Source organism: Williamsia muralis NBRC 105860, assembly GCF_001598915.1.
GTDB lineage: Bacteria > Actinomycetota > Actinomycetes > Mycobacteriales > Mycobacteriaceae > Williamsia > Williamsia muralis.
Window position 1 is genome coordinate 1 of the sequence record NZ_BDAP01000010.1, and the last position, 56,709, is coordinate 56,709.

The 56,709-nt window shown below is 63.1% G+C and carries 54 protein-coding genes and 2 pseudogenes (1 of these 56 only partly in view); 46 read left to right on the forward strand and 10 right to left on the reverse strand.

Features of this window, described 5'->3' with window-relative positions:
- Positions 1–83: 83 nt before the first annotated feature.
- Positions 84–1,040 carry a M23 family metallopeptidase gene (locus WIMU1_RS23910; RefSeq protein ID WP_062800870.1) on the reverse strand — a complete coding sequence of 319 codons (957 nt, stop codon included), beginning with the start codon at positions 1,038–1,040 and terminating at the stop codon, positions 84–86.
- Between the two features lie 550 nt (positions 1,041–1,590).
- Here WIMU1_RS23910 and WIMU1_RS23915 point away from each other — a divergent pair.
- The 10 genes from WIMU1_RS23915 to WIMU1_RS23960 all read left to right on the forward strand — a co-directional run bounded on the left by WIMU1_RS23915 (position 1,591) and on the right by WIMU1_RS23960 (position 11,778).
- Positions 1,591–2,085, forward strand: coding sequence for a DUF6153 family protein (locus WIMU1_RS23915; protein WP_156045716.1), 495 nt, complete (start codon positions 1,591–1,593; stop codon positions 2,083–2,085).
- Between the two features lie 106 nt (positions 2,086–2,191).
- Complete coding sequence (locus tag WIMU1_RS23920) at positions 2,192–2,848, forward strand: DUF305 domain-containing protein (RefSeq protein WP_030174530.1); 657 nt, start codon at positions 2,192–2,194, stop codon at positions 2,846–2,848.
- 161 nt (positions 2,849–3,009) lie between these two features.
- Positions 3,010–4,236 (forward strand): L,D-transpeptidase, encoded by a 1,227-nt coding sequence (locus tag WIMU1_RS23925; protein ID WP_030174527.1) that lies wholly within the window; start codon positions 3,010–3,012, stop codon positions 4,234–4,236.
- The gene (locus tag WIMU1_RS23930; protein ID WP_051722013.1) at positions 4,233–5,084 is read left to right on the forward strand and encodes a WD40/YVTN/BNR-like repeat-containing protein; all 852 of its coding nucleotides are present in this window, start codon (positions 4,233–4,235) and stop codon (positions 5,082–5,084) included. The genes WIMU1_RS23925 and WIMU1_RS23930 overlap by 4 nt, the downstream gene beginning before the upstream one ends.
- Positions 5,085–5,182: 98 nt before the next feature.
- Positions 5,183–5,389, forward strand: coding sequence for a heavy-metal-associated domain-containing protein (locus WIMU1_RS23935; RefSeq protein ID WP_030174521.1), 207 nt, complete (start codon positions 5,183–5,185; stop codon positions 5,387–5,389).
- An 88-nt stretch (positions 5,390–5,477) separates the two neighbouring features.
- A complete protein-coding gene (locus WIMU1_RS23940) occupies positions 5,478–6,455 on the forward strand; it encodes a DUF8832 domain-containing protein (protein WP_030174518.1) in 978 nt (325 codons plus the stop codon).
- A gap of 54 nt (positions 6,456–6,509) precedes the next feature.
- Positions 6,510–8,825, forward strand: a complete 2,316-nt coding sequence (locus tag WIMU1_RS23945) for a heavy metal translocating P-type ATPase (protein ID WP_030174515.1) — start codon at positions 6,510–6,512, stop codon at positions 8,823–8,825.
- Positions 8,826–9,001: 176 nt separating this feature from the next.
- The gene (locus WIMU1_RS23950; protein WP_030174512.1) at positions 9,002–11,080 is read left to right on the forward strand and encodes a heavy metal translocating P-type ATPase; all 2,079 of its coding nucleotides are present in this window, start codon (positions 9,002–9,004) and stop codon (positions 11,078–11,080) included.
- A gap of 38 nt (positions 11,081–11,118) precedes the next feature.
- A complete protein-coding gene (locus tag WIMU1_RS23955; protein ID WP_030174510.1) occupies positions 11,119–11,442 on the forward strand; it encodes a metal-sensitive transcriptional regulator in 324 nt (107 codons plus the stop codon).
- A gap of 81 nt (positions 11,443–11,523) precedes the next feature.
- Positions 11,524–11,778 (forward strand): hypothetical protein, encoded by a 255-nt coding sequence (locus tag WIMU1_RS23960; protein WP_030174508.1) that lies wholly within the window; start codon positions 11,524–11,526, stop codon positions 11,776–11,778.
- Between the two features lie 497 nt (positions 11,779–12,275).
- Here WIMU1_RS23960 and WIMU1_RS23965 read toward each other — a convergent pair whose 3' ends face one another.
- A complete protein-coding gene (locus WIMU1_RS23965) occupies positions 12,276–12,482 on the reverse strand; it encodes a hypothetical protein (RefSeq protein ID WP_030174506.1) in 207 nt (68 codons plus the stop codon).
- Between the two features lie 583 nt (positions 12,483–13,065).
- Here WIMU1_RS23965 and WIMU1_RS23970 point away from each other — a divergent pair.
- On the forward strand, positions 13,066–13,944 hold the full coding sequence (locus WIMU1_RS23970) for an ATP dependent DNA ligase (protein WP_197038092.1): 879 nt from the start codon (positions 13,066–13,068) through the stop codon (positions 13,942–13,944).
- Positions 13,945–14,095: 151 nt separating this feature from the next.
- Positions 14,096–15,153, forward strand: a pseudogene (locus WIMU1_RS26975) (IS110 family RNA-guided transposase).
- A 350-nt stretch (positions 15,154–15,503) separates the two neighbouring features.
- Here the strand turns inward: WIMU1_RS26975 and WIMU1_RS23980 are convergent.
- The gene (locus WIMU1_RS23980) at positions 15,504–15,683 is read right to left on the reverse strand and encodes a hypothetical protein (protein ID WP_030174504.1); all 180 of its coding nucleotides are present in this window, start codon (positions 15,681–15,683) and stop codon (positions 15,504–15,506) included.
- A gap of 331 nt (positions 15,684–16,014) precedes the next feature.
- Between WIMU1_RS23980 and WIMU1_RS23985 the strand changes: the two genes are divergently transcribed.
- The 8 genes and pseudogenes from WIMU1_RS23985 to WIMU1_RS24020 all read left to right on the forward strand — a co-directional run bounded on the left by WIMU1_RS23985 (position 16,015) and on the right by WIMU1_RS24020 (position 22,316).
- Entirely contained in the window at positions 16,015–16,401 is a 387-nt protein-coding gene (locus tag WIMU1_RS23985; RefSeq protein WP_030174502.1) for an ArsR/SmtB family transcription factor, read from the forward strand.
- A complete protein-coding gene (gene arsB, locus WIMU1_RS23990) occupies positions 16,398–17,495 on the forward strand; it encodes an ACR3 family arsenite efflux transporter (RefSeq protein WP_030174497.1) in 1,098 nt (365 codons plus the stop codon). The genes WIMU1_RS23985 and arsB overlap by 4 nt, the downstream gene beginning before the upstream one ends.
- Complete coding sequence (locus WIMU1_RS23995) at positions 17,495–18,148, forward strand: arsenate reductase ArsC (protein WP_030174494.1); 654 nt, start codon at positions 17,495–17,497, stop codon at positions 18,146–18,148. Before arsB ends, WIMU1_RS23995 begins: the two co-directional genes overlap by 1 nt.
- Before the next feature lie 48 nt (positions 18,149–18,196).
- A pseudogene (locus WIMU1_RS24000) lies at positions 18,197–18,611 on the forward strand (arsenate reductase ArsC).
- A 27-nt stretch (positions 18,612–18,638) separates the two neighbouring features.
- Positions 18,639–19,622 carry a thioredoxin-disulfide reductase gene (gene trxB, locus WIMU1_RS24005; protein WP_062800871.1) on the forward strand — a complete coding sequence of 328 codons (984 nt, stop codon included), beginning with the start codon at positions 18,639–18,641 and terminating at the stop codon, positions 19,620–19,622.
- Between the two features lie 26 nt (positions 19,623–19,648).
- On the forward strand, positions 19,649–20,062 hold the full coding sequence (gene arsD / locus WIMU1_RS24010) for an arsenite efflux transporter metallochaperone ArsD (protein ID WP_062800970.1): 414 nt from the start codon (positions 19,649–19,651) through the stop codon (positions 20,060–20,062).
- Positions 20,063–20,064: 2 nt separating this feature from the next.
- Positions 20,065–21,858, forward strand: a complete 1,794-nt coding sequence (gene arsA, locus WIMU1_RS24015; protein ID WP_062800972.1) for an arsenical pump-driving ATPase — start codon at positions 20,065–20,067, stop codon at positions 21,856–21,858.
- A gap of 47 nt (positions 21,859–21,905) precedes the next feature.
- Complete coding sequence (locus WIMU1_RS24020; RefSeq protein WP_030174475.1) at positions 21,906–22,316, forward strand: arsenate-mycothiol transferase ArsC; 411 nt, start codon at positions 21,906–21,908, stop codon at positions 22,314–22,316.
- 83 nt (positions 22,317–22,399) lie between these two features.
- Here the strand turns inward: WIMU1_RS24020 and WIMU1_RS24025 are convergent, their stop codons facing one another.
- Positions 22,400–22,885, reverse strand: coding sequence for an ArsI/CadI family heavy metal resistance metalloenzyme (locus tag WIMU1_RS24025; protein ID WP_062800873.1), 486 nt, complete (start codon positions 22,883–22,885; stop codon positions 22,400–22,402).
- A gap of 96 nt (positions 22,886–22,981) precedes the next feature.
- On the opposite strand from WIMU1_RS24025, the gene WIMU1_RS24030 reads away from it, so the two are divergent.
- Together WIMU1_RS24030 and WIMU1_RS24035 are read left to right on the forward strand one after the other, a co-directional pair.
- Positions 22,982–23,341, forward strand: a complete 360-nt coding sequence (locus tag WIMU1_RS24030) for an Rv2640c family ArsR-like transcriptional regulator (protein ID WP_030174469.1) — start codon at positions 22,982–22,984, stop codon at positions 23,339–23,341.
- A gap of 123 nt (positions 23,342–23,464) precedes the next feature.
- Entirely contained in the window at positions 23,465–23,791 is a 327-nt protein-coding gene (locus WIMU1_RS24035) for a hypothetical protein (protein ID WP_062800875.1), read from the forward strand.
- A 357-nt stretch (positions 23,792–24,148) separates the two neighbouring features.
- On the opposite strand, the gene WIMU1_RS24040 is transcribed toward WIMU1_RS24035, so the two are convergent.
- Complete coding sequence (locus WIMU1_RS24040) at positions 24,149–24,925, reverse strand: DUF2637 domain-containing protein (protein WP_133248759.1); 777 nt, start codon at positions 24,923–24,925, stop codon at positions 24,149–24,151.
- Between the two features lie 230 nt (positions 24,926–25,155).
- Between WIMU1_RS24040 and WIMU1_RS24045 the strand changes: the two genes are divergently transcribed.
- The 4 genes from WIMU1_RS24045 (at position 25,156) to WIMU1_RS24060 (ending at position 30,862) form a co-directional block, all read left to right on the forward strand.
- Complete coding sequence (locus tag WIMU1_RS24045; protein WP_062800877.1) at positions 25,156–26,376, forward strand: IS110 family RNA-guided transposase; 1,221 nt, start codon at positions 25,156–25,158, stop codon at positions 26,374–26,376.
- Between the two features lie 304 nt (positions 26,377–26,680).
- Entirely contained in the window at positions 26,681–27,517 is an 837-nt protein-coding gene (locus tag WIMU1_RS24050) for an MT-A70 family methyltransferase (protein ID WP_062800879.1), read from the forward strand.
- A 115-nt stretch (positions 27,518–27,632) separates the two neighbouring features.
- Positions 27,633–29,489, forward strand: coding sequence for an McrB family protein (locus tag WIMU1_RS24055; RefSeq protein WP_084248535.1), 1,857 nt, complete (start codon positions 27,633–27,635; stop codon positions 29,487–29,489).
- On the forward strand, positions 29,486–30,862 hold the full coding sequence (locus WIMU1_RS24060; protein WP_116917979.1) for a 5-methylcytosine restriction system specificity protein McrC: 1,377 nt from the start codon (positions 29,486–29,488) through the stop codon (positions 30,860–30,862). Before WIMU1_RS24055 ends, WIMU1_RS24060 begins: the two co-directional genes overlap by 4 nt.
- A gap of 644 nt (positions 30,863–31,506) precedes the next feature.
- On the opposite strand, the gene WIMU1_RS24070 is transcribed toward WIMU1_RS24060, so the two are convergent.
- Entirely contained in the window at positions 31,507–32,142 is a 636-nt protein-coding gene (locus WIMU1_RS24070; protein WP_062800884.1) for an AAA family ATPase, read from the reverse strand.
- Between the two features lie 655 nt (positions 32,143–32,797).
- Between WIMU1_RS24070 and pgfA the strand changes: the two genes are divergently transcribed.
- From pgfA to WIMU1_RS24085, 3 genes are read left to right on the forward strand one after another with little or no spacing between them, the layout of a single operon-like run.
- Entirely contained in the window at positions 32,798–33,979 is a 1,182-nt protein-coding gene (gene pgfA / locus WIMU1_RS24075; protein ID WP_062800886.1) for a cell envelope lipid trafficking protein PgfA, read from the forward strand.
- A 47-nt stretch (positions 33,980–34,026) separates the two neighbouring features.
- A complete protein-coding gene (locus tag WIMU1_RS24080; RefSeq protein ID WP_133248760.1) occupies positions 34,027–34,422 on the forward strand; it encodes a hotdog family protein in 396 nt (131 codons plus the stop codon).
- Positions 34,419–34,829 (forward strand): MaoC family dehydratase, encoded by a 411-nt coding sequence (locus tag WIMU1_RS24085; protein WP_062800889.1) that lies wholly within the window; start codon positions 34,419–34,421, stop codon positions 34,827–34,829. Before WIMU1_RS24080 ends, WIMU1_RS24085 begins: the two co-directional genes overlap by 4 nt.
- A gap of 2,105 nt (positions 34,830–36,934) precedes the next feature.
- Here the strand turns inward: WIMU1_RS24085 and WIMU1_RS24090 are convergent.
- Positions 36,935–37,225 carry a hypothetical protein gene (locus WIMU1_RS24090; protein WP_133248761.1) on the reverse strand — a complete coding sequence of 97 codons (291 nt, stop codon included), beginning with the start codon at positions 37,223–37,225 and terminating at the stop codon, positions 36,935–36,937.
- A 196-nt stretch (positions 37,226–37,421) separates the two neighbouring features.
- Between WIMU1_RS24090 and WIMU1_RS24095 the strand changes: the two genes are divergently transcribed.
- Genes WIMU1_RS24095 through WIMU1_RS24105 form a run of 3 tightly spaced genes read left to right on the forward strand, consistent with a single transcriptional unit; the run spans position 37,422 to position 40,484 of the window.
- Positions 37,422–37,973, forward strand: coding sequence for a hypothetical protein (locus tag WIMU1_RS24095; protein ID WP_062800892.1), 552 nt, complete (start codon positions 37,422–37,424; stop codon positions 37,971–37,973).
- Entirely contained in the window at positions 37,974–39,098 is a 1,125-nt protein-coding gene (locus tag WIMU1_RS24100; RefSeq protein WP_062800894.1) for a DUF6545 domain-containing protein, read from the forward strand. It abuts the gene before it with no gap.
- Between the two features lie 39 nt (positions 39,099–39,137).
- A complete protein-coding gene (locus WIMU1_RS24105) occupies positions 39,138–40,484 on the forward strand; it encodes a cytochrome P450 (RefSeq protein ID WP_116917824.1) in 1,347 nt (448 codons plus the stop codon).
- A 13-nt stretch (positions 40,485–40,497) separates the two neighbouring features.
- Here the strand turns inward: WIMU1_RS24105 and WIMU1_RS24110 are convergent, their stop codons facing one another.
- Positions 40,498–40,929 carry a hypothetical protein gene (locus tag WIMU1_RS24110; RefSeq protein ID WP_062800897.1) on the reverse strand — a complete coding sequence of 144 codons (432 nt, stop codon included), beginning with the start codon at positions 40,927–40,929 and terminating at the stop codon, positions 40,498–40,500.
- A gap of 32 nt (positions 40,930–40,961) precedes the next feature.
- Positions 40,962–41,636: a helix-turn-helix domain-containing protein gene (locus tag WIMU1_RS24115; protein WP_133248714.1), complete on the reverse strand. Its 675-nt coding sequence runs from the start codon at positions 41,634–41,636 to the stop codon at positions 40,962–40,964.
- 926 nt (positions 41,637–42,562) lie between these two features.
- On the opposite strand from WIMU1_RS24115, the gene WIMU1_RS27005 reads away from it, so the two are divergent.
- The 4 genes from WIMU1_RS27005 to WIMU1_RS26275 all read left to right on the forward strand — a co-directional run bounded on the left by WIMU1_RS27005 (position 42,563) and on the right by WIMU1_RS26275 (position 46,289).
- Positions 42,563–42,985 (forward strand): DUF8176 domain-containing protein, encoded by a 423-nt coding sequence (locus WIMU1_RS27005; RefSeq protein WP_502646844.1) that lies wholly within the window; start codon positions 42,563–42,565, stop codon positions 42,983–42,985.
- A gap of 155 nt (positions 42,986–43,140) precedes the next feature.
- Positions 43,141–44,769, forward strand: a complete 1,629-nt coding sequence (locus WIMU1_RS24125) for a cutinase family protein (RefSeq protein WP_062800906.1) — start codon at positions 43,141–43,143, stop codon at positions 44,767–44,769.
- 145 nt (positions 44,770–44,914) lie between these two features.
- Positions 44,915–46,093, forward strand: a complete 1,179-nt coding sequence (locus WIMU1_RS24130; RefSeq protein WP_133248715.1) for a hypothetical protein — start codon at positions 44,915–44,917, stop codon at positions 46,091–46,093.
- A 40-nt stretch (positions 46,094–46,133) separates the two neighbouring features.
- Complete coding sequence (locus WIMU1_RS26275) at positions 46,134–46,289, forward strand: hypothetical protein (protein ID WP_157366806.1); 156 nt, start codon at positions 46,134–46,136, stop codon at positions 46,287–46,289.
- Positions 46,290–46,434: 145 nt separating this feature from the next.
- Here WIMU1_RS26275 and WIMU1_RS24135 read toward each other — a convergent pair whose 3' ends face one another.
- Complete coding sequence (locus WIMU1_RS24135; RefSeq protein WP_062800910.1) at positions 46,435–46,770, reverse strand: hypothetical protein; 336 nt, start codon at positions 46,768–46,770, stop codon at positions 46,435–46,437.
- Between WIMU1_RS24135 and WIMU1_RS27010 the strand changes: the two genes are divergently transcribed.
- The 10 genes in view from WIMU1_RS27010 to WIMU1_RS24185 are tightly spaced (at most 54 nt apart) and all read left to right on the forward strand, a layout consistent with a single transcriptional unit that may run on beyond the window.
- Entirely contained in the window at positions 46,709–47,203 is a 495-nt protein-coding gene (locus tag WIMU1_RS27010) for a DUF8176 domain-containing protein (protein WP_503827256.1), read from the forward strand. The two genes, WIMU1_RS24135 and WIMU1_RS27010, sit on opposite strands and share 62 nt — an antisense overlap.
- 50 nt (positions 47,204–47,253) lie before the next feature.
- Positions 47,254–48,444: a MinD/ParA family ATP-binding protein gene (locus tag WIMU1_RS24145; protein WP_084248544.1), complete on the forward strand. Its 1,191-nt coding sequence runs from the start codon at positions 47,254–47,256 to the stop codon at positions 48,442–48,444.
- A complete protein-coding gene (locus WIMU1_RS24150) occupies positions 48,441–49,136 on the forward strand; it encodes a DUF6668 family protein (protein ID WP_062800915.1) in 696 nt (231 codons plus the stop codon). The genes WIMU1_RS24145 and WIMU1_RS24150 overlap by 4 nt, the downstream gene beginning before the upstream one ends.
- The gene (locus tag WIMU1_RS24155; RefSeq protein WP_062800916.1) at positions 49,133–49,426 is read left to right on the forward strand and encodes a hypothetical protein; all 294 of its coding nucleotides are present in this window, start codon (positions 49,133–49,135) and stop codon (positions 49,424–49,426) included. Before WIMU1_RS24150 ends, WIMU1_RS24155 begins: the two co-directional genes overlap by 4 nt.
- Before the next feature lie 9 nt (positions 49,427–49,435).
- The gene (locus tag WIMU1_RS24160) at positions 49,436–49,702 is read left to right on the forward strand and encodes a hypothetical protein (protein WP_062800918.1); all 267 of its coding nucleotides are present in this window, start codon (positions 49,436–49,438) and stop codon (positions 49,700–49,702) included.
- A 21-nt stretch (positions 49,703–49,723) separates the two neighbouring features.
- The gene (locus tag WIMU1_RS24165; protein WP_062800920.1) at positions 49,724–50,341 is read left to right on the forward strand and encodes a DUF8175 domain-containg protein; all 618 of its coding nucleotides are present in this window, start codon (positions 49,724–49,726) and stop codon (positions 50,339–50,341) included.
- Between the two features lie 54 nt (positions 50,342–50,395).
- Positions 50,396–51,316: a DUF8175 domain-containg protein gene (locus tag WIMU1_RS24170; protein ID WP_062800922.1), complete on the forward strand. Its 921-nt coding sequence runs from the start codon at positions 50,396–50,398 to the stop codon at positions 51,314–51,316.
- The gene (locus WIMU1_RS26280; RefSeq protein ID WP_133248717.1) at positions 51,310–53,355 is read left to right on the forward strand and encodes a hypothetical protein; all 2,046 of its coding nucleotides are present in this window, start codon (positions 51,310–51,312) and stop codon (positions 53,353–53,355) included. Before WIMU1_RS24170 ends, WIMU1_RS26280 begins: the two co-directional genes overlap by 7 nt.
- The gene (locus WIMU1_RS24180) at positions 53,352–54,857 is read left to right on the forward strand and encodes an SCO6880 family protein (protein ID WP_084248540.1); all 1,506 of its coding nucleotides are present in this window, start codon (positions 53,352–53,354) and stop codon (positions 54,855–54,857) included. The genes WIMU1_RS26280 and WIMU1_RS24180 overlap by 4 nt, the downstream gene beginning before the upstream one ends.
- Before the next feature lie 47 nt (positions 54,858–54,904).
- Positions 54,905–56,709, forward strand: partial view of a putative type IV secretion/conjugal transfer ATPase gene (locus WIMU1_RS24185; protein ID WP_062800928.1) — the 5' portion only. It continues 109 nt past the right edge of the window; 1,805 of the gene's 1,914 nt are visible here — the first part of the coding sequence; the start codon lies at positions 54,905–54,907; its stop codon lies off the right edge, out of view.

The following is a 56,709-nucleotide window of genomic DNA, read 5'->3' on the forward strand; positions in this document are numbered from 1 at the left end:
AGAATCAAGTGTTTCGGTCATCGTCGATCCTTCCCGCCAAGCTCAGCTCGGCGTGTTGAACCAATGACCGGATCAACCGTTATTTAGACAGTCCCACCGTTACCGACGGTGGCGATCTCCTGGCCGGCGGTGACGAATTGTCCCACCGTGACGGTGTTTTCGTTGTTGTGTCCGTAGGTAGTGATGGTCCCGTCGTTGTGCTGGATGCGAACCCACAGCCCGAATCCCTGTGCCGGGCCCGAGCTGATGACCACCCCGTCGGCGACGGCAACGATGGGTGTTCCTGTCGAGTTGGCGATGTCGATGCCTTGGTGGTTGCGGCCGTCACCGAACGGGGAAGTGATTGTCCCCGAGGTCGGCGCGACGTACTGCCGGCCGACGGTCGAAATCTCAGTTGGAGTTTCGATTGGTGCCGGCGGGCTGGAGGTGTCCGGAGGCAGTGGTGGCGTGGTCGACGGGACGGGCGCCGACGGAGTTGCCGGTGCGGCGCTGGGTACGGGGGGCGTGGATCCGATAGATGCCGTCGATTCGATGGCCTGTGTGGTGGTTGTCGATGGCGGCGGCGGCGGCAATCCAGGGGTTGCAGGCGCGGTGGCGCTGAGCTGCCCGGTGTGTGTGGGTGATGCGGGCGCAGGTGCAGGTGCAGGTGCGAAAGAGGATGCCAGAGTGTGGACGATGGTCGGGCTGTGCGGAGTCCCGGCGGCGGTGAGAGTGGCAACGATGTCACCGAAGTGCAGCGCTCTCATTGCTTCGGTGGTCTCGCTGGGATCGAGATTGGCTAGGGGGCTCAGGCATTGGGCGAGGGCCTGGGCATCTGCGTTGGGGGCACCGAGGGTGGCGAGTGACCACTGGGCAACGCATGTGCCCACCTCGCGGCCCACTCCCGCCAGGGCAGCAACGCCGTTGTCGGTGACCATCGCCTGGGCGTTCATTACCGCCAGCTGCAGCAATTCTCGTCGGATGTGGGTGCTGTCGGCGACGGATTGATCTCCCGACGCCACGTCGGCGACCTCGTCGGACACGAGCTGATGGGCGTTCATTAGAGAGAGCTCGGGTGCTGAGGCCGGCTGCTGTTCTTGCTGTGGGTGGACAAGAACTAACGCCCCGGCTGCGGCGACCACACAGCCTGTGGAGGTTGCCGCTGTCCAACGGCGGCGTGTTCGCGGTCTGCGGGAACGAACAAATACTTCAAAGCGCACGGCAACGCTCCTTTTGGAGGTGTCGGGAAGGGGCGGACCGCACGAGTTTTGACAGGGTCCACCACCGGGCGTAGACCCCACTATTGCACTCCTTTCCCAGATGCACCATAGGAAACAGCAGCCTCATCTGAATCACAAACATGTGATTACAGGAGTCGGCTCAGCGCGTGAGATCGATTGTGTGCCCGTAAATTTGGTCCACACTCACTGTTCGACGCAAGTTTCTGGCGAGGTGCACTTAGTGCGGCTGCGACGAGCGACCCCGCGTAGGCACTGGGCAGCAGACACAAGTTTCTGTCATCGGCGGGACTGTCCACTACGATGAGGGTCAATACCTCCCAGGGGTAAACCCAGAAAACGACAGCGAGCGCAGACACAAAGGGGGTGGGCGATGTCAGGGTTTGTAGGCGGTCATGGCAGCACTGATGTTGTCCTGCGTCATCGGCCGGGCCGCGGTCGCTGGTTGACCGCGGCGGCGATGGCGTGCGCCGCTTTCGCTGTACTTGTGGGTGTGTTGTTGATGCATTCGGTGCCTATGGTGCATCCTCCGGCCGGGCACGGTGTGGCCGGTGTTTCCACCGCTACGGTCACGCACCCGGCTAGCCATGACCACACCGCCCTCGCCGATCTGACCGCCCTTGGGATGCACGGCGCGGGCGTGGTGATGGATATGGGTTGCGGCGACGGCTGTACGCCGCACACCGGGATGGCGATGTGCATGGCGGTGGTCAGTGTGGTGGCTGCCCTGCTGATGACACGTCGGCTAGTGGCGCATCTGCCCACCGTCGGTGGGGCTCACCAGATGCGGTGGACGGGCAGGTACACCTCGCGTGCACCGCCGTGGGCGACACCCTCGTTGGAGAAGTTGTCGGTGTTGCGGATCTGACAGACGAAGTGCCCTGGGCACTTTCGTTGTGACGTTGTACGTGCTTATCGGCGCGTCGCGATCCCTGATCCCCACACATCCACATTTCTTTTCCAAGGAGACGATTATGTTCTTGACCCGTTCTGCCCGACTCAAAGTTGTTGTATCCGGTGCTGGTGTCGCTGCGGCCGTGGTGTTGGCCGGCTGTGGCGGTGACGGTGGCCACGACATGGATTCGATGGGTGGCGACTCGATGTCGGCGCCTGCATCTACCAGCACGACCGCTCCCTCGACTTCGACGGGGGCCACCGCCCAATTCAACGACGCCGATGTGATGTTCGCCCAGATGATGTACCCCCACCACGCCCAGGCTGTCGAGATGGCCGAGCTGGTACAGGGACGCACCACCAATCCTCAGGTCATCGAGCTGGCCGCGGCGATCAAAGCCGCTCAAGGCCCGGAAATGGCGCAATTACAGCAGTGGCTGCAGCAGTGGGGTAAACCTGCTCCGAGCGCCGATATGGGCAGCATGGACCACGGCAGCGACGGCATGAGCGGCATGATGTCTGAGCAAGATATGACCGAGCTCAAAGCCAAAAACGGCGCCGAGTTCGATCAGGCGTGGCTGACAATGATGATCGAGCACCACACCGGTGCGATCGAGATGGCCAACACCGAAATCGCGGACGGCTCTAACGAGCAGGCCAAAGAGATGGCTCGCACAATCGTGCAAACCCAGCAGGCCGAAATCGACACCATGAAGTCGCTACAAGCCCAGTCCTAACCCCTCACCAGCTGTCGTCGGGCCGGAACCTACTGATGCGGTCAGTAGGTTCCGCCCTCGACCAGTTGCCCCCTCACCCTTCTTCACCTCAGGAACGGCTCCCTCCCCCGGCCCTCTCGCCGGGGGCGCGGGGCCGCTGAGCTTTGACTTACGGAGATTTCATGCGCACCCCTCATCACCGAGGGCTCCTGGTGCTGGTGCTCGTCATGGCGACACTGGCCGCCTGTAGTTCCTCCCCCTCACCGTCGACGTTGAGTTCATCCTCACCGGCAGCAACCTCGGCGGTCGACGCGCCGCAACTGACCATCACCCCCGGCGACGGCACCACCACGGTCAAGCCCACCGACCGGGTTGAGGTTCAAACATCTATGGGCACCTTGGAATCGGTGGTGCTGACCAACGAGACCGGAGCCCAGATCGCCGGGTTCTACACCCCGGACCGAATAGATTGGAAACCCGCTGTTCCCTTGGGGTATGGCCGTACTTACACGCTGACCGCCACTGCTGTTCAAGAGGATCAACGCACCGAACGCACCATCTCGTTCTCGACGGTCACACCGGGTAACCAGACCAAACCGACCTTTGTCAGCACCGGCGGAAACCTGCTCACCGACGGCGCCACCTACGGGGTAGGGATGGTGGTGGTCGCCCAGTTCGACGAGCCGATCGGCGACCGGGCCGCCGCCGAACGTTCACTCGAGGTGCGGACCGATCCCCCAGTCACCGGTTCGTGGAACTGGGTCGACGAGCGAAACGTGCACTGGCGTCCTCGCGAGTACTACGCCCCCGGGATCACCGTGACCGTAAGCGCGAACATCTACGGGGTTCAGTTGGGAGAGAACCTATTTGGGCAAGAGGACGTATCGACCTCGTTCACCATTGGTGATGCGCACGTCTCGATCGCCGATGACACCACCAAACAAGTCTCGGTGTTCAGCAACGGTGAGCTGGTGCGCACCATGCCTACCTCGATGGGTCGCGGCGGCACCGAAACGGTCAATGGCCGCACCATCCATTTCTGGACTCAATCGGGCCCGTACACCGTCCTGGACAAGGCCAACCCGGTCATCATGGATTCCTCCACCTACGGACTCCCGGTGAACTCTCGCCTGGGCTATCGCCAGTCGATCAACTACGCCACCCGCATCAGCAACGACGGCATCTACCTGCACGAGCTTGTTGACACCATCGCCCAGCAGGGCAACACCAACATGTCCGCCGGATGCCTCAATCTCAACCCGGACAATGCGCGCTGGTTTTGCGACTTCTCGGTACCAGGCGACATCGTCGAGGTCCGCAATACCGGAGGCCCCCCACTGGAGCTCTGGCAGAACGGTGACTGGAGTGTGCCGTGGGACCAGTGGCTCGATGGAAGTGCGCTGCAATGATATTCACTGCCCAACGACGCAGGGCCGCAGCAGTGGTGTTCCTGGTGGGCGTGGTGGCGGTAGCGGCTGGGTGCACCTCCGCCGCCCCTGCCCCCCGCCAGAATCCCTCAGCTGGTGTCGGCGACGTCACCGAGGCGATCACACTGTCTCCGGAGCTGACGCATCTGCATGGGCTGCAGCTGTCCGCCGATCGCACGCTACTGGCCGGAACCCACACCGGGCTGGCTGCGATCACCCCCGCCGGCGCCACCACCGCCGTGGGCACCTCCGATGACGACCTGATGGGTCTGAGCGGGATACCGGGCACTGATGTGGTCTTTGCCTCGGGGCATCCCGGCCGGTCCAGTTCGGCCCCCAATCCCTTGGGGCTGCGGGCCAGTACCGACGGTGGACGCACCTGGCAGGATCGCTCGCTAGTGGGCGAGGTCGACTTTCATGTGCTTGCCGCCGACGAGGGCCTCCTGATCGGCTCTGATGGGGGTGCACGCCTGCTGATCTCCACTGACGCCGGCCACACCTGGAGTGCTGGAGCGCAGTTGGTGCCACGAACGCTGGCGATCAGCGCCGACGGTATCTGGGCAGCCACCGAGGACGGGATCGTGTGGCGTAGCACCGACGGCGGGCGCTCGTTTGCCCGCATCGCCGCGCCGACCATCGCGCTTCTGGCAGGCAGCGGCAGCGCGCTGTGGGCGATCGATGCCGACGGGTACGCCTGGCAACACTTCGAAAACCGGCCGTGGCTCAAGCATTCGTGGATCGGTGCTCCGCACGCACTCACCGTCGCGCCCGACGGCCTTGCCTATGCGGCGTCGACCACCCAGTTGTGGGTTCTCCAACCCCTCACTTGAATACCCTAGGGGGGTATGGTAGACATGGGGTGGGCCTTGATTGAGGGTCTCCGCGCAGGGCATGACCCGTGCGGCACTGAAGAAGAAATGGGGTTGTCATGAGTACGTCCACTGTCACTGTCACCGGAATGACCTGCGGACATTGCGCTTCGTCGGTCCGGGAAGAGGTCGGCGCCCTGGCGGGTGTGAGCGAGGTCGATGTTGACCTGAGCACCGGCAAAGTGACCATCACCAGCACCGACACCATCGAGCCGTCGGCGGTCAGGGCTGCGGTGGCTGAGGCGGGGTACCAGGTCGCCGAGTGACAACGGCAGGCCCCCGGCGCCGGACGAATGTCGGTGCGGCGCCGGGTATCTGCCCTTCCCACCCGTTACATGAGCGAGGAGAACGATTGTGAACACCGCGACCCGGTTAGCTCTGTACGGTGCGGGTCTGGTGGCCGTCTTTGTCGCCGCCTTCATCGCGGCCGGTGCTGTGGTGCCTGATCGGGTCGCGAGCGACTGGACCACTTCAGCCGACCACACCGCCCATACCCCCACCACGGACGCCGCTACTGCCCCTGCACCCGAGGCCGCACCGGTACGCGGGGTGTCGATCGCCGCTGACGGCTTTGCCTTGACCGGCCTAGCAGCCCCCACCCGCGTCGGTGAGAGCGGCGAGCTGGCATTCACCATCGCCGGCCCGGACGGTCGCTCCGTCACCTCGTTTGCCACGTCCCACGACAAACAGCTGCATGCGATCATCGTCGCCACAGATGGCAGCCACTATCGGCACGTGCACCCCACGATGGACGCCGGTGGGCGGTGGGCGTTGCCGTGGCAATGGCCCGCTGCCGGCAGCTATCGCGTCTTCGCTGATTTCGTGCCCGCGGCCACCGGAACCGCCCTCACGCTGACCAGCACTGTGACCGTGGCCGGCGAGGTAGCACCATCGTTGCCGCGGCCAGTAAGCGCGACCGATGACGTGGCTGGCTTTCAGGTCAGCCTCCAGGGAAGCCTCAGTACCGCCGGCACCTCGATGGTCACGGCCCGCATCAGCCGAGACGGCAACCCTGTGACGACCTTGCAGCCTTACCTGGGCGCCTACGGACACCTCGTTGCCCTCCGTGAGGGCGATCTGGCCTACCTGCATGTGCACCCCGAAGGCGCGTCCCCCAGTGGCCCGGACCAGCTTTCCGGTCCGCACGTGCAGTTCGCGACGGGCGCACCCACCCCGGGCCGGTATCTGCTGTATTTCGATTTTCAGGTGGACGGCCAAGTCCACACCGCCGAGTTCGTCCTGCAGACCACCGGGGCGCAACCCACGGCGCCACCGGCAGGACAACCCGCCCCGAACCCGTCTGCGCCCACCGATGCCCATGGTGGCCATTAATCCACCGCCGTTCGGCGCCCACACGCCAACGCTAACCATTCCCGAGGAGCATCCATGGTCACCGCACCTGCATCCCAGCCCGAGGCTGCGATCGAACTCGAGATCGGCGGCATGACCTGCGCGTCATGCGCCAACCGGATCGAACGCAAACTCAACAAGCTGCCCGGGGTGACCGCGACAGTGAACTACGCGACCGAAAAGGCGAAGGTCACCGCAGCCTCCCCGGACCTGGATCCACACACCCTGATTGCCGCCGTCGAGGACGCTGGCTACACCGCAGCACTTCCTACCTCCGGCCCCGCCGATGGCAGTGGCGCCGACGACGAGCAGGCGCGCCCTGATCGCGAGCTCGTCGCGTTACGTCAGCGTCTATGGGTGTCGGTGGCCCTCACCGTTCCAGTCATCGCACTGGCGATGATTCCGGCGTTGCAATTCACCTATTGGCAATGGGCCTCACTCACCCTGGCCGCACCGGTAATCGTATGGGGGGCTTGGCCGTTTCACACAGCGGCATGGACGAACCTGCGCCACGGAGCGGCCACCATGGACACCCTGGTGTCGGTCGGCACCCTGGCAGCCTTGGCCTGGTCGATTTACGCGCTGTTCTGGGGTACTGCCGGGCAACCGGGGATGACCCACGGTTTTGAGCTGACCGTTTCTCCGTCCGACGGCGCAGGCAACATCTACCTGGAAGTAGCCGCGGGAGTCACCATGTTCGTCTTGGCCGGCCGCTACTTCGAAAAGCAATCCAAACGCCAAGCAGGCGCGGCACTGCGGGCCTTGCTTGAACTCGGCGCCAAAGAGGTGGCCGTGCTGCGCAACGGCACCGAAACGCAAATCCCGATCGCCGAGTTGCAGGTGGGCGACAGCTTTGTGGTGCGACCCGGAGAAAAGATCGCCACCGACGGGGTCATCATCACAGGAAACTCCGCGGTCGATGCAAGCATGCTGACCGGTGAATCACTGCCGGTGGAAGTCAGCGAAGGTGATGCGGTCACCGGTGCCACCGTCAACGCCGGCGGCCGGCTCATCGTGCGGGCCACCCGTGTGGGCTCCGATACCCAGTTGGCGCGAATGGCCCAACTCGTCGAAGACGCCCAATCAGGCAAAGCCCAAGTCCAGCGACTCGCTGATCGCATTTCCGGGATCTTCGTCCCCATCGTCATCGCTATCGCAGTCGCCGTTCTAGGAGGCTGGATCGGTGCCGGGTTCCCGCTCAGCGCCGCCTTCACCGCCGCCGTAGCGGTGCTGATCATCGCCTGCCCCTGTGCGCTGGGGTTAGCCACTCCGACCGCATTGCTGGTGGGCACCGGCCGCGGCGCGCAACTGGGAATCCTCATCAAAGGGCCCGAAGTACTCGAATCGATCCGCGCTGTGGACACCATCGTCCTGGACAAAACCGGCACGGTGACCACTGGAACGATGACCCTGCACGACATCGTCACCGCCCCCGATGTCTCTTCCGACGATGTCTTGCGTCTGGCCGGCGCGCTCGAGCACGCCTCCGAACACCCGATCGCCCGGGCCATCGCCGCCGCGGCCGACCAAGCCGGACCGCTGCCGTCGGTGGAGTCGTTCACCAGCGTGGACGGCAAAGGCGTGCACGGTGTCATCGACGGTCACGCTGTACTGGTGGGCCGTGAGAGCTTGCTTGCCGACTGGTCCCTTCATCTCGACGACACCCTGTCCGCAGCCAAGTCTGCCGCCGAGCAGACCGGCCAAACTGCGGTGGTCGTCGCCTGGGATGGGCACGTGCAAGGTGTGCTGGTGGTCGCCGACACGGTGAAGCCGACCAGCGCCGCCGCGATCGCGCAGTTCACTGCCCTGGGCCTGACCCCGATCCTGCTGACCGGGGACAACCGCGCCGCCGCCGATCATGTCGCCGCCCAGGTCGGTATCACCGAGGTCATCGCCGAGGTCCTGCCCCAGGACAAACTCACCGTCATCGCCGACCTGCAGAAAAAGGGCAAAACAGTGGCCATGGTGGGCGATGGGGTCAATGACGCTGCCGCCCTTGCCCAGGCCGATCTGGGCCTAGCGATGGGTACCGGCACAGACGTGGCCATCGAAGCCGCCGACATCACCTTGGTACGTGGCGATCTGCGCTCGGCCGCAGACGCCATCCGGTTGGCCCGCAGAACCCTACGGACCATCAAGATGAACTTGTTCTGGGCATTCGCCTACAACATTGCCGCAATACCCCTGGCCGCTCTTGGGTTGCTCAACCCCATGCTTGCCGGTGCCGCGATGGCCTTTTCCAGTGTGTTCGTGGTCAGCAATAGCTTGCGACTACGCACGTTCACCTCCCAGGCCACCTCGACCCCCTCGCTCACGCCCGACGCACCGGCCCGGTCGCTGCAGCACGCCTGACCACCCACCCACCAACAGCTTCACCCTCGACTAATACCCCTGGGGGGTATAGGATGGTAGTTATGAACGCTTCTCATCACCACCACCAGGGCCAGTCGATGCCCACACCGGCATCGACCGGGGCACACCCGCCCGTATCGAGCCCCGGCCATGCCGAGGACGCCGAAGCTCGTGGGATGCACGGTCATACCGACCATGAGCACCCTGGCCATAACGCGGGTGACCATCAGGGCCACACTGATGACCACAGCGGCCATCAGGGCCACGCCGGGCATGGTGACCATGTGGGCCAGTTCCGGCGCCTGTTCTGGATCATGCTGCTGCTGGCCATCCCTGTCGTCGGTTTTTCGAGCATGTTCGCCATGCTGGTGGGCTACGACGTGCCCGACTCTGGAGCAGTGTCGTGGATCTCGCCGATTCTGGGTACGGTGATGTTCGCCTGGGGCGGCCGCCCCTTCCTGGTCGGCGCAGCCAGCGAGGTGCGATCACGGACTCCAGGCATGATGCTCCTCATCGGACTGGCGATCACGGTGGCGTTCGTGGCGTCGTGGGGCGCAAGCATTGGACTGCTCGACCACCAACTCGATTTCTGGTGGGAACTGGCCCTGCTGATCGTGATCATGTTGTTGGGGCACTGGATCGAAATGCGGTCGCTGGCCCAAACCACTTCCGCGCTGGACTCGCTGGCCGCTCTGTTGCCCGATGAGGCCGAGCGTATCGACGGCGACAACATAGTCACCGTCTCACCTGCACAGCTACAGGTCGGCGACGTGGTCATCGTCCGTCCAGGGGCAAGTGTGCCCGCAGACGGAAAGATCGTCGAGGGCACTGCCGAGATGGATGAGTCGATGGTGACCGGTGAATCAAAAACGGTGCGCCGCAACGTCAACGACATGGTCGTTGCTGGCACTGTCGCTACCGACTCGGGTGTGCGCGTGCAGGTTACCGCCACCGGTGACGACACCGCACTGGCCGGTATCCAACGGTTGGTCTCTGAAGCTCAGAACTCGTCGTCTCGGGCCCAACGGCTCGCCGACACCGCCGCTGCCTGGCTGTTTTGGTTCGCCCTGGGTGCAGCGGTACTGACCGCCATTGTTTGGACAGTACTTGGCTATCCGGATGACGCGGTCGTGCGCACCATCACCGTCCTGGTCATCGCTTGCCCTCACGCACTGGGATTGGCGATCCCGCTGGTGGTGGCCATCGCGACCGAGCGCGCTGCCCGCGGTGGTGTGTTGATCAAAGACCGCCTCGCGCTGGAGAGTATGCGCACCGTGGACACCGTGTTGTTCGACAAGACCGGCACCCTCACCAAAGGTGAACCCACCGTGACTGCCGTGCACACCACAGCAGGCCACACCGAAGATGAGGTGCTTGCGGCCGCGGCCGCGGCCGAAGCCGACAGTGAACACCCGCTGGGTAGAGCGATCGTGCACGCAGCCCGCACGCGTGCTCTATCTCTGAGCAGGGCCCGCGAGTTCAGTTCGTCACCGGCAGTGGGTGTATCGGCACTCGTGGACGGACGCCGCATTCAAGTCGGTGGCCCACGGCTGCTGGAGCAGTACCACCTTGCTGAACTCGACATCGCCGACACCTGGCGAACCGACGGTGCCATCATCCTTCATGTGTTGGCCGACGGAAACCCGATCGGAGCACTGAAATTAGCCGATGAAATACGCAGCGAATCGCGTGAAGCCGTCGCCGCGCTCCACAAACTCGGCGTGCAAGTGGTCATGATCACCGGTGACGCGCACGCTGTGGCCCAGTCGGTGGCCGCCGAACTCGGTATTGACCGCGTGTTCGCCGGCGTCCGCCCAGAAGACAAGGCCTCCAAAGTCAAAGCGCTCCAAAGCGAGGGACGAAAGACAGCCATGGTCGGTGACGGCGTCAACGACGCCCCCGCACTCGCCCAAGCCGACGTCGGCATCGCCATCGGCGCCGGCACCGACGTCGCAATCGGCTCAGCCGGCGTCATCTTGGCCAGCGACGACCCCAGGTCGGTACTATCGGTCATCGAGCTGTCGCGGGCGAGCTACCGAAAAATGAAGCAGAACCTCTGGTGGGCCGCCGGTTACAACCTGATTTCGGTTCCCCTTGCTGCCGGGGTACTTGCCAGTATCGGTTTCGTCTTGCCCATGTCCGTCGGCGCAATCTTGATGTCGGCGTCCACGGTGGTCGTGGCGCTCAACGCCCAGCTGTTGCGGCGACTGGACCTGCGACCGGAGATCAGCGCGACCACCGCAGGCAGCCGGTAGCCACCTACAATGCACACGCCCGACAACGAAGGACTCACATGGCTGCCAAAACCCCCACCCACGACGGGGATCACCCTGCCCCCCACGGATACATTGACGACAAGAAGAAGTACCTCGCTCGCCTCAAACGCATCGAGGGCCAAGCCCGAGGGCTGCACCGCATGGTCGATGAAGAGCAATACTGCATCGACATCCTCACCCAGATCTCCGCGCTGACCAAAGCGCTCGAAGGCGTCGCCATCGGCCTGCTCGACGACCACCTCAAACACTGCGTCGTCGACGCCGCTAAGACAGGTGGTGCGCAGGCCGACCTCAAACTCAAAGAAGCCTCCGATGCAATCGCCCGGCTAGTGCGCTCCTAAACAAGTCTCGCTTTCCTCACCCTTGGAAAGCAGCCTCGGCAATTCGCGTTCGCTCCACGACCAAAGGCCTGCCCACCCGTCATGGCTCACACCACACGCCTGCCCCACTGGTTTTCCGTACTCGTCGTCGCCTCCGGGGCAACAATCGCGTTTACCTTGGGTCTGGTTCTCTCCGCCCCGTACGCCACCGACGTCGTCCACACCCGCCAGCCACACCCACCCAACATCACCGACCCCGGCTGGCCACACCTACACAACTGGGCCTGGGCAGCGACTGTAGGTGCCGTCATACTCACCATCTTGCTGCTCGGTATCCGTCGCATAGGCCGCGACTAGCGCTGGTCACCAGACGTGCAATAAGTGGTGAAACGTTCTCCCTGTCCTACACTTATGCAACTGGTGAATTGTCACCGAACCCTTGCGGGACACGGCAAAAGTACCAGGCACACTCTCCAGGCATAGTCTGCGCAAACTCGCCGATCATTTCCTCAAGGGCATCTAGCGAGGAAGGAAAGTGGGACTGCAACTCTCGGATCAACGCGGTGATCTGTTGCGTCGTCTGCACTCAAAACGCCCCTCGTCCCACTCGACGGCCCCTGTCTAAGTCACCTAACCAGCACTTAGTCATTGCGCAGCCTCAACAGCAAACAGTGCTCACGCGAAATCAGCGGGGTTTCCGGGCCAATCCGGTTACGCAACATCCCGGCGGCAACCTCGACAGCGACTGCCTGCGGAACCTGACCTCGACCGACCAGGCCCGCAACTCTTTAAATACCGACACGCAGAAAGCCGCGACCCTGGTGGAGGGTCGCGGCTTTCGCTGTCGGGGTTGGCTAGTCGGCGAGTTTGGCGACTGCCTGGGCCCAGAGGAAGTACTTGTTGGTGCCCAGATCGCGCACGGTCTTGATGTTGAACGCCTCTTTGAGGTGCTGGGCATCGCCCGGGCTCACACCCTGCAGTGCCTCAACGGGGGCGTCAGCGAGCTCACTGATCGGCTTTTCCTCGTACGCATTGTCGAACTTGTCGGCAATTCCACCCATGAAAATGAACTCCTGTGCTCGGCTCGGTGTACCCGGTTCGGCACACCGTCACCATCGTAGGAGCGTTCGACGACCGGATCCTGTCATCAACCACTGATTTGCACCCCTATGGCGTCGTGCCCAGCACTGATTCGAAGGCAAGGCACCCGGCGTGTTTGCGAGTGTCGCGCCAGCACCTGTCATTGCGCACTTCCCCGCCGGCGGCGACATCGTGACCGCAGTACGTGTGACGTGAATGCCGCGTGGGCATCCTGAACGGGTGCCGCCTGTTCCGGATCCGATGCTCGCCACCCTGGGCGAAGCCCCATCTGGCGAGGGATGGGCGTTCGAGTTCAAGTGGGGATGGGGCTCGCGCGCTGGTCGAAACCGGTTCTGCGAGAACGTATGTGTGGAGTAGGTAGGCACCGCAACAACTTTTCTTCCCACTTCCCCGAGATCGTTGCTGGTGTGCCCGCCGGCGTTGGGCGGCCGGCAGGCGATTCTCGATGGCGAGATCGTCGTACTCAATGCGGCCGGGCGGCCCTCGTTCAGCCGACTACAGCGACGGCTGCGGATTCCCAAACCCAGCCGATAGGCCCTGCGGATGGTCCCGGCGACGTTCTACGCCTTCGACATCCTCGCCCTAGACGGCCAGGACAACACTGCCCTGCCCTATCTCGAGCGCCGCGCCCTTCTCGACGGGCTGGCGTTGGCGGACACGTCGGTGCAAGCCCCACCGTACTGGATTGATGTTGACGATCAGGTGATGCTCGACATCGCCCGCGAGCACGGCCTAGAAGGCATTGTCGCCAAACGCCTTACCTCGACCTACCACACTGGTAGGCGCTCTTCGTCTTGGATCAAATCGCCGTTGCGGAGGACAACATCGGTGGTGGTGTGCGGTTGGGATCCCGGTCCACGCGGTGGGCTCCGGGCGCTGGTTCTCGGCGCCCGCAACCCTGCCGGCGACCTGTGCCACATCGGGCATGTGGGTACCGGGTTCAGCGCCAAAGACCGGCGCATTCTGCGCGTGCAGCTCGAGGCGATCGAGCAACCGACCCCACCATTCACCCAGCCGCTCACGGCCGATGCCGGCTCGTCGATGCGGTGGGTCAGGGCCGTCTACGTCGGCGATATCGAGTACCGCGAGTTCACCGGCCACCTGCGCGCCATCCCAGCTGGAAAGGACTGCGGGACATACCCGCATCCTCAGTCGGGTGGCCCGGCGATCATTAAGGGAGGTTGTGGCCCTGTCTGCGGGCCCGATCCTGGATCCCCTGCGTCTGCTCTTCCGCTGCCGACCGTTGGGGCTGGCGGTCGGCGCCCGGCGGGAGCGGGCGGAACAAGTGGCCGGCGCAGGCCGATGCTTCCGACTTGGATTGAAGTACGTCGTGGTGTTCGAACCGGCGGGTTCGTAGCCTGGCGCAGGAGAGCGCAGGGGGTGGCTCGGATGCTTCGTGCCGCCCTGCCGGCGTGTCATTGAGGGGCTGGCTTGGCCTGGGTGTGCCTTCCTCTGCGTTCTCCGTCTTTGGTCTGGCTCAACAGAGGCATGAACGCATCACGCCACGGGTGCGCTAAAAGTCGGAGTGCCGACCGGGGATTCCCATCTCAATACCGCTCACCGAAAGGAACCCATGATCGTCATCGGTATCGATCCGCACAAGTCCTCCCACACCGCCACCGCCGTCGACCCCGCCACCAACGTCGACCTCGGGTCGTTGCGCATCCAGTCCACTCTCTCGGACTACCAAAACCTGATTGAGTGGGCGGGTCGGTGGCCTGAGCGTCGGTGGGCGGTGGAGAACGGCAAAGGCCTCGGCCATCATTTGTCGTTGTGGTTGCTTGAACAGGGTGAGTCGGTCGTCGATGTCCCGTCCACCGCGACCGCCCGTGTCCGACAGCTCTCCAGGGGCGGTCGCCGCAAGAACGATCGCATTGACGCCGCGGCCGCGGCCTGTGTCGCGGTCCTGCAGGGTGAGGGCCGGCCGATCTATGCCGAGGACTACACCAGCGTGTTACGGGTCTCGATGAACGCCGCCGCAACCTGCTGCACACCAAGAATCGGCTGATCAATCAACTTCACGCGATCCTGCGTCAGCTTTTACCTGGCGGCGCCGCAAAGAATCTCGACTCGGAGAAGGCGTTCCATCTTCTCCGGACGTTTGAGGCCCGCACCGCTGCTGACGGTGTGCGACGTGCGATCGGCCTCGAGCTGGTCGGGGATGCCCGGCGGTGCACGGTCCAGATCTCCGACATCACCGAACGTACCGAGCATGCGCTAGCCGACTGCGGATCAACCCTGACCACCATCTTCGGCTGCGGTCCCGTCACCGCTGGCCGCATCATCGCCCGCACTGGCAACCCATTCCGGTTTCAGTCCGAATCGGCGTTCGCCACCTACACCGGTACCGCCCCCGTTCAGGTCGCCTCCGCCGACACCAGCCGCCACCGCCTCTCCCGTGACGGCGACCGCACACTGAACTCAGCGATCCACATCATCGCCGTGTGCCAGAGCATCAACGCCAACAGTCCCGGCTACACCTACCTGCACTCCAAAATGGACGCCGGGATGACCCGCCGGTCAGCCATGCGCTGCCTCAAACGCCAAGTCGCAAAGAAACTCTGGCGCACCATGTGCGACGACCACCGACGATGGCAAGCACTCCAGCAACTCGAAAGCCCAGCGATGTAAACCTCGACAGATCCCCGGTCGTCGCGGCGCAACACCCGCCTGCGACGGCTATTCCGGTGTGGCGGCGAAGGGGCGGGGACCTGCTTCCCGCGTACCCCGAATCGATGTGAGTGCGCCAGGTCCCCGCTCGCCTAGAGCGTACTAGGCGTTCGAACATGGGTTCGCTAGCTGGGGTGTGCGCATGAATAAGAACCCGTGGCGACCTATTTTGGGCATGAAAAAGCCCCGTGCGTCGAATTGGGTTCGACCACGGGGCTTGCAAGAACGCCCAGGGGGTTGGAGGGCGCGCAACCAGTGGGTGCGCGGCGCCTTACGGCGACATCAGCGTCTCCATGGCAGGGATATAGGTGTTACTTCCGGCGCCAGGCCCGCACCGGCACAGCGAGGGCTTTGAGCAAGCGCTCGACGCGTCGCACCGGTGCTTCGCGGCCACCGAGGACCACGAGGTAGAGCAGCGGAAGAACACCCACCCCGAGCAGAGTGAGAGCGATCAGTCCCAGGACGCAGAACGCAGAGACGTCTCCGAACATTTGGTTACCCCTTAGGTGAGGTGCGCCGCGCACGCCGACGAGACCAGCCACCACGAGGGCGTGCCGGTCGGCGATGCGTGACAGGGTGATGGCCCGATGCTGGCCAGACGGTCAGCGGGCACAAAAAAACCGGCCAGTGGCCGGTTGTGCGCATAGTTCTAGCGCGTCATCAGTGTTGCACAGTTTCTGTGGATAACTTGTCGCTGCGGCTGGGCGAGTCTGCACCTGCGGCTTCCTCCGAGGGCGATGCCCGCCCGTGCCCGGGCAGCTCGCTGCAGCGTTCACCTGTTGTTGGTTTGCAGCGTATATCGACACCTGTCAATATTGAAGTATGTCGATACAAGAGGGATCTGAGGGCGGTGCGTGCTGTTCTCCGCTGGTGCGTGAGCCGTTGACCGAGGATTGGGCCGCTGATCTGGCGCGGATGTTCAAATCGTTGGCCGATCCGGTCCGGTTGCGGATGCTGAGCCTGATCGCCAGTCACGCGGGCGGTGAGGCGTGCGTCTGCGATCTCTCCGACTCGTTCGACCTGTCCCAGCCCACGATCTCCCATCACCTCAAGGTGCTGCGCTCGGCCGGTCTGCTCGACTGCGAACGCCGAGGCACGTGGGTTTATTACTGGGTGATCCCCTCGGCGCTGCAGCAACTGTCGGCGGTGCTCCTGGTGGAGAGCACCATGACGGTGCCGGCCGAGACCCAGGCGGAGGTCGACGCATGAGCCAGAGCACCGCCGAGCACCCGGCCGTGGTCGGCAAACTGTCGACCCTGGATCGGTTCCTGCCGGTATGGATCGGAGTGGCGATGGTCGCCGGCCTACTGTTGGGCCGAATGATTCCGGGCCTGGACGATGTGGTGAGCGCGGTCGAGATCGATGGCATCTCCCTGCCCATCGCGATCGGACTGCTGATCATGATGTACCCGGTCTTGGCGAAAGTGCGGTACGACCGCCTCGACACCGTCACCGGTGACCGCAAGCTGCTGATCGGCTCGCTGGTGTTGAACTGGGTGCTGGGACCGGCACTGATGTTCGCATTGGCCTGGCTCATGTTGCCCGACCTACCCGAGTACCGGACCGGCCTGATCATCGTCGGCCTGGCCCGCTGCATCGCGATGGTCATCATCTGGAACGACCTGGCCTGCGGTGACCGCGAAGCCGCGGCAGTGCTGGTCGCGATCAACTCGGTATTCCAGGTGATCATGTTCGCGATCTTGGGCTGGTTCTACCTGTCGGTGCTACCCGGCTGGCTCGGCCTGGAACAAACCACCATCGACGCCTCCCCCTGGCAGATCGCCAAATCAGTATTGATCTTCCTCGGTATCCCGTTGCTCGCCGGGTTCTTGACCCGCCGCTACGGCGAAAAAGCCAAGGGCCGCACCTGGTATGAGGACAAGTTCTTGCCGAAGATCGGCCCGTGGGCGCTGTACGGGTTGCTGTTCACCATCGTCATCCTCTTCGCCTTGCAAGGCGACCAGATCACCTCCAAGCCGTGGGACGTGGTGCGGATCGCGCTCCCGCTGCTGGCCTACTTCGCCATCATGTGGGGCGGCGGCTACGCCCTGGGCGCGGCATTGGGGTTGGGCTACGAACGCACCACCACCCTCGCGTTCACCGCCGCAGGCAACAACTTTGAACTCGCGATCGCTGTGGCTATCGCCACCTACGGCGTCACCTCCGGACAAGCATTAGCCGGGGTGGTCGGCCCGTTGATCGAGGTCCCGGTGCTCGTTGGCCTGGTGTACGTCTCACTCGCCCTGCGTAAACGCTTCACCCCCGCCCCCACCGCCGTCTCGTCTGTGACCAAGGAGTCCTGATGTCTGAACACCGCGCTCAACCCGAACTGTTGATGCCCCAAGCGCTGCTGTCGCGCACTGCTGCGGTTCTGTCTGAGAAGTACGAGGGTGTGTTCTCCCCGCAAACGGTGGAGCGCTACGTGTTCGAGTCCTACACTGCGCTGCGGCGCACTTCCACGATCCACAACCACCTGCCGACCTTGGCCGGCCGGTTTGCCGCCGACCGGCTCACCGCGCTGGCCCAATCCCAGGGTGAGGCGCCCAAAGATGTGCCTGAGGTGTTGTTCATCTGCGTGCACAACGCCGGCCGATCACAAATGGCCGCAGCACTTCTCAACCATTACGGCCAGGGCCGGGTGCATGTGCGCTCAGCCGGGTCGGCACCGGTCAATGCCATCAACCCGATGGTCATCGAAGCGATGGCCGAGAGCGGTTTGGATTTGGGAGCTGAGTACCCCAAACCGCTGACCGACGATGTTGTGGCCGCCGCCGATGTGGTCGTGTCGATGGGCTGCGGCGATGCCTGCGCGATCTACCCAGGCAAACGCTACCTCGACTGGACCCTGGACGACCCGCAAGGCCAATCCCTCGATGTGGTGCGCGCTATTCGTGACGACCTCGACACCCGAGTCCAGGAGTTGTTGCGCGAGTTGACCACTCCCGTGCCCGCCTAACCTCCCCCACTACCGTCTTCTCGCTTTGATGAAAGGATCTCGACTCCCATGACCACCACTCCCAGCGTGTTGTTCGTCTGTGTCCACAACGCCGGCCGCTCGCAGATGGCCGCCGGTTTCCTGTCCCACCTGGCTGGCGATGCGATCGAGGTCCGCTCCGCGGGCAGCGCCCCCGCCGACACCATCAACCCGGCCGCTGTCGAGGCGATGGCCGAGGTGGGTATCCATCACCGCCCAAACACCGAAGATCCTCACCACCGACGCGGTGCAGGCCTCTGATGTAGTGATCACCATGGGATGCGGGGACAGCTGCCCAATCTTCCCCGGCAAAAGCTACCGGGACTGGGTCCTCGACGACCCCGCCGGTCAAGGCGTGGAAGCGGTCCGGCCGATTCGCGACGAAATCAAAGTCCGCGTGCAAGCGCTCGTCGACGAACTCACCTCCGCGTCCGCCGCCCACTGATCTGCTGATTGTTAGACCAGGAGAGCTATGACCGACACCGTGCACGAACTGATCATCGTGGGTTCTGGGCCCGCCGGCTACACCGCCGGTATCTACGCCGGCCGCGCCGAACTGGCACCGCTGCTGTTCGAGGGCAGCCAGTTCGGCGGCGCTTTGATGACCACCACCGAGGTAGAGAACTTCCCCGGGTTCCGCAGTGGCATCACGGGCCCGGAGTTGATGGATGAGATGCGCGAGCAGGCAACACGGTTCGGCACCGACATCCGCACCGAAGACGTCGACCAGCTCGAGCTCGCTGGGCCGATCAAAACAGTGCACGTCGGCGGGATGGCCTACCACGCTCATGCGGTGATCCTGGCGATGGGCGCCGCAGCGCGCTACCTGAACATTCCTGGGGAACAGGAACTCCTCGGCCGTGGGGTGAGCGCGTGTGCGACCTGTGATGGGTTCTTCTTCCGGGACCAGGACATCGTGGTCGTCGGCGGCGGTGATTCGGCGATGGAAGAGGCCACTTTCTTGACCCGGTTCGCCCGCAGCGTCACTCTGGTCCACCGCCGTACCGAGTTCCGGGCGTCGCGGATCATGCTCGAACGCGCCAGAGCCAACGACAAGATCCGGTTTGTCACCAACGCCGCACCCATCGAGGTCCTCGGCGAGGGCAGTGTCACCGGACTCGTTGTCCGCGACACCATCACCGGTGAACACACCACCCTCGCGGCGACCGGGATGTTCGTGGCCATCGGTCACGACCCGCGCAGCGCACTGGTCACCGGCCAAGTCGACCTCGATGACGCCGGCTACGTGAAAGTGCAGCCCCCCACCACCGCCACCTCGATCGATGGGGTGTTCGCCGCCGGCGATCTGGTCGATCACACCTACCGGCAAGCAATCACCGCCGCCGGGACCGGCTGCGCGGCAGCCATCGACGCCGAACGCTGGCTCGCCGACCGCGGCGACATCACCACCAACACCCTCGCTGCTGCCAACCAGCCCGTCGCCACCACCGCCTGATCAACCTGTTAGAAAGCGTGCACTACATGACAATTGAAATCTTCGAACCGGCACTGTGCTGTGCCACCGGTGTCTGCGGCGACGACGTCGATCAAGCCCTGATCACCTTCACCGCCGACCTGGACTGGCTCCGCACCCAGGGCGCCGACATCGCCCGATTCAATCTGGCCAGCGAACCCATGGCCTTCGCCGAACGCGAACCGGTCACCGCATTTTTGCACCTCTCCGGATCCCAAGGCCTGCCGCTGGTGCTGGTGGACGGTGTCACCGCGATGACCGGCCGCTACCCCACCCGCGATCAGCTGGCCTCCTGGGCCGGGCTCACCGCCCCGGTCGACACTCCCGCGACCGCACCGGCCGCAGGTGCCGGACTGCTCACCCTCACCGACACCAGCGGAGGCTGCGCTCCCGGCGCCGCCGCTGCGAGCGGTTGCTGCTGACCGTGCCTTCCCCCACATTCCTCGACCAGGCACCCCGCTTTCTGTTCTTCACCGGCAAAGGCGGTGTCGGGAAAACCTCCATCGCGTGCGCTTCGGCCATCACCCTGGCCGCCGCCGGCCAGAATGTGTTGCTCGTGAGCACCGATCCGGCCTCCAACGTCGGCCAGGTGTTCGGACTCACGATCGGCAACACCATCACCACAATCCCTGCCGTGCCGGGCCTTTCGGCGCTGGAAATCGATCCCGAACAAGCTGCCGCCGCCTACCGAGAACGCATCATCGGACCAGTCCGCGGCCTGCTCCCCGAGGCCGACCTCGCCACCATCACCGAACAGCTCTCCGGTTCGTGCACCACTGAAATCGCCTCGTTCAACGAGTTCACCACCCTGCTCACCGACGACGACAACACCTTGGCCCGGTTCGACCACGTGCTGTTCGACACCGCACCCACCGGACACACCATCCGCCTGCTGCAACTACCCGGATCATGGACCGACTTCCTCACCGCCGGCAAAGGTAACCCCTCCTGCCTGGGACCACTGTCCGGGCTGGACAAACAACGCGCCATGTACGCAGGTGCGGTCGCCGCGTTGGCGGACCCGGCCCGCACCCGCCTCGTCCTCGTTGCCCGCGCCCAGCACTCCACTCTGGCCGAGATCGCCCGCACCCACACCGAACTCGCCGCCATCGGACTGACCACCCAACACGTCGTCATCAACGGCGTCCTGCCACGCCCGGACACCGATGACCCACTCGCACAAGCCATCTACGACCGAGACCAACAAGCCATCGCCGATCTGCCCCGTGAGCTCCGGGCATTGCCGGTCGACCATATCGACCTCAAACCCACCAACATCGTCGGCCTCGACGCGCTGGCAAGTCTGCTTGCTCCGACCGCCACTGATCGCCACATCGGTACAGAACCGGAAATCACTGCCGGCATCGATGACGCCCCGCTAGCAGCGCTGATCGACGACCTCGAACCCCAGGGCCACGGGCTCATTATGTGCATGGGCAAAGGTGGTGTCGGCAAAACCACGATCGCCGCAGCGGTCGCAGTCGCTCTGGCCGGCCGCGGCCACCAGGTGCACCTGACGACCACCGACCCCGCCGCCCACCTCACCGACACCCTCACCGAGGATCTCGACAACCTGACCGTCTCACGCATCGATCCCGCCGAGGCGACCGAGCAGTACCGCCAGCGGGTGCTGGCCACCAAAGGCGCCCACCTCGACGAGCAGGGCCGCGCCACCTTGGCCGAGGATCTGCGGTCACCGTGCACCGAGGAAGTCGCTGTCTTTCAAGCCTTCTCCCGGGTCATCAACCAATCGCGACGCACCTTCGTGGTCGTCGATACCGCACCCACCGGGCACACCCTGCTGCTGCTCGATGCGACCGGCTCCTACCACCGTGAGATCACCCGGCAGATGGGTGAGAACGCCTCGTTCACCACCCCGATGATGCGGTTACAGAGTCCCGACAACACCAAAGTACTAGTCGTGACGCTCCCCGAGACCACCCCGCGCCTGGAAGCCGAAGGCCTGCAGCAGGACCTGCAACGCGCCGGCATCACCCCATGGGCCTGGGTCATCAACAACTCATTGGCCGCCGCACACCCCACCTCACCGCTCCTAGCCCGCAGGGCAGACGCCGAACTCGACGAAATTACGGCCATCACCGACGCCCACCACCGTGTTGCCGTGATCCCCATGCTGCCCACCGAACCCGTCGGCGTCAGCGCCCTACAGGCCCTAGCAGCATCGACGGCGCGCACTCCAACACCAATTCGCTACTGACCACCAGACCCAAGCGCTCCACCGAACGAAAAGGATTGCCTGCCATCATGAGTTCGACTCCTCGTGTTCTGTTTGTCTGCGTCAAGAACGGCGGCAAGTCGCAAATGGCGGCCGGCCTGATGAGCAAGGTCGCCGGCAACTCGGTCGACGTCTATTCCGCGGGCACCGCTCCCGGGTCGGCCATCAACGCACTCTCGGCCCAATCGCTCCTCGAAGTCGGTGTAGACATCTCCGCCAACACACCCCGCGCCATCGATGATGATCTGCTGGCACACATGGATGTCGTGGTCACCCTCGGCCGCGAAGCCAAACCCCCCGTCGTCGCCGGACCCCGCTACGAAAATTGGGACACCGACGAACCCTCCGAACGCGGCATCGACGGAATCGAACGGATGCGCCTGGTCCGCGATGACATCGCTGCACGAGTCGCCGACCTACACACCCGCCTCACCACCTGACTTCCAGACCCAGGCTGAGCACGAGTGGCGGGCAACCACACCGGTGCCCGCCACAGGTTGGTTGAACGCCAGCTGACAGTGCTCTAGTTGGAGGCGGCGCTGACCTGCGCAGTCTGGGAGGTACCGCAGCACGTAGACGGCGACTCGTCGCCGTCTACCTGAGTATTGTTGTCGGCCAGCAACTGTGGGCTGGTGCCGAAGGTCTCCGAGTCGGCTAGGACGGTGTAGACCTCCCACTTCTCTCCTGCCGGGCCGGTCACCCACACCTTGTCTTGGGTGGCGAAGCAACAGGTCGCGTTGATCTCTTCCTCGGTGAACAAACCCTCGCCACTCAGGCGCGCGATTTCGGCGTGCACCTTGTCGCTCGACTCCACCTCCACACCGAGATGGTTGATCGTTTCACCCTTACCGGGGTTCTCCAACAGCACCAGCTTCAGCGGCGGCTCGGTCACCGCGAAGTTCGCATAGCCCGGCTTACGTTTGGCCGGAGCAACATTGAACAGCTTCGAGTAAAACTCGACCGCTTGCTCCAGATCGTCGACGTTGAGTGCCAACTGCATACGGGACATAACTTCCTCCACCTGTGAGACATACATCAAACTACCGTCGGGACCAAGAGTGCCGACCTCTTCGACATATGTCAATAGCGTGGGTAGGATTGAGTTATGCCCAAGACACTGCCGGTGATCGACATGACCGCGCCCATCTGCTGTGCCCCAGTCTCGGCATCACCGATGGATGATGCCGCAGCCCTGGAAGTGGCGTTACGGCTCAAAGCCCTTGCCGATCCAGTGCGGATCAAACTGATGTCGATCCTGCTCACCGACGCCGCAGGAGAAGTGTGCACCTGCGACCTAGCGGTCGCCGTCGGCCTGTCCGAACCGACGGTCAGCCACCACCTCGGCCAACTCAAAAAAGCCGGCATGGTCCACCCCGAACGCCGAGGCATGAACGTCTACTACAGCGCCCACACCGACGCTCTGCAAGCACTTCGCCAGGTCCTCGACCCCTCATGCTGCCACTAGCGCAGATGCCAACCAAACTGTTCGTACCAACAGAATTCGAACGCTTCATCGCTTGACAGACACAGAGGCACCCAGGCTTTTCACACCTCATCGGCCCGCGCCTCCTGAGATAGTATCGAACCTATGTTCGACATGCGGGGGATGGCCCCCACCGTGCGAGTCTTCACTCCGCCGCGGCCCGTCATAGTCGACATGATTGCGGCGTTGGGCTGGGCTTTCCCGATGGTGGGCGCCCGACCGGTCACCCTGACTGAGCGCGCGTACGGGCTCAGAATCGAGCACTACCAGGCGGGCGAACAGCTCGCGTGGGCGTTGTCCTCTCGCGGGGTGTGGATGGGTGTGGTGCGAGTCAGCATCGCGAGCACCAATGCCGCCGTCACGGTGGCGTCATGTCTGTGGGTGCCGGCCGAGGCGATCAGGCCTCCTCGAATGGGTACTACTCAGCCATGAGAGTTGTTGTGCGGCTTAACCGAGACTCTCGGATGTGGTCGTGGAAGTCGGTGCCTGCAGCCGCCCACGACAGCCCTGTCGAGCACTCCCCTACCGACTACTCGACCGCGCAGGCGGCGATCGTTGCCGCCCAAGAGCGGTTCGGTCCTGGGTTAACGGTGATCGTGTAACCGAATGTCCCAGCGCTACTGCGCTGAGGATACCGGCGGATCAGGCCGTTTCAGAATGATCAGGTCATCGCTGTTGGTGTAGCGGTCGTCGGGCAGCAGGACGAGCCCAGGTTGTCCCTCGCCTGGTTCAGGTGGGTACGCCATCAAACGATGTTCTCATCCCCCGCCGACAGCCCGTCCTCGGCTGCTACGCCATGACTGGTTGCCGTGCCGGTTCTTGATCAACCCCGTCGATGTCCTCGCGGTGTTCTCCCCAAGCATCCAGGATGCGGCTGACGGTGCCGTGGTGAACGTTCACCTTTTTGGCGAGCGCCCGCCGAGTCTGGTGGGGCTGAGAGTGGTTGAGCCACAGGATGTGCGCAATGGTGGACGGTTCCGTTGTCGCATTGGTGACTTCCCGGAGACGGCGGGCCGGTTCGACGAAGTCACCAACGGTTCGAGCGTCCACGGGATCGGGGTGGCCGGCTGGTGCGATCTCCTGCAGGGTTGCGAGGTGGTCTTCGACCTCTTGGACGCTTGGCGCAGCATGTTCAGGTCGAAGCCGAAGGAGCAGAACGAGACCATGGGTCGACAGGAGTAAGAACGCTGGCGGAATCGTGCCGCCAATGACGGCGACCATCGGATCCAGGCGGGCGGTCTCGGAGATATACGCGTGAAGGGCGTTGCCGGCGATGCTGATGGCGGCCGCGGTAGTCAGGAGGAACCAGAAGAACTGTCGGGAACGCCTGGATTCGTCGCCGGCAGCTGCGACCAAAGAGATGGTCGCTTGCAAAATGGTGCCGTCGACGATGACAGGTGCGATCCAAGACAGCTCTCGCTGTGGCCAGATCTCGGTTGCAATGTCCCACAACGCTGAAAAGCTCAAGATGAAGCTGCCCAGTGCAAGCAATGTCGTTACGGCGATCGCGGTGACAACCGCCATTTGCTGCACAGTTGAGCGCTTAGTATCGGTATTCACGGTCACAGGTCCTTAACGTAATTTCGTCCGGTAGTTTGCTGGGCGCCCAGGCTGGGCGGGTATGGCTTGTCACAGGTTGCCTACCGCGTGAGGTGAGGCTCGATTGGAGTGGCCGCCCGCCCAGCCCGGACTTTCCGGGCCGCACTATTGAGACCTGCGAAATCGTCGCTGTTTAAGGATCTGCGGGTGGATCGTCTCGGGCTGACCTGTACGAACCGTGTGCTGGAGGCGAGTGAATGAACAAAATCTTCGTAGGTGTTGATGTCGGCAAAGAGGTGCACTGGGCATGTTGCCTCGACAGTGCGGGCGATATCCTCATGTCCCGCGGGGTTTTCAACGACGAGACCGATATCCGCGCTTTGATCAATGAGGTCGAAGTACTGGGAGCGGGTGAGATCGCCTGGACAGTGGACCTGATCGCCGTTGAGGCATCGCTACTATTGGCCGTACTTCACGGATTCGACCACAAGGTCCGGTACCTGCCGGGTAGTGCTGTCCACCGGGCGTCAGCGGGGTACAGGGGCGAGGGCAAGACAGATGCCAAGGATGCGCGGGTGATCGCCGATCAGTCGCGGATGCGGAGCGACCTGGTTCAACTGCAGCCCGATGACACCCTGGTTCGCGAGATGCGCATCCTCATCACTCGGCGCGCCGATGTCGTGGCCGACCGGATACGAACCATTAATCAACTCCGCCAGCAACTGACATCGGTGTGCCCGGCGTTGGAACGGGCGGCTAAGGTCGCCGATCATCACGGATGGCTCATTCTGCTGCGCCGCTACCAGGACCCCAAAGCCATTCGGCGTGCTGGAGTATCGCGGTTAACAACGATGCTCACCAACGCGGGGCTACGAGCCACAACAGCACAGAAAATAGCCGAAGCTGCGGTGGGCGCAGCCAAAGCTCAAACCGTGAAGCTGCCCGCAGCTGACTTGGCCGCAGAGCTAGTCGCCGAATTGGCACAAGAGGTTTCACGACTCAACGCTCTACTCACTGAGCTCGACGCCAAGATCGACGCCCGTTTCCGTCAACATCCGCTCGCTCATATCGTAATCAGCCTGCCCGGCATGGGACCTCGCCTGGGCGCCGAGTTCCTGGCCGCGATCGGAAACATCAACTCCTTCGCCTCAGCGAACCACCTCGCGTCCTACGCGGGACTGGCCCCGGTCTCTCACGATTCGGGAAAAGCCGTGGGACGACACCGCCGACCGCACCGATACAACCGTCAACTGCGACGAGTGATGTACCTGTCCGCCCTCAACAGCATCAGGTACTGCCCGGAGTCTAAGTTCTACTTCGAGAAAAAGAAGTCAGAAGGTAAACGCGGTACTAGCGCCGTCATGGCCCTCGCTCGCCGCCGCACCAACGTCCTGTGGGCCCTTATCCGGGACGATCGGAGCTGGACTCCCCGATCGCAACTTTCCGCGCCCCACCCAGCGACTGCAGCAGTCGCTTAGTGCTTGGTACTACGGCCCCACTTCGTTGGTTCGGCGGAAGAACTCTGCAACGCAGTAAGATCCGAGTGCGTCGGAGAAGGACCGACGGTGTCAGTACCACCGCCTGTTTCGACACCGGATCGTGTTGCAGCTGGCGGGGACCTCGACATCGACCAAGGTCCGGGCAGACCTCTCGCGACGCGACTGGGACTTCCCTGCTGAAGTCCCGACTGCACCGTTGTCGGACACACCACGGGAACGAGAAGGCGCGCCACGCCGAGCCCAATTAGATCTCTTGTCAGATCTACTTGTTAAGGTCCGTTGCATGACCGCCGCCGAACCGCTCCGTCCCGAGCTCGCTCCGCCGCCCCTACCTGTGGCAGACGGTGGATTCAAGACCATTTTGGCCGACCCCCCTTGGCGATTTACCAATCGCACGGGCAAGGTAGCCCCCGAGCATCGTCGCCTCGATCGATACTCGACCATGGACCTCGACGGGATCAAGGCTCTGCCCGTGGCCGACGTCGCCGCCAAGGACGCACATCTGTACCTCTGGGTGCCAAACGCACTTCTTCCTGAAGGGATGCAGGTTCTCGAAGCCTGGGGCTTTCGGTACGTGAGCAATGTCGTGTGGGCTAAACGCCGCAAAGACGGCGGACCAGATGGCCGGGGTGTCGGATTTTACTTCCGCAACGTCACCGAGTTGATCTTGTTCGGGGTCAAAGGGTCCATGCGAACGTTGGCCCCGGCCCGGAGCCAGGTCAACATGATCGAGACCAGAAAGCGAGAGCACTCGCGCAAACCCGACGAGCAGTACGGATTCATCGAAGCATGCTCACCGGGTCCGTACCTGGAGATGTTCGCCCGTCACCCTCAGCCGGGATGGACGGCTTGGGGCGACGAGTCGGAGGAGAACGCCACTCCGCGAGGACAGGTTCACAAGGGCTATGCCGGTGGCGAGATTGTGGCACCGGTGCGCAAGCACCAACGGCTCGCAGGTGAGGAACGCGAACTCGCAGCCAAGAAACTCCGCCAGGAATACGAAGCCGGTGCGAGCATCCGCGACCTTGCAGCTCAGACCGACTACTCGATACAACGGGTAAGGACCCTCCTCAAGATGACAGGCCCGCTCCGCGCGCGAGGTAAACACATCGAGCTGTGACACCCAGCGTGAGCGACCCAATCGTCGTCTCTTGGGGCGACACGGCCACGGACACGTCCCCGCACTAGATGCTTATGGCCCCTGATCCGCTGGCTCACCTGGCACACTGACGACGATGAGTCCAGTACCGACGGTTGGCAAAATTTCCTTCACGAAGTTCACCGCCCCTGAAGCAACGATGCTGAAGTTGGCGCAGGTCGAACCAGGAACGTCAACCGCACTCCAGGTGCAAGCAATACTGGAATCGGTCGCCGAGGGTTCCGTACCCGGGCCATTGTGGAACGACCTGCTGGACTACGATCCACCATTGGCCTCACCACGTGCCGCTCCGGGGAACCAGCTCGCCGTCGACAACGAATTGCTTCGGGCTGCAAGGGAATCCGCCGACAGTCAGTACGTACTGTTCTGGGCCGCCTTGAACCTAGCCGATAAACGCCTAGACGAGATCACCCGTCTAATACTCACCGATTCAAACGGTCGATTCGACGCCGCTGCAGTCGACAGAACCGAGCTACAAAGACGCCTCACGCTTCATGCAAAAACGAGCGGGTTGAGCGATTTCCCCACCGATGACAAGTCGGTCACCAACATTCTGAGCCTTCTCGAGCGGTGCCTGATTATCGTCCCCGAGAAGCGCGGCGGCTCGATTGTTGGCATCAAACAGGTGCTACCCACGCGCGGTGCAGCAAAATCACTCGTCACTCTTGTGCAACAACGACTTTCGCACCAATCAGTCGAGGCTGTGCCCGGCGGCGAAACGGATCTAGCTCTCGCGATTGGGGCCAACCGTTGGCTCGGACTCTCCCGGTCGGAGTTCATCGACGCGGTAACACAGGTCGATGCGACCCAGCAACCTCAATCCACACGCGCAGACCTCCCAGACGGACTGAAAGAACTGGCAACACAGCTACGTCGTAAGCGTCAAGTCGTCCTCCAAGGCCCACCGGGGGCCGGAAAGACCTACGTCGCCCGACAGTACATTACATGGGTCACGGCAGGCCGTGCCGAAGAAAGTAGGCTGCAGGCGATCATCGACGACTTGCCCGAAAATGAGCGCACCGTAGCCGGCATTACGACCGAGATCATGCGACGCGGGCTCACGGCCGTATGGGACATCGTCCAATTTCACCCTGGCTATGACTACACGGACTTCGTACGAGCGCTGGTGGCAGAACCCCACGCGAACGGTGTGACCTTCACCCCGAGACACAAAATATTCAGCCTGGTCGCGGCCGTGGGCGTCGAGCTCCGGCGTAAGAACCACCCCGCCGAGCTGGTCCTCATTCTCGATGAGATCAACCGCGGTGATATACCGAACATCTTCGGCGAGCTGCTCTATGCCTTGGAGTATCGAGACGAAGCGGTATCAACTTCCTACTCCATCGATGGGGATGCATCAATCACTGTTCCTCAGAACGTCTCGATCATCGGGACGATGAATACAGCCGATCGCAGCATCGCCGTGATCGACTATGCACTCCGCCGCCGCTTCGTCTTTCTGGACATCGCCGCCACCGACGCTGCACTGCATTCCTACCCCTACGACGACGAATCCACACGAGCCGCAGCCCTTTACCTGGCAGACCTCACCAGAGGAGCCTTGGCCGACGCCCCGACGGGATTGAAAGTCGGCCCGTCCTACTTCCTTGCGGCACGGGACGGAGTCGACACGTCGACACATGTGCTCGCCTCCCGCTACGTCTACGAGGTGCTTCCCTTGCTGACGGAATACGAAATGGAGGGCGAGCTCGATCCGACCGCCCTAGCCGACCTTCGTGAGCGCCTGGGAATATCGACCGTCGTTTCCCAACAAGATCAGGTCTCGCGCCTAGCCCAGCACTTGATCGACCGTTCTTCGGTCACGGACTCCACCGACGAAGACGAACTGGCGACAGAAGCACGGGTCGACACGACCGCCACCAGCGTTGCCGACAGCAGAATTACTGCAACCGACGAGCCCGCTGACCCGTGACTCCAACACGCCCCATCGTCGTCCAAGAGCGGCAATCCACAACGATCGGGCCAGAACTGGCCAGCGCAGTCTCGACCAACTTCTGGAAGGCCGCCGACTGCAAAGTGCAACGCGCGCCAGGAGACGCCGCTTGGACCGTGACCGCTGGTGACAGCACAGGCGTCATTCGCTCGATTGGCCGAAACCATGACGTGACATTGAATGTCACCGCCAAATTGCGCGGCGCAGACGTCTTCTTCCTAGCTGACTACGCTTTCGGTCAACGCCATGAACCACTGCGGATATTCGATTTCGACTCTCCCCTAGTGGACGCCGTGCGTGACGACCCAACATCATGCCTCCTGATGTGGCACGCGCGCTCAATCAGTCAATTCGCATCACGGTGGCTTCGGCGGGACTACCGACGCCGTGACCAAACGTTCAACGGCAAGATCAAGGGCCGCATCCTGGTCGACCAGTACGTCAAAAACTACCTGGCCGTCGGTGAGCCCAATACCGTTCCCTGCAGAACGATCGAACGAACGCAAGATACCGCAAACAACCGGATTCTGAAGGCAGGACTGAGGTACATCGCAGCCCTCAGCCACCTACTCCCCGTACCAGCGGCAAGAAGAGCTGTCATGCAGCAGGTCGCGGCAACGCTACCCAAGTTCGCGCAGGTCTCAGATATCAACGTCACGCGCGCGGACATTCGCAGTATGTCGATGCGCGGACCCCAGCGGCACTACGGTCCCATTCTCCGAGCAACACTCGAGCTACTAGCACATAAATTCCTGACTGACCATCAAGGAGACACTGAGACTCAGTCGTTCATGTGGCAAATGCCTACGCTTTTTCAAGAATCTGTACGCGGTCTGATTTCGTCGTTTCCCGATATAGCTCTCGACACCGCACCACCTCCTCGGGCCACCATCTACGACAACGACGGCGTAAAACTACGCTCGAGCATCGTCGACCCCGACTTGGTCATCAAGTCTGTGACCAGCGGAGCTCACGTCCTGCTCGATACGAAATACAAACAAGCTCTATCCCTAGACAGAGGAAGCTCATCGCCGTCTGCGGATGGCGAGGTGATCGACCTGCCCAACAAATTGAAAATCAAGGTGAGTCGCGCTGACGTGTATCAGGCGGTTGCCTACCGCAAACACGACAGATGGAGGGGCGCTCTCTCAGGGTTGCTCTACCCGGTATGCCTTGCACCTGGACAAAGCCTCCCACACCCCCTGCAAATCCGGGGTTTCGGCGAGGCAATCTACCTTGCCTTCGTCGATGTCGGTCCGCGAGCGAGCGCCAACATCGGGAAGTTCCACGAAACTCTGCGCGAACTGATGACTATTTCTCAACAGACCGGCCTCGACGCAGCGCACGTCTGACGCGCCACCACGCACGAACATCCGCCAAACGCGAGGCCTACACTGCAGCAGTCCTCCGCAGCACCCGCACGCCCGCATCAGGGAGTTGCGTTTCTGATTGAGACTCCAATCTGTGGTCGAGGCCCTGGCTAGTGCTGGAATCACTGGCCAGGGCCGTCGTCTTTGCTGACGTTAGTTCTCTCTGGCTATGCGCATCTTTATCTGCCGCGCGAGGTCGGGATTGTCGAGAAGTTCGTCTACCAGCGATTCCATGGCCTGCTGGGCAGTGACGCGAGCGAGCCCCAGCTCATCGGCCGTCCGGTTTAGCCACTCCCCCAGCTTGCTGTTTGTGGTCGGCGCCAGAACAACTGTCTTTTTGATGGCGGTCTGTCTTGGCGTTCGAACCGAGGGATCATCTGTTCGTTGCTCCGGCTTTGGATCGGCCCTTTGTGGCTGTTTTTGGCTCTTTGTCGGGGATGTGGCGTTCGGAGTGGTGGCTCGGCGAGGCTCGTCGGTAACCGCAGGGGCCGGCGCAGTGTCGCCCCCCGAGTCAGCGGTGACGGGCGTCGCCGCCGTTGGGCCACCCTGGTTGGGACGGGTTTTGCTTTCGGCCGCCGCGCGCGCTGCGGTCGCTTGGGCGCGGAGTCGATCCGCGGCCGACTGGCTCATGCGACTTCACTTCCGGTCAGCGCAAAGAGTTCATTAGCTGCGTCTCCGTATGCCGTGTTAAGCGCGTTCGAGATCGGCGACCCGTACGCCTGGGCGAACCGCTCCAAGCGGCCTACCGTGGGCTTTAGGACCGGGAACCCGTCATCCTCAACTAGTTGCCGGAACGCCGCAGTCGATGCAGCGTTGGAGACGGTCCTCGTGAAAAGTACAGCGAACAGCGGGCGGTCGCCGTCCCTCAAATCTGTGACCTCTTCGAGGAGCTGGGCCATGGCTGGCAAACGGCTGTACTCCATCTGGGTGGGCGCCATTGGGCACACGATGTGGGTGGCGAGCCGCGCTGCCGAGAGAACGATGCTGCGTTGTTCCTTCATTGGCGGGGTGTCGATCACGACCACGTCATACTTTTCTCCAGCAATGCCTGGCAGTTGGCGGTGAAGGTTAGCGACGGGCATTCCGATGACGGGGAACGGCCAGTCCCCTGCTGCCTGCCAACTCAGCAATGATTCGTTCTCGCCGTCTGCGTCGACCCCGAGGACAGACATCCCAGCCTCGTGAAGTGCGTGGGCAAGGAAGGCCGCGGTTGTCGTCTTGGTTGAACCGCCCTTCAGATTGAGGACGCTTATTACCAACATGCGCAAATCCTTATCTGCGGGAGTGCGGATATACGGAGTTACGTAGATCCGTTTCTGCGGGAATCCGGGTTCGCGTAGAGCCGCGTCTACGGGGCTACGCATATCCAAGTCTACGGGGATACGGGAATACGCACAACCGCAACTCCGCAACTCCGCAATCCCGCATGAACGGGTGTACGTAGTCTCGCATCGCAATATCTGCGCATATGCGGAGATCCGTAGCCCCGCATCGCAGTATCTGCGCATATGCGGCGATCCGTAATACCGTGTCCCCGTATCTCCGTATCTCCGTACTGGCACGGTCACACAGAGTTACGTATTTGCGGGCCTACGTAGTTGCGGAGATGCAGACGGTTTGGGAGCCGCCATGCGGCTGGCCCACCTCACGGGCAGTGGCTCACGCATGAGCCACGCGTAAGCCGATTGCAACAGCTCATAACCCTGAGATAGCTCGATGTGGAACTAGGGGAGCGGGCCTCTCGCGCGGCCATGCCCCGATCGGGAAGACACGCCACAGTTTGCCGGCGTCGCACGAGCCATTGGGCGCGTGGGGCGGATAGCCAATTTTGAGTGGCGGCGTCACGACAAGTCGGGGTGCGCGCCACCCGATCCACGCTCGTTCCCGGAGGCCGCGGGGAGAGGTTACGGTTACTTTGTGATCAACATTCGGGGGAACCAGATCTCGTCGAGAGTCTTAGGACCATTGCTGCTCTTCCTAGGAACGCTACTGCTCACCACCGCCGTCGCAGTTCCGTTGGCGTTGGTACCGCGGCTCAAAGTCGTCCCCCTCGATCTGGACATCACTACTGTGGCTACCTCTAATCCTGCCGGGTTGACGTCCAATGACGAAGTGCCGGCGAGGGTCTTTGACCGATGCTCCGTCAATGAGCCGAAGCTACGGGTTTTCGATGCTCACCTCACGCAACAGCGCAGAACCGTCGCTATCGATCCCTCAGACCAAGACCAGGTCACATTGCAGTCAGCGCAGACGGTGGTTATCGACCGGGTGCGTGACGACGCTGAGATCGTCGCCGTTGACCTTGGCGAGCAGGATGCGAAACGTCCTTGCGGCGACGGATTGCTCGCCTCGTCGGTCGACATAGTGTCGCTGGACAGACGGACCAGCGAACCGAATGGCCAGCTCCACCAGCTCCATACCGTTCCAGTTCCAACTGGGGTGGAAGCGAAAGACTCTCTAGACACCTCAATCGATGCACCTCGCGACGGGTTCCAGTATCACTTCGGTTTCGACATTGAGCACGGTGGGACGTACCCCTATTACGACGTCAACTCCAGGTCGGACCAGCCTGCGCGATTCGTGGGGGAGACCACTATTAACGGGCTCCATGCGCTCGAGTTCGTGTCCGAGGTGCCGGAAGTAGATCAGACGCAGCTTGCGACGCCCAGCGGCTTCCCAGCACTTGGGTCATCGATCGAGATGCCTGCGAAATGGTGGGGGATAAGGGGACCAGGAGTCGATCCCGAAGAGAAGGTGCTGATGCACCGATACGGCACCGCCACCAGGCGCGTGTGGATCGAGCCCAAGACGGGGACGGTGCTCTATGGAAGCGAAGACCAGCACCAGTACTTCAAGTCGCCGGGCTGGGAGGATCCATCGCTCGCACAGCCGATTCGGGATTTCCGCGTCGATGCGCTGAACACCACTATGTCGTGGACCGACAGCACTGTGGAGCAGCAGACGAGCAGGGCCGGCGAGTACATCGATCAACTTCGAATAGGCAACGTCATCGTTCCCTGGACGGCGGGAATTGTTGGTGCGGTCCTAGCAGGGGCCGGGGTCTTTTTGACCTTCCGCGCCGCACGTAGGCCCTCCTAGTTGGCTGCTGTACTGCCGCTCGCTCATGGGATCGGTACTGTACTGGCGTGATTGAAGAGGGAATGAGCTTCAGCCCGGCCGAGGCGTATGAGGTGACCGATGCAGAGGTCCGCGCCTTCAGTGAGGTCCTAGGGCAGCCTGTCGGAGAGTTTGCGCCTCCCACTTTTGTGAACGCGGTGCTGGAGCCGGCAGTGCGTTTGCTGATCAACAGCGGCGTTTTCGACTCGGTGCCGGCGGCCGTACACAGTTCCGAGTCCGTCACCTACAGCCGACTCCTGAAAGTCGGCGACCTGGTGCGAACCCGACTCGACGTAACTGGTGTCCGCCAACGTTCGTCGGTCACTCAGTTCGACACTCTCGGAGTTCTGACCGCAGAAGATGGGACCGAGATCGCGCGGGTCAAGTCGACTCTGGCGTACGAAACATCGGAGGCGGCCGAATGAACACGTTAGAGGTCGGCAACCAGCTCTTCGCCGCCACCGAGGTCATCGATCAACAACGCGTCCAGGCTTACGCCCGTGCTGCGAAAGACGACAACGCCATCCATGTCGATCCGGAAGCAGCCAGACTCGTAGGCCTTGAGGCCCCGGTGGCGCACGGCATGTTGACCGTTGGTATCGCATTGGGCCACGTCATGACTTGGCTCGGGGATGCATCCGACCGCTTCCTGCGGTACGAAACACGTTTCATCAAGCCGGTGTTCGTGCCGCCGGCCACCGCCGTCGAACTCGCCGTAAGGGGCGTCGTGGGCGCGGTCAGCGACAGCGAAGTTCGAATTGATGTCAAAGTCGAACTCGTAGCCAGTGGCACAACCGTCCTTCGCCCATTCCGGATCTTCATCAGAGCCTGACCACTCTGTCAGCCGGCGCGTGGCGGCGGCCGCCGTCGAGGTTCCCGCCGCGCTCTCACGGGCCGACGTCGAAGCGTGGTTTTGGTTTCCCAACCTTGGATGTCATCCCAGCTGGCATCTAGTGCCGCCAGTTCGAGCTGACGCGAGCCCTGGACACCCCTATCCCTCGTGCGGTCACGCAGACGACGTAGCCGGGTAGCGGCTTTCACCTGCTCAGGGCGACTCTCTGCATGCCAAGCTGAGCGCTCTGCGTTAATACGAATCCGGAGCGCCCGCAGCCGAGAGGTAGCACCGCAGGGCTGAGCCGCCTCGTCTGCCGTCGCCGGTCCGCGCACCCACCTCGTGCCGCGCCCTGCTCCTACCCGCTGAGCAAGTCCGTGCTGCTCCAGAGTGCGCAGAACTCGGCCGCAACCGAAACGGGCGGTACCGGCAGGGAGCCCGGATGCCTGGGCCAGTGAAGCTGTGTCCGTTGGGGTATCCGTGAGGGAGCAGTGGAGGAGCCAGGCGCTATGCCCGAGGACTCCCCAGGTGGGGGAGAGGGGTTGGCCGGTGGTGAGGGGGAGCGTGGGGCTGGGGGCTGTGACGTCATGTACGGGTTTTGACCGGTTAAGACGGGGCGGAACTGCGAGAGAAAACAGGGTGGCCTCACGTGCTGGCCCTTGCGAATGAGCCCTGGCTTCTTGCAGCACCCCCCGGGCGATCAAGTCGGATCTGATTGCGGCTGCACGGTCGATATGGACGTTGAGCCACATCGCCAGGCACCGGACGCTTACGGGGCGGTTCTCGAGGCCGTGGCCGTCTGTGAACCGGTGTTTGAGGACAGCGAGCACGCCTACCGCGAGGTCCGGGGAGTCTGACCACGTCGCAATCTCTTCGCGCACCTGGGTAACGACGTCCTGCTCAGCAATGGTCAGCGCGGGGCGATGGGATCGCGCTCTGGCCACGAGAGATTGCCAGTGTTTTTGGCAGTCACTGGGACCTGGTTTATCGGCCGGGCGACGGATGTCGCGATCGGCGAACTTCGTGAAGACGGGGCAGTTGGTGTACCACCATTTCGCTTGTGCCCAGGAACGGACGCCGTTACGCCACAGCACCCACGCCGCCTTTAGTGCCTGGTCAGAACGGTGTGGCGCGACTGGCGTCGACATCATCAATCGCCACTCTTGGTCTGAGAGCCGTTTCCGTCGACGCCATGCCCGCGGAGCTTCCTCGGCCAGCTCAAACGACTCGGTCAGCGTGGGGTCGACGACAATTCGTCCCGGTGCCGGAGCTGCGACGGGCATAGCTACTGGGCCCTGCGAGCCGACAGGTGGTGCGGTCGCGAGGGCGAGCGTTGCTCGGCGCACTGCCTCCACGGCTGTAATTGGCCGCCCCGCCACGTCGACTGGCCGGCAGAAGTGACCACCCTTCAAGCTCACGGAACCAGGCAAACGCAGCACCCGGCGATCAGTCAGGACGTCCACCGCCTGGTGGGTCTCTAGCCTGGCCCAGCGACGGATGCTGTCCACGTGCGCGAGCAAGAAGGCGCGGGCGGCCGGACTTGGGCACACAAATGAGATGTGAAGCGAGTCCGGCGAGCCAGAGGCTGCGAGGTGCACTATTGCGGCGCCGACTTCCTCCCCGGCTTCCAAAATCGGGGAAAGAACCTGGTCAGCGCACTTATCGATGTCGATGGTTAGGAAGTCAGGGCGCAGGGGGGCAACAACAGCCCAGATCGCTTTACCCGCTCCCGCGTGCTCGGCCTCAGCGATCAATGCCACTGGGTTGCCAATACGAACCGAGGCGGCCTCGTTAGCTGCGTCAGTCGGTTCCAGAGCGCGGCCGTGTGCGGTCGGGTCAACGATCAACCGGTAGAGCTCAGCCCAGCGTGTGGGCGGCGATTGCTCGGACAAACCTGTGTCCGACACGTGATGTGCAGGGATTGCAGACACCAAAGGGTGCGCTGTACCCTGAGACCTGTCGGTCAAGACAGTCCCTTCGGGGAGATGGTGCGATAAGCGCCTCGGATCGAGCTGGTAACTCGGTCCTAAAACTTTAAGAAGATCCCTCGGTGCCAGCCGGGGGATTCTTCGTTTCTAGGGCTCTCGCTTATGAAAGTTGAAGGCTTACGCCGTTTTCCGGAGCGGTAGCACCTCCTGGAGCATGTCGAGCTGGACCGGATCGAGCTGCAGCTGTTCGAGCAAGGCGGTGGCCTTCTCTGAGTCGTACTTCTGCAACGCCATCAGCTCAGCGAGTTCGGGATTATCGGCAAGGATGAGCCCCAGCACGTATTCCGTGAGGTTCGTTCCCTTCGCCTTGGCCTTTCGCCGCGCGACCTCCTTGATGAGTAGAGGAGATCTCATCCGGAGAGGAACGAGGTCCTGACCTGAGGGGTCTTTACGTGGGCGTCCGGCCATGCGTCCATTTTGTGGGTACGCAATGCGAATCGTGGGGAGCGACACGCCCAGCAGCCTATCAGCGCAGGTTTACGTAAACTATCCAGAGACTATCCAGATTGTTTGCAAGACTGGCGGGGTGGTCAGAAGTCGGCGTGTAAGCGGAATTCTCATCGGCTAGCGTTACGGGGCAACACAGCGATCAGAAGAGCAGGGGGTGCTCGTGGTACTGCGATCGATAGGGCGTCATGTTTCCAGCTTGGCCGGGGGCGGTCGTTTGGAGCCGAAGCTTGCTGCCATTTTGAAAGATGTCCCACTCAACCCGCCGTGGACTACTCAAGAGTTTTTGCGGTGGCTGGAAGACTACAAAAACGTGGAGATTCGGCTCCGGCCCTGGGGGAACCTTATTGACCACGCGGCCTCGGGGTGCGGCACGTTGGCGATCCGCAACGAAAACCGTGAGATGCACATCTTCTACGACGCGCAGCGCAGTCTGTTCCACCAGCGTCAGCAGATCTTCCACGAGTGCGGGCACGTGCTGTGTGATCACGTAGGCGAAGAGGGCTACCGCCTCGAACCCTCGGCCCTGACGTACGGGCTGGACCCGGCAAGCATCCAGTCGATTCTGCGCAGACGTGACGGATTCACTAACGCTAGTGAGCGAGACGCAGAACTTCTGGGAACCATGCTCGCTATGCAGAGCTGTGGCGAGGCGCTCGATGAGAGCGGCGGTAGGTTCCATCGTGCTGCTTCTGTCTTCCGAAACTAGATGCACGCGAGCGAGTTCCTCGAGCAGCAAGCCACCACATCGCTGCCTTGGTATGTGACCGCCCCGCTATTTGTGTGGGTGATCGGGATTCTCGGTTTGCGCTCCATCGTCCTGGTTGACAAACGATCCGTCGACAGGGCGATCGCGTGGTTTGCGTTCTGGTTAATTGTGGTGGCTCTACTGCGCGAGCCCTGGGTCCATAGTCCGCTGTTCAAGCTTGGCTTCGAGCTCAGCGATATCCGGGTGATGACCCACACTGCCGCAATCGCTGCGGCGGCAGCAATTTTCATGCTGGGGCTGTACTGGCGCGAGGTGCGCCGACCACCAAAGAGGCTGCTGCCGGCACTCGTAGCATTCACGATCGGTTGTGGCCTAGCGCTCTTCCTCGTCAGTCTGCCAGCTCGGGACCATGGCGTGGCCGTGGAAGAGTTGGAGAACTGGCGAACCGGTCTCTACATGACGATCTACAGCCTGCCAACGCCCGTCGCTGAGGTACTCATACTTGCCATCTCAGCGGGTTTGATTCGTGAACGATCAACGAGCGCACGAGTATTCTTGGGCACCGTGGTGTTCGTGGCCGCGGCCACCAGCACCTTCGACCATCTGTCGCGCCTGGCCGTCGGTTGGTTCCTATCGTTTGGCGTCCACAATGGCTTAACGGATGCTCGTGCCGAGTCGAATGACCTGTTCTTCCTTCCCGTGATGGCCGGTCTCGCGGTACTTGCCATCCCTTCAATCGTGACCTCTATCCGAATCCACCGTGGTCGCGACTCGGCCGCAGTCGCCGTCAAAGTGCTAGGTCCGATGTGGTCCACGCTCACCAATACGCTGCCCCAGTATCGGCTTCCACAAACTCACGGCCTCGGAGCCGCGTCGGGACTCGAGCACAGGATGCGCGTTGAGATCGAAGACTGCATCGGGGTCCTCAACTACCACCTTCCACCTGGCACGCAATGGCCTAGCGATCCCCAGGGCCGCGCGCAGATGCTTATGAGAGCGTTGGCGGAATACGAGAAGGGCACGCCGCCGACCTCGATTCGTCCGCCCAGTTGGCTGAGTTCCTCAGATCAGGTGCTGGCTCTCGCGGCCGCGTGGAGCGACATCAACACTGCTACGACAACGTAGCTAGCCCAAAACACAATGAAATTGGAGATGTGAGTTCAATTGTCCACCAACACCATTCCGCACCCACCGAAACGCGTGCCCGTTCTTGGCGACATCCTTGGTATGGACCGTGAACGACCAAACCAGAAGACACTATGGCAGTTCTCGCAACTGGGTCCCATCTACCGTCGATCGATCATCGGCGGAATTGACCTAACCTTCGTTGGCTCGGCCCACCTCATGGAACAAGCACTGGACGAAGCTAAGTGGGAACGGTTCATCGGGCGTCCCATCGCAGCTTTGCGTTCGGTGGCCGGCGATGGACTCTTCACCGCACCAAATGATTCCACCGCATGGATCAACGGTCATGCAGCCCTCGTCAGTGGTTTCTCGAAGGAATCCATGCGGGCGTACCACCCCGCCATGGTCGAGGTTTCCCAGAGCTTGCGTGAGGAACTATTGCGTGTTCCCGAGCAAGCGTCGTTTGCGGAGACCTCGAGTAGCGTTGCCCTCGAGGTGATTGGTCGGTGCGGTTTTGGGCACAGCTTCGGGTTCGGCGATCCTGACGGCGAAGCTCGACGAAAAGCGTTCATAGATGCACTGACTCGCACGCTCGCGTTTACCCAGGAAACTGCGATTCCTGTGATTGGTTCAATCACTGGTCGCAAGCGCCGGCGGCAGGCCGACGCCGACGCCGACCTCATCCTTGGGACAGTCAATCAGGTGCTTGAAGACAGGCGCAGTTCTGGACTGCGCGCTGACGATCTTCTCGATCTAATGCTGTACCCCACCTCCGAAGAGACCAAGCTCGACGACGAAAACATTCGCCACCAGATGCTGACCTTCCTCGTTGCCGGTCACGAAACCACCGGCAATCTGCTGGCCTTTGCTGCCCACTTCCTGGCAACACATCCCGACGCTGCCCAGCGGATGCGCGAGGAACGCCAATCGCTCACTGGCGGCCGGGCGCTGGAGTTCGACGAGGTACCGAAACTTCGTTTCACTCGCGCAGTCATTTCGGAGTCCTTACGCCTCTGGCCTACGGCACCAGGCTTCTTCCGAGCTGCGCGAACCGGCACGACGCTTGGGGACTACACCTTTTCGAAAGGCGAGTGGATCTTCATCCTCTTACTCGCAGTGCACCGAGACCAAGCTGTCTGGGGTGCGGACGCAGAGGAGTTCCGTCCCGAGCGCTTTCTGCAGGACCGGGTACCGACGTCCTACAAGCCTTTCGGCACCGGCCCTCGCGCCTGCATCGGCCGGCAGTTTGCACTTCATGAAGCAACCGTCGTGCTCTCAGACCTCGTGCAGGCGTTCGACCTTGAGGCCGGCTCCAAAACGCTGGATGTCGAGGAAAACCTCACACTTCGTCCCAACAACCTGCGCCTGGCGTTCGCACCGCGGTAACACCAGGGGAGCGCTAGCGGATCGCAGTCACCGAAGCGATGGTCGGATCCAGGGCGGCCGTCAGTTCGTTGATCAGGAAATCGATATGTTCGGGATCGATCGATCGGCAAGCCAGGTGATTTAGACCGAGGTCGCGAGCGATGGTCCAAAGCCGAAGCGTTTGGTCTATCGCGTGTACCTCACGGTCTGGACCGCGGAAGTAATCACGGTGAGCGCCAACCTGATCGCAGATGGCGTCAGCTATATCTAAAGGCAAGTCACGCTTGCCTTTACGAACGTCCACCAGCAGTTTCGGATCGACCTGGTAGTGATCGGGGTAGTCGTCGCGGTGCGCCAGCGCCTGGCCAACGATCGTGGCCATGGCCTGCTCGGTCAGTTCCGGCTCGAGCCTTGCGTGGTAGTACGCGAAGAGTCGATTGAGTCGGTCAGCGTGGGTGAGTTCCACTGTACGAGCCTTCCATCCAGGTATTGCCTGCCTTACGTTCCCCCGGCCACCGACTCCCATCGGGCAGCGAAACCGGACTCTTGCTCTTCGGTGATCTTAACTGGCATGTCCAGTAGCCACCTCAGGTAAAGCAAGTCATCAGTGTCGCGTGGATCATCCGCGGGTGGTTCGCGATTGAGATAGTCACCGAGCATCCGCGTGAAAATCGGGTCAACGCTCGGGGAATCACCACGCAGGCGGATCACCTCGGCCTGCCCGATGATCCAGGCACGCAACACTCGATCGCCGAAGAGCTGCAATCCGGTTGCCGCCTCTTGCAAGTCTTGTTCACCAGTGAAGCGCTTTACGATTCGCTCTAACGCACTGACCTTTTCGATCAGCTCAGCAACGACTTCGGTGCGAAGGGTGACGGTGGTATCTGTAGCTGTGATCGGCAAATCCACCGCCGGCTTACGGCGCCGCTGGTCGAGTGGATCAGGCTCACCACCGTCGAAAGTCCGCGCGGCCGAGCCTGGGCGCCATTTCAGAACCTTGTCGAGTTTGCCGAATGTTTTCAAGCCAGGTTGAGGAGTGGTGCCAGCTTCCAGTTTCCGCAGCGTGACTCGTGTAGGCCCGCCTGCGTCGCTGAGGTCCTCAGTAGTCAATCCGAGCTCTCGACGCCGAGCAGCCACGATGCGGCCGAAGCGAACGGCGTTAGGAGTCGTCACCTCTAGAACCCTATTGGTTCATAGGGCCCAAGAAGGTGAGCAGGGCTCAGAACAACCCCGGTCTGTGGCGGTTGCGCTGACTCGACCCTTCCATACTATCCATAAATTAACCACTGTAGGGATTGAAACTGTCCACAAAGTATGCATAGACTGTGGGGGTGCAGGGGAGAAGCAGCCAACGTAGCCACATGTGGAAGCTGGTCGTCATTGGTGGTTCGCCTGCCGCATCGAGCTTCGAGTGCGTTAGCTCCACGGCCTCAACACGTCGGACCAGATCGAATGCTCAATACCGGGCACCGAGGGTGCCATACGCACCCCCGTAAACAGGTTGACCCCGAACCCATCTTCGAAAGATTGGCGTCCAGGAAGGGCGGGTTCGGGGTCTGTCAGGCATCCGCGCCGTTAAGAGCGGACTGCTGACCCTTCCAGGGTAGGCGGTTCCGCCGCCATCTGACGAACTCTGGAAGGTTCACCATGTCTGTGTCACGCCATCTGGCCGCGCAGTTTGTCTTTTTGCGTCGATTGGGTGGGTGGTCACCCATCGAGCGAGTAGCTCGACCGTGAATCTCATCGATAAGCACGATGACTTGGGTCCGAGCCAGATTGCGCTTGGCCAGGGCCAGGGCCGGCAGCTCACTGAATCGCACGACTCTCTGCCTCTGTTGTCGGAGATCCGTTCAGCTCAGGGGCGGTCATCTCAGAGGAAGCCACGCGCACGTGTATCGGAGGATTGGCGCGATCGGGGCCTGTTGAGCGCAGCGGTGGCGGGGATTCTAGTGGTCACTTTGGGAGCTGTAGGCCTTGCCTACTGGGGCATTTCGGCGTTGTCCGGGTCGCCCACGGCGGCGGACCCAACTGCAGCCGACCCTGTTGTTGGCCTCTCGCACGCACCGCTCAGCTCGGTGGTGGACGCGCCATCTTCTAGCGTGCCGCCACCGGCGGATATTGCGGCCGTCGTTGATGGGCGATGCCGTGATCTGCGCGATGGCCCGGTCTCTGTGAGTTCAGGCCGGGGAGGTGTGAGCGGGGGAGTGGCCGTCATCGAGCGGTTCACTTTCAGCGTCTATGTCCTGCGGTCGGCTACCGCCGCCCGATCGGTGGTCGATGCCAACGGGGCCGTTTCACCTTCTGCACAACTGCAGGAATGGATCAACCGTCGCCCCCAAGGCACTCGGCACTGCGTGAAGGTCACTGCCCGTGGGGCCGGGCAGTGGGTTGTCGAAACCACAGAGCTACGCCCCGAATCTTCTCCCGCACATGTCTTTCACCAGATCGTTCGCACCCGCGACGACTCCTCCGGTCGAACGTGGATCACCGCAATCACAGCTGATCCAGAGAAAGGGAATTGAAAATGATGGCGAGGTCACGATCTGCGACGTGGACTGCTTTGGCAGCCGCGCAAGCGGTACTCGTCGGAATGGTGCTTGGAAGCGGAGCGGCGTGGGCAGATTCCACATCGCCCTCCACTTCGACGAGCACCACGCCGAGTAGTAAGCAGTGCGCGGTGGTCCATGTGATCGCCGATCAGGGAACCAACGAGTCCGCCGAGAAGCAGGACCCGAAGGCTGACGCTGGGATGCTCTCGAAAGTCATCGTGCCGGCGGCTGCAAAGTTCGGCAACGATCCCAGCAAGATCGACCGCACGTACGTGCCCTACCCGGCCGACTTCGGATGGCGCGGACATACCTACGCGGAGTCGGTCACGCAGGGGGTGACCAACACTGAGAAAGTCATCACTGACGAGGCAGAGCGTTGCCCTGCAACGAAGTTCGCCTTGCTCGGCTACTCACAAGGCGGTCAGGTCGCTGACACGGTGCTCCGTAAGATCGGCAACGGGCAGGGGCCGATCGATCCAGACCGGGTCGCTTTGGGCATGCTGTTCAGTTCCCCAGATCGCCCCGACGGCGCGGGCTTGTTCCCTGGCGCAGACAGCCAGAGCAGTCCGACGCCGGTCCCAGGGACTGAGGGCGCTTCGGTTGCCCAGGTCAAGGCCGTCGATCAGCAGGCCGGCCAGGGTGGCGGGATCGCGCCACCCATCGAGGGAGTCGCGTCCGGCTTCGGTGATCTGACCGGACGGGTCGCTTCGGCGTGCATACCCGGTGACCTGGCCTGCGATGTGCCTGCGGACGCTCCTGTGGCCAAACTCGTCACTAATGTCGCGGGCCAACTGAACCTGAATCAAAACGACCCGGTGGGCATCTTGTTGTCGGTGGCCAACGTCGTTGGCACAACGTCGATTAAGACTGCCGCCGATGTGGTCAACAACGACATCTCCACTACCGACGGCACGACCGCCACCTTGCAGTACCAGCCGCAGGAAACCGTGCTGTCCAGAGTCACCACAGCATCAGACCCGCAGTATCAGCCGGACATCTTCGCCGCAGTCAGCAAAGTTCTGGGGATCGCCGTCAATACCGCGATCACCGTCGCCAAAAAAGTGTTGACTCCCGCGAACATCGCCCAGGTCGCCACGGTCGGACTGGCAAACCCCGCTGCAGGTCTAGCGTTGTTCGGTACCAAACTGGGCTCAGCGGCCCTGGAGATGTTGCCGGTCAACCTCATTGATCAGGCCGCACCGCTGATCGTCAACGAAATCAAGCAGGACCTCACCGACAACCAGGGCCTGGTTCGGATGGCCGCCGATGTGTCGTACTGGAACGTCGCCAAGCACACCATGTATGACCAGACGCCACTGGCAGCTGCCGGGGGATCGGCGGTCGACTTCGGCGCTACCTGGATCACCGCTGCAATCACCGACTTGCTGAGCAGCACGGTCACACAATCCGCACCCGATACGGCCGCATTTACACCCACAGTTCCGGTCAATGGGGAAGGGTCCTACAACGGTCTGCCGGGTCTGAAACTGCCCACCGTGCCTACTGAGCCGGACACCGAGCCGTCCTACCAGCCGTGGCAGCTCGACAACGACAGCACCTCGTCGAGCACAACGCCGACGAGCAGCAGCACCTCTACTACACCAACCACTCCGACAACCAGCACCTCTGCAGCAACGTCGACCTCGCCCTCAGCACCGACCGAAGAGACTCCGACGTCTGACGATCTCGATGAGCTCGGGCCCGGCGAGCTAGCCCCTTCGGCTACCCCAGCCCTCACCACAGCGCCCTCAGCGTGAACCACCCGTCGTAACCACAGGAGGGCAGCGCGACCAGCATCAGCAACCTTTCCCCATCAGCGCCACCACGAGCGTCACCAATTACGAAGGGACACAACCACTCATGCACCACCACACCGAATACCTCCCGTCCACTCCACGGAGAATGGCAGCAACAGTCCTGGCGACCATCGCCGTCAGTACCGCATTTGCCGGACAGGCCCTGGGCGCACCCGAGGACGGGCAGCCCGGCGTGACACCACCGTCGACTACTGATCCCGGCGGACAACCCGGCGTCACCCCAGCCCCAACCCCCGAACCAGCGCCAGCTCCTGCCCCAGAGCCCGTGCCCGACTACGGGCCCGGCCTCGTGCCGTCGCCGCAGTGGGAGACCGAACCGGTCATTTACACCGAACCGTCCGGGCCGCCGTCGACTCCGTACACCCCGCTTCCTCAATCGGCACCAGCAGCTCCTGCGCCCGCTCCGGTACAGCCCGCAGGTCCCATCGCTCCGATCCTGGTCAAGGACCCGGCCGCCGAGATCCGCGCGGGCAACTACATCGTGGACCGCCCGGACTGGGTGTCGCCCGAAGCCGCGATCACCACCAACGAGTATATGGCCTACTTCGAGGCCGAAGCCGCACAGTACTTCGAGTCGATTGGCTTCCCCCGCGATGAAGCTGCACGCCGGGCCGCAGCAGCTGCCGCCGGCGCAGGCGTAGGCGGGCTTGCTGGAGCGTTGGCGGCCGGCATCCCAACAGCGATCTTCTTCGGCATCGTGGGCGGTGTCGGCGGCGGCATCGTCGGCTCCTTCGTGCCTCCCACCCCCTTCAACATCCTGCCGGGCATCGGCATCGGCGCTGGTGGCGGCGCAGCCCTGGGCTTTGCCGCTGGCGCAGCGGCCGGTGGCGCAGCAGGCGCTCTGGCCGGTGGCCTGTTGGGATGGGCGCTCGGCGCTGGCGACCCGAACGCGGACCCGGCCGCCCCCTGGGCACCGGCACCCCCGCCGCCGCCCGCACCGCTGCCCAACCCCGAAGGCGATCAGTACCAGCTCGTCCTTGATGCACCGTCCGCCTCCGATGCGGGACTGCCGGCGGTCGACTACACCGTCAACACAGGCGGCGACGTCTCCTTCTCCGCCAACGTCGCCGGGCTTCCTCCGATCAGCGGTGGATGGACTGCCGAGCAGGCCGAGGCACCGCTACAGGCGTTGGGCCCGCTCGAGCAACCCGCCAAAGACGCCATCGCCGGGGCCACCAAACAGATTGGTGACGGACTCACCCAGGTCGTGAACGGACTGCACATCACCTACCCGCAAACGATCGCGCCGGCACCGGCCGTCTAGCCGCACACCGACCCGTTTCTAGCTTTCAGGAGGAGATCCCATGACCGCCCCGCATCTGCAACTGTTCACCGACGTCATGTCCGGCAGCGGCACTGCGGTGGCGGTCATGGGGCCACCGTCACGCACGTCGATTCCACGTTTCATTGGTGCGGCGTTTGTGGCCATTCTCGCCGCCACTATCGCGACGGTGGCTTGACGATGACCACTCACCACAACCCACCGCCCCGGTCGTTCGCACGTCGGCCGTGGGAGCGGCCGCCGTCCCCGCAGCTGCAGCCTCCGGCACCCATTACTGCCGACACCGGTCAGCACGAAGACGGAACATCTCTCGAACGACCAACTCAAGCAATTCCCACCACATCGGTTGAGGCACCCGACATTTCCGTCCCCTCAACGAGCGAGCAACCGCCGGCGATGGTGGCTGCCCCCTCGGCAGCCGGGCTCGACCCCGTAGTCGCCCAACCACCTGCACCGCTCCGGCCACCGAGTCCCACAATCCGGCCACCACGACAACCACGGCGGCGGGGATCCAGACGCGGCCTGCTGATCGCGGTCACCGTCTTTGTCGTCGTGGTCACGGCCTCGGTGGGAGCGGGAGTGTGGGCGTTGCAGTCGATGTCTTCCTCGACCTCCACACCGGCGGCGTCGGCCATTCCATCGGCACCCGTCCAGGTCATTGATTCGATTGCGACACAACCCTCATCACCGCCTACCGCCGATCCTGCCGACCCGTGCCCGGAGACCACTACCGGCGCAGTCACCACGGGCGATGACCAAGGCGACGTGGTCGGCGGCGCGGCAGTGATCAAACGATTCAACTTCGCCTACTACGTGTGGCGGTCAGGGGCCAAGGCACGCGAGGTAGTGGCCCCAAACGCGTTGGTCGGGACGGTCCAACAGCTCGACGACGGCATCCGGTCGATTCCCGAGGGCAGCACGTTCTGCCTGTCGATCACCGATCGAGGCGAGGGCTTGTGGGCGGTGCAACTGACTCAAAACACTCCCAACCCGGCCGACCGCAAGGTCTGGCACCAGCTCGTGCAGACCGTCGACAGCCAAGGGCGGACCTGGATTGTCTCGATCGACACAGACAAGCGAAAAGGACAGTGAGCCGCCATGAGCCACACCACTTTCCAACCGACGACAGTCAGGAGCGCGTGATGTCACAGGACGACTGGATGGCCAACCTGGGAGTTGGAGCTGACGACACAGATCCTCACCTCGCCGACGACTCGCAGGCCGGCACCGGGCCTATTGCCCGCAGCGAGGAGCGGCCGGCACATCTGGTGGCCGCTCCCGCCGGCACCCACCTGGGCGGTGGCCCTGTCTACCTCGATCCGGTCGGCCGAGACTGGCCCCAGGTGGGTCTCAACCTCGATGGCCAGGTCATCCCGCTGGGCGGTCAGGCCGGGACCGCGTTGTCGCCGGAATTGCTCGGCCGTCGAGTCAAACCGGTTCCTCGGTCAGGGTGGCGGCGGGCCGTGCACCGATTGACCGCCGGGTTGATCAACCCGGGGGAGAACCCCGTGGATGTGCGCGAACGCGCCATCACCTACCGGTTGAACGCGCCGGTCAGCAACGACCACCGCATTACGATCTTCACCACCAAAGGTGGCGCCGGTAAATCGACCACCACGTTGGGTTTGGGATCTGCATTCGCCGATGCCCGCAACGACCGCGTGCTGGCCATCGACGCCAATCCCGACAAAGGCGTTCTGGGACAGCGACTCAACACTATTGTCCCGGCCGATCAGACCTCCACGATCTACGACCTACTCGCTGCCGGCCACTACGCTCGCTACGCCGATGTGCGGGCCCACACCCTCGAGGCAGACACCGGCCTGCAAGTAGTGGCCTCCCACGCGGACCCGGCACGCTCAGAAGCATTGACCGGGGAGCAGTACCAGCAAGCCGCACACATGATCGCGGCCCATTTCCAGGTCATCCTGAGTGACTGCGGCACCGGCATCACCCACGATGCCATGCGGGGGGTCTTCGCCAGCACCGACTCACTGATCGTTCCCACCCTCATCAGCGACGACTCGCTGAGCAATGCAGTCTTCGTTCTGGATTGGCTGGATGCCCACTCAATGCGCGGTCTGTCCGCACGAGCGATCGTGGTCATCAACCAGGCCAGCGGGCGGCGCAAACCAACCGCCGATGAACAGCGCATCATCACCTACTTCCAAAGCCGTGTCCGGGCGGTCGTCACGGTCCCCTTCGACCCGCATCTGGCCGAGGGCGGTCGATTCTTCTGGGACCGACTCAGACCGAAAACGGTGGCCGCCTACCGGGATCTAGCCTCGCTGGTGGCTGATGACTTCCCCGCCAAAAGAAGTGGTGCGCTGTGAGCGCCCCGGCCCGCAACAACGACTACCTGGATCCGCCAGCGTCGCGGTCTGTGGCGGCCACCCCCCGCCAGCACGTCGTGGCCCCACCTGCCGCCCACAGCTTCATCGACGTATGGCCAGAACCGGTGTGGCTCCCCGCCGGAGCCAGTGCACCCTCGTTTTGGCTTGTGGGCGCCCACGGCGGCGCGGGGGCCAGTTCCCTGGCCGCGCTCTGGCCGCTGGCCGGCGATGCCCACGGCTGCTTTCCCGGTGGGGCCGCAGGGGAGTCGCCATTCGTGGTCATCGTCGCCCGTGAATCAGAAGTCGGCCTCTCTCGTGCACACGACCTGATTAATCAGCACCTGTCCGGGCACGGCGGACCAGGAACCGTCCTGGTGGGACTGGTGCTGGTCGCGGCCAAGGACGGGGCTGCCAGCACCAAACTGCGCCACCACGCAAAGGTGATCAGCGGTCTGGTCAGCGATCGGGTGTGGCGCATCCCATGGATGCCCCACTGGCTCGAAATCACGCCCGCAGACATCACCCCCATCGCGATCGACGAGCCTGTCCCCACCAAACGCCGAGACAAGGACTTCAAAGAAGTCATCGTCGCAGCCCACGAAATCCGCGACGTCATAAGAACTTTCATTCAAACCAAATCCGCACCGACACAAACGGCATCAACACCCCACCAAGGAGGACAACCACAATGAGCACCGCTGCTTTAGCATTCGAGTCGGCCACCGCAGTCCTAGCGGTCGACCAACCCACCCCGGTCCAGCCGCCCGGCGGTGACGGGATCATCAAACTCGTCGGAGTTGCCCTGTGGCTTGTGAGCCTGGGCTTTGTCGCGGGCATCATCGTCGGCGCCGGCTGGATGTGGGTCGATCAGATGGGCGGGGTCGGCGCTCGAGGTGGCACCGGTGTGAAAGTTGTTCTGGGAGCACTAGTAGGAGCAATTGTGTGCGCCTCGGCGGCCGGACTGATCACGTTCTTCTCCTAAGGCAACCCCATGGTCACCCTGTGGATCGCCGAACCGGCACCGCCCTCGCAGCCCTTTCCCCCCGAAGCCGACGACGCTATGAACAAAATCCTCGGCTACGGCATGTGGATCGGATCAATGGGATTGCTGGCGTGCCTGTTGGTCGGAGCAACGCTGCTGTGGTTCGGATGGCGCAACGGATTCGGCCGCGGAACCAAAAAGATTGCCTCAGTGCTGTTGTGCGTCATCTTGTTCAGCTCCGCCTACTGCCTGGCCGGATTCACCCTCGCCACCTGACACGAAATGAGAGCTACACCAATGACTTCCCTACGGACCTTCTTCGCCGCGGTCGCGGCGCTTGCGATCACCCTGACCCTGGCCGCATGCGGCTCGGAGTCCGACACACCCCGAGAATCGGCGGCGGCCACCAATACCACTGCGCCCCCGGCGAACGTGAGCTGGATCGATTGGCAAGGTGCCCGACTGCCCGTCTCGGCCACCGACGGCCCGAGCACGATCACCGGCGACATAGCGACCGGCTACTCCAACACCCCTCAGGGTGCGGCGTTAGCCGCCTTCCAGGGCACCATCCGGTTGTCGTTGGCTCCCGACGAGTCCTGGGCGCAGGTCGCCAACAAACTCGCTGCCCCCGGAACCGGCCGCGACACCTACGCAGTGAACCGGGCGTTGGTGTCGGTAACCGGGCCCGCTCCAGCGGGAACAGCGCCGATCGCGCGGGGGTACATCTTCACCAGCTACACCCCCGCCCGCGCCACCCTGAAACTGGCCGTCGAGCAGGACCACAAGCTCACCGCCGCACAGCAAACGGTCGTCTGGACCGGGGCCGACTGGCGAGTCCTACTGCCCGAGCCCGGCACTGAAACCGACGCGCAGCCACTGACCAACCTCGACGGATTCGTGGCCCTGCACGAATAGCCCCGCACGTTCTGACAGCCCACCGCCCAGGCGACGCCCAGCAGAAGGAAACTCATGGCACACAACAGACCCACCGAGCAGGACACCTCCAGCGAGGGCGGCGCGCAACGCAACCCCGTCTGGACCGTTCTGGCGATTGCCGGCGTCGTCGGCGTGGTGATCTGCCTGATCATCGCCACCGTGCTGGCCCTGCGCGATGACGACTCAGCCGACACTGGTGCAGGACCCCAAAGCACCCCACCCCCGGTCTCGGCAAGCACCCGGGCACCCGGGGAGCTGCCAGGCCAGTCCGACCCGCAGTATGCGGGTTTGAGAACGCCGATCACCGATGCATTTGGGCGCCGGGTGGACGTCCCGAAGTGGAGCGGCGGATGGGCGCTACCCCAAGATTCCTGGCGAGGCACTGCGACGTGGTCACCGAATACTCCGGTCCCCGCTCCGGCAGGCTTGATGTGGCAGAAGGTCAACGACGGTGTGATCGTGCCGTTTTCCACCTCTGACGGTCCCCGCACCGTCTACGCCGGACAGGCCCTGGGGTTTCGGCACAGTCCGCAGGGCGCAGCGATTGCGGTGTCGAACATCTCGTTGCGGATCGCCGGCAGCGTCAACGAGATGGCCCAGGTCATCTACGACGAGCAGGTCGAGATGACCACCGACCAACGCACCCAACTCAACTCCGATCTAGCCAAACAGGGCCCCTACTACCGCGAACTCACCGACGCGGCGATGACCTACCAGGCCCGGCCGGATGCGTTCCGGATTGTCGACTACTCCGATGACTACGCGATTATCGAAATCGCCTCTCGCGCACCAGAGTCAGACACAGCAAGCACACCGACACAGCAATGGATCACCAACCGGTGGCAAGCAGTCTGGGACGCCGATGCCGGTGATAACGGCGACTGGAAGCTGCAGCTGCCCACCGCCGACAACAGCGGCACCACGGCCTCACTCGAAGGGTGGACACCATGGTGATCACCACCCGTAGACCGCGACACTGCAGCACCATCGTCGCAGCCTGGTTGATCGTGTCCGGGTTCGTGGCGGCGTTGGTGATCGGCGGCGGAACCGCATCGGCGGCCCCCGATGACATGTGGAAACCCCTCTCCGAGCAAGAAGCGAAGTTCGACTTCGGGGTGCTCACCGGCTCGTACTACCTGGCCAACCCCACTGCGGCCGACCCCGGCTACCTCCCGCCGGGCACCGTGCGAGAAGACCGCCAACGCGTGTGCCTGCCTGGGGCAACCCCGGGCTGCGCGAAGGGCACCACGGTGCCGTTGGCAGTGATCAAGGGGGATGCGGCTCCGGCCGATCCCGCCCCTACAGGGTTTGCCTACGTCACCGCCCAAGATGCCGCCGACTACAAGGTCCCCACCACCGCACTGGTGTTGACCGGCGACCAGCAGCCACCGGCCGGGTACTCAATGGTCCAGAAGTCGAAGTCCTGCACCACTCTCAAACCGAACGTGAGTCCCAATGGTGGACCACCGACGTTGGTGACCGAAAAGTGCGGCGAACCACGACAGTTCGCTATTCCCAGCGGAACTCCCGAAGCCACGCCCACTGAGAAGGCGTTCGACGCGAACGTGCCACCCGCTCCCTCGCTTAATTCATCAGGTAGCGGCGAGGGCGGCGGAACGTACGGTTTCGACGCTGTGTGCGAGCGGATGTCGAAGAACAAGGGGTCGTGGCTTGCACCTACACAGGCCATCAGCCGCATGGTCGGCAACGTTGCCGAACAGACCTGCAAGGTCGCCAACGTCGTGAGCCATCCCAGTGACGCGCTGTCGGCCATGTGGAAATCGAGCTTCGGAAAAGCAGTCAAATCCATGATCTCCGGAGTCGCCGATGGCTGGGGGGCGGTCTTGAACTGGTGGTTTACCATCCCGACACCCAAGCTGGCGGGAACACAGTATTTGACCACCCTGCAGGCCTGGTTCGCACCGATACAAGTAGCGGCCCTGACCATCTCGCTCATGATCGCCTCGGTGCGCATCGCCATGGCCATGCCAGGCGGGGAGACCGCTGAATCGCTCGAGGTGGCCAAGGTGCTGATGCGATCGGTGTTCGCGATCGCGATGCTTCCCACCTTCATCACTTTGGGCACCATCGCCACCGATGCGATCTCGCTGTGGCTCATACGAGAGGCGGGCGGCGACGACCTGGGCGGCAAGGTGCGCGCCATGCTCATCGACGACAACTCCACCTGGGGCCCAGGCTGGGTGCTCATCATCGCGATCATGGGGTTGATCGGGGCAATTACCCAAGCGGTTCTGCTGGTCATCCGGCAAGCGTTCTTGATGGTCATCGTCGGGGTCATTCCGATCGCAGCGACCGCGTCGGGCAGCAGCTTCGGGCGCAATTCGTTTGAGACCATGCGTAACTGGGCCATCGCGTTCGTGCTCTTCAAACTCGGGGCCGCGTCCATCATGGCGTGCGCCTTGTGGGCCTCGGACCCCACCAGTGACATCAGCAAATTGCAGGGCCTAATCCTGCTGACCGTCGCTGCGGTGTCCTTCCCCGCGTTGCTGCGTGTGATCGGGGTGAGCAACGACGGGGTCGGCGGCGGCGGTGGCTCGATGATGCCGATGCTCGCCGGCGGGGCCATGGCCCTAGCTAGCGGTGGAACCTCGATGGCAGCCAAGGCAGGCGGCGCAGCAATCGGTGCGGTCGGCAGCAAAGCCACCGGCGGCGGGGGCGGCGGAGGAGGCGGGGGCGGCGGGTACGCCGGTCCTGCGCCCAAGAGTGGAGCCCGGGAGATGCGGGGCGCCAACATCAGCCCCGCCAGCGGTGGGCAATCCCAGGGCAGCACCTCCGGAGGGACAGGAAGCGCCCCGGCGCCGCGAGTGGAATCGACCAAAGCCCCACCAGGTTCGGCTGGCCCATCGGGGTCACCAGACGGCGGACCCAAGGCCCAGCGGTCGAGCTCGGGCGCACAGCAAGGCGGCCCACCGGCCACCGTGGGCTCACGGATACCCCAACGCTCACTCGGCAGAAATGAGGTGCCCTCGTGACCGGCCCACACACGCAGTACCGCGTCCTTTACAGCGGGTGGTCGATTCCACGGTCCTCGTTCCTGTTCGGAATGAGCACACGCGCCTCCGTCTGGTTCCTGGTCATCGCCATCGCGTTTATCGCCCTGATCATGTTCGGGTTCGGGGTGGGATTCGCTGTCACATTCGCTGCTATCGCCTACCTGCTGTGGTCACCGATGGTGCTGCGGTTCGCCGGGCGCAGCCTCTACGAATGGTCCGGCCTGGCCCGCCAGTGGCGCAGGCACACACGCAAAGGAGAAGACATGTATTTGTCCGGGCTATTTTCCCGAGTTCCCAACGGCACCAACCGACTTCCAGGGCTGCTGCACGGCAGCGAACTCCACGAAGGGTGGGACCAGCACCGCTCGGGCCACAAGTACGGCGTCGTACACCTGCCGGCGACCAAACAATCGACCGTCGTCATCGAGTGCTTCCCGCAAGGCAACGAAGCCATCGACCAGGAATCGGTGAACGTCTCGGTGTTCAACTGGGGAACGTTCTTGAACTATCTGGGCGACACCAGCGACGTTGACGGGGCGACCGTCGTCATTGAGACAGGGCCCGAAACCGGGAACCGGTTGCGCCGCGAGGTCGCCGAACTGGTGCGGCCGTCGATGCCCGGGGGGCCGCTGCCCACCGCGATGATGACCGAGTCAGCAGAAATCCTGCCCTATGGCTCGGTGCGGATGTGGGCGCGGGTAGCGATCACATTCAAAGCGACCTCAGCTGCTCGCCGCGACGACGTGGGGGAGCAGATCGCCGAGATCTCCCGGCGTCTGGGCGGATTGCTCACCGTGCTCGACGAGGCCAACCTGAACCCGCGCATGTTGGGTTCGGATGAAATCGTCGCCCTGACCAAACGGGCCTATAGTCCCAGCACCCTCAACTCCCTGGAGCTTGCCGACATCGACGAGGGCGGGCACGACCTGGGCTGGGAAGATGCCGGGCCGATGGCCCACCGCGACAAGCGGTCCACCTACTGGCACGACGGCTGCTTCAGCACCACCTGGGAAATGTCGCTGGCACCAAGTCAACCCGTCCCCGAAACCGTGCTCCGCCCGGTCGTCGACGTCAACGGCGACCTGGTCCGCAAACGGGTAGCGATCGTCTACCGCCCGCACAGCCCTTCCGACGCAGCCAACCTGGTCAACAAGGACTACAAGAACGCCCTGTCCGGACGCAATAGCGGCAAAGGGGTGGCCAGCGTCGAGGCGGACCTGCGCGTCGAGGCGACCGAACAGCAACGCCAAGAACAAGGTCGTGGTCACGGGCTGACCCGGTTCGGAATCATGATCACCATCACCAACCCCGAAGACAGCGACGTGCCACGCAACGAAGCGATCGTCCGGGATCTGACCATGCGTGCCAGCCTGCGGGTGCGACGGATGTACCTGCAGCAGTCAGCGGCCTTCGCCGCCACTATCGGCATCGGAGTTCTCTTACCCGATCACGCCTCGGTCTCGCGCAAGCACGCTGAGTAACAACACCGTTCACCGATACAGCTACCCACCGAGAGGACACCGCAGCCATGGGCATGGTGCTGGGCAAACACCGCGCGGACACACCCGAGGACTTCGATCGCGCCGACGACCCGGACAACCCCTCGCCGAGCCGCACTGACCGGCGAAGCCGCCGACGGGCAAAGGCCAAGTCGACCGGGCCACGACTGCTGCGACCTGAAGAACGCCGACAGCTCGAGCACAAGAAGTGGTCGGGAAACCGGGTCGAAAGCTGGGTTGCCGACTTCAAACTGAAAAGCGATGTGCGGAACCGGAAGACGATCGCTGCCAACAGCAGACGACGCCTGGTGTCGCAAAGCCGCGGCGGCGTCAAACCCCTCCCCGAAGGCAAAAGGGGCCTGGTCGGCAATCTGGGCGGGCACGCCGGACCGGTGGCCATGCCGGTCGAGTACCGGGCGACCACTGTGCAGGCGGCGGGCATGTGGCCATTTCCGGTGGGCGCAGGAGCCCCACTTGTGGGCATCCCGTTGGGATCGCACCTATACACCAGCGCCCCAGTGTGTTTCGACCCGCTGTCGTGGATGACGAGGGCCAAGTTTCTGCACCAGCCCTCGATGATGCTGCTCGGTCTGCCTGGCTTCGGTAAATCGACGCTGGCCCGCAAAATCATGCTCGGATTGATCGCCACCGGTGTCACCGCGTTGGTGCTCGGCGATATGAAGCCTGACTACCGCAAGCTGGTCGAATCCATCGACGGCGGCCAGATCATTGACCTGGGTAACGGAGCCGGCCAACTCAACCCCCTCGATATGGGCCCGCTCTCTCAGATCCTGCCCACCCTCGACGCTGCAGTCACAGACCGACGCGATCAGGCCGACCTGGCCCGCGAGCACGGCCGTATCGAGCTGGCCGACCAACTCACCCTGAGCGCGGACAAGGCCGCCACCATCGCCCGGCAAGTGCGCGCCCGGATCTCCGGTGACCGCCTGCGGCGAATCAAATCGTTGTCCGAGCTTACCCGTGGCCGACGCATCGAAGACTTTGAAGAGGCCGCGCTGCGCGAGGCACTGGCCCTGTGCGACGAGGCCGGCCAACGCTCGGGCACCCAGCCTGAGTTGACCGATCTGATTGCGATCCTTGACGACTGCCCGCAACCGATCCTCGACGCCTACTGCGAGACCGATCGCCAGGCGTGCCTGCTCGAGTCCAAGCCGCTACGCCGCACTCTCAAATCGCTACTCAAGGGCGGGTTCGGAGATGTGTTCTCCGGACAGACCACCACCCCGATCAATGTCGATGCCACCGCAGTGTGCATTGACGTGTCGGGCATCGAGGCCTCCGATCGCAAGCTCAAAGGCGCGGTGCTGCTCACTTGCTGGGAGCACGGATTCGCCGCGACCGCCGCTGCCCACTTCTTGCACGACGCCGGATGCGGACCCAAACGCAACTTCCTCGCAGTGCTCGATGAGATGTGGCAGGTGCTGCGGGCCGGTGTCGGCATGGTCGAACGTGTCGACGAACTGACCCGCCTCAACCGGGTGTGGGGGACAGCGCTGTTGATGTGCACCCACACCGTCACCGACCTGATCTCTCTGGCTAACGAGGAGGACCGCGAGATTGCGCGCGGTTTCATCGAGCGGGCGGCCTGTTTGGTCGTTGGCGCACTGCCACGCAAAGAGATGTCCCGGCTGGCCGATATCAAACCGTTCACCGACACCGAGGTCGCCGACATCACCTCATGGTCCTCGCCGCCGGCTCTCACCGGTGATGCTCGCACCAACACTGCACCCCCAGGTCAGGGCAAGTTCTATATCAAGGTCGGGGAACAGGGCGCTCCGGGGCTTCCGCTGCGCAGTGTGCTCACCACCGCCGA

What these genes read in the sequence shown, in the direction of transcription:
- WIMU1_RS26280 (WP_133248717.1), top strand. Translation starts at nt 51,310, where the DNA reads ATGGTGATCACCACCCGTAGACCGCGACACTGCAGCACCATCGTCGCA.
- WIMU1_RS24020 (WP_030174475.1), top strand. Translation starts at nt 21,906, where the DNA reads ATGAGTTCGACTCCTCGTGTTCTGTTTGTCTGCGTCAAGAACGGCGGC.
- WIMU1_RS23945 (WP_030174515.1), top strand. Translation starts at nt 6,510, where the DNA reads ATGGTCACCGCACCTGCATCCCAGCCCGAGGCTGCGATCGAACTCGAG.
- WIMU1_RS24170 (WP_062800922.1), top strand. Translation starts at nt 50,396, where the DNA reads ATGGCACACAACAGACCCACCGAGCAGGACACCTCCAGCGAGGGCGGC.
- WIMU1_RS24135 (WP_062800910.1), bottom strand. Translation starts at nt 46,770, where the DNA reads ATGACCTGGACGGGTGCCGATGGAATGGCCGACGCCGCCGGTGTGGAG.
- WIMU1_RS23950 (WP_030174512.1), top strand. Translation starts at nt 9,002, where the DNA reads ATGCACGGTCATACCGACCATGAGCACCCTGGCCATAACGCGGGTGAC.
- trxB (WP_062800871.1), top strand. Translation starts at nt 18,639, where the DNA reads ATGACCGACACCGTGCACGAACTGATCATCGTGGGTTCTGGGCCCGCC.
- arsD (WP_062800970.1), top strand. Translation starts at nt 19,649, where the DNA reads ATGACAATTGAAATCTTCGAACCGGCACTGTGCTGTGCCACCGGTGTC.
- WIMU1_RS23915 (WP_156045716.1), top strand. Translation starts at nt 1,591, where the DNA reads ATGTCAGGGTTTGTAGGCGGTCATGGCAGCACTGATGTTGTCCTGCGT.
- WIMU1_RS23995 (WP_030174494.1), top strand. Translation starts at nt 17,495, where the DNA reads ATGTCTGAACACCGCGCTCAACCCGAACTGTTGATGCCCCAAGCGCTG.
- WIMU1_RS24035 (WP_062800875.1), top strand. Translation starts at nt 23,465, where the DNA reads ATGTTCGACATGCGGGGGATGGCCCCCACCGTGCGAGTCTTCACTCCG.
- WIMU1_RS24160 (WP_062800918.1), top strand. Translation starts at nt 49,436, where the DNA reads ATGGTCACCCTGTGGATCGCCGAACCGGCACCGCCCTCGCAGCCCTTT.
- WIMU1_RS23955 (WP_030174510.1), top strand. Translation starts at nt 11,119, where the DNA reads ATGGCTGCCAAAACCCCCACCCACGACGGGGATCACCCTGCCCCCCAC.
- WIMU1_RS24145 (WP_084248544.1), top strand. Translation starts at nt 47,254, where the DNA reads ATGTCACAGGACGACTGGATGGCCAACCTGGGAGTTGGAGCTGACGAC.
- WIMU1_RS24050 (WP_062800879.1), top strand. Translation starts at nt 26,681, where the DNA reads ATGACCGCCGCCGAACCGCTCCGTCCCGAGCTCGCTCCGCCGCCCCTA.
- WIMU1_RS24055 (WP_084248535.1), top strand. Translation starts at nt 27,633, where the DNA reads ATGAGTCCAGTACCGACGGTTGGCAAAATTTCCTTCACGAAGTTCACC.
- WIMU1_RS23925 (WP_030174527.1), top strand. Translation starts at nt 3,010, where the DNA reads ATGCGCACCCCTCATCACCGAGGGCTCCTGGTGCTGGTGCTCGTCATG.
- WIMU1_RS24155 (WP_062800916.1), top strand. Translation starts at nt 49,133, where the DNA reads ATGAGCACCGCTGCTTTAGCATTCGAGTCGGCCACCGCAGTCCTAGCG.
- WIMU1_RS23960 (WP_030174508.1), top strand. Translation starts at nt 11,524, where the DNA reads ATGGCTCACACCACACGCCTGCCCCACTGGTTTTCCGTACTCGTCGTC.
- WIMU1_RS24100 (WP_062800894.1), top strand. Translation starts at nt 37,974, where the DNA reads ATGCACGCGAGCGAGTTCCTCGAGCAGCAAGCCACCACATCGCTGCCT.
- WIMU1_RS24090 (WP_133248761.1), bottom strand. Translation starts at nt 37,225, where the DNA reads ATGGCCGGACGCCCACGTAAAGACCCCTCAGGTCAGGACCTCGTTCCT.
- WIMU1_RS24130 (WP_133248715.1), top strand. Translation starts at nt 44,915, where the DNA reads ATGGCAGCAACAGTCCTGGCGACCATCGCCGTCAGTACCGCATTTGCC.
- WIMU1_RS23970 (WP_197038092.1), top strand. Translation starts at nt 13,066, where the DNA reads ATGGTCCCGGCGACGTTCTACGCCTTCGACATCCTCGCCCTAGACGGC.
- WIMU1_RS24045 (WP_062800877.1), top strand. Translation starts at nt 25,156, where the DNA reads ATGAACAAAATCTTCGTAGGTGTTGATGTCGGCAAAGAGGTGCACTGG.
- WIMU1_RS23930 (WP_051722013.1), top strand. Translation starts at nt 4,233, where the DNA reads ATGATATTCACTGCCCAACGACGCAGGGCCGCAGCAGTGGTGTTCCTG.
- WIMU1_RS23980 (WP_030174504.1), bottom strand. Translation starts at nt 15,683, where the DNA reads ATGTTCGGAGACGTCTCTGCGTTCTGCGTCCTGGGACTGATCGCTCTC.
- WIMU1_RS26275 (WP_157366806.1), top strand. Translation starts at nt 46,134, where the DNA reads ATGACCGCCCCGCATCTGCAACTGTTCACCGACGTCATGTCCGGCAGC.
- WIMU1_RS23910 (WP_062800870.1), bottom strand. Translation starts at nt 1,040, where the DNA reads ATGAACGCCCATCAGCTCGTGTCCGACGAGGTCGCCGACGTGGCGTCG.
- WIMU1_RS24085 (WP_062800889.1), top strand. Translation starts at nt 34,419, where the DNA reads ATGAACACGTTAGAGGTCGGCAACCAGCTCTTCGCCGCCACCGAGGTC.
- WIMU1_RS23965 (WP_030174506.1), bottom strand. Translation starts at nt 12,482, where the DNA reads ATGGGTGGAATTGCCGACAAGTTCGACAATGCGTACGAGGAAAAGCCG.
- arsB (WP_030174497.1), top strand. Translation starts at nt 16,398, where the DNA reads ATGAGCCAGAGCACCGCCGAGCACCCGGCCGTGGTCGGCAAACTGTCG.
- WIMU1_RS24165 (WP_062800920.1), top strand. Translation starts at nt 49,724, where the DNA reads ATGACTTCCCTACGGACCTTCTTCGCCGCGGTCGCGGCGCTTGCGATC.
- WIMU1_RS24025 (WP_062800873.1), bottom strand. Translation starts at nt 22,885, where the DNA reads ATGTCCCGTATGCAGTTGGCACTCAACGTCGACGATCTGGAGCAAGCG.
- WIMU1_RS23935 (WP_030174521.1), top strand. Translation starts at nt 5,183, where the DNA reads ATGAGTACGTCCACTGTCACTGTCACCGGAATGACCTGCGGACATTGC.
- WIMU1_RS24030 (WP_030174469.1), top strand. Translation starts at nt 22,982, where the DNA reads ATGCCCAAGACACTGCCGGTGATCGACATGACCGCGCCCATCTGCTGT.
- WIMU1_RS24070 (WP_062800884.1), bottom strand. Translation starts at nt 32,142, where the DNA reads ATGTTGGTAATAAGCGTCCTCAATCTGAAGGGCGGTTCAACCAAGACG.
- WIMU1_RS23920 (WP_030174530.1), top strand. Translation starts at nt 2,192, where the DNA reads ATGTTCTTGACCCGTTCTGCCCGACTCAAAGTTGTTGTATCCGGTGCT.
- WIMU1_RS27010 (WP_503827256.1), top strand. Translation starts at nt 46,709, where the DNA reads ATGTCTTCCTCGACCTCCACACCGGCGGCGTCGGCCATTCCATCGGCA.
- WIMU1_RS23985 (WP_030174502.1), top strand. Translation starts at nt 16,015, where the DNA reads ATGTCGATACAAGAGGGATCTGAGGGCGGTGCGTGCTGTTCTCCGCTG.